This window comes from Acidovorax sp. 107 (assembly GCF_003058055.1).
GTDB lineage: Bacteria > Pseudomonadota > Gammaproteobacteria > Burkholderiales > Burkholderiaceae_C > Acidovorax.
The window spans coordinates 4085490-4141539 of the sequence record NZ_QBTZ01000001.1; the positions used below are offsets into that span (position 1 = coordinate 4085490).

Sequence of the window (56050 nt, forward strand, 5' to 3'; positions counted from 1 at the left end):
TGCTCGAACGCCTGACCGCTGCGGGCATCCCTTGCGGCCGCGTGGCCGGCCTGCATGAGGCGCTGACCAGCGAGCGCACGCGCCGCGGCGGCCTGTTGCAGGAAATGCCCCACCCCGAGGCGGGCACCACGCATGTGTTTGCGCCGCCTTATCGACTCGACGGCCAGCGCCTGCCCATCCGCAACGCACCGCCCACCCTGGGCGCGGCCACGCGCGAGGTGCTGCAGCAGCTGCTGCAACTGCCCGAGGCCGAGCTGCAGGCCCTGCGCGACAAGGGTGTGCTCACGCTGCCCGACCCACAACAACATTGACAGGAGACTCCCCCCATGCGATCCATTTCCCGCCGCGCCATCCTGACCACCGTGGCTGCCCTGGCCCCCTTGGCTGTCCCCGGCATGATGTCGGCAGCCCATGCGCAGGCCTGGCCTGCCAAGCCCATCAAGCTGATCGTGCCGTACCAGGCGGGTGGCGCCACGGACATTACCGCCCGCACGCTGGGCGAGAAGCTCTCGACCCGTCTGGGCCAGCCTGTGCTCGTGGACAACCGCGGCGGAGCCGGCGGCGTGACCGGTACCGACCAGGCGCTCAAGTCGCCAGCCGACGGCTACACCCTGCTGGTGTCCCTGGGCACCACCATGCTCATCAACCAGTTCCTGTACGACCGCCTGCCTTACCAGCCGCAAAAAGATCAGGCCCTCATCACGCAGATCGCGCTGGCGCCGGTGGTGCTGCTGGTCAACCCGCAGCTGCCGGTCAACAACGCGTCGGAGCTGATGGCCTACATCGACCGCAACAAGGGCAAGATCGCCTATGGCTCGTGGGGCATGGGTTCGTACGCCCACCTGGCGGGTGCATGGCTGTCCGACAAGCACAAGGCCGACATGAACCATGTGGCCTACAAGGGCGAGGCCCCCATGCTGCAGGACCTCGTGGGTGGGCAGTTCCAGATGGCGTTTGCCAGCCTGCAGTCGGCCCGGCCGTACATCGAATCGGGCCGCCTCAAGCCACTGGCCGTGACCGGCGCGCAGCGCATGGACGCACTGCCCAAGGTGGCCACTATGGCCGAGCAGGGTATCAAGGACGAGGTCTTCCAGGTGACGGGCTGGGTGGGCATGAGCGCACCTGCCAAGACGCCGCCTGAAGTGGTCGCCCGGCTCGGCGCCGAGCTGCAGGCCGTGATCGCGATGCCCGAAGTGCGCGAGCGCATCCAGCAGATGGGCTTCATCCCTGTGGGCAGCAGCCCCGAGCAGTTCAACGCGCAGTTCAAGAAGGACGCACCGGTGTGGGAGCGCGTGGTGAAGGTCTCTGGCGCGAAACTAGATTGACACCCCCCTGAGTCGCTTCGCGCCTTCCCCCCGCTCTCGCAACGCTGCGCGTTGCGGGCAGGGGGACGCAGCCAGCGCGGCGGGGCGGCCCTTGCGCGGCTGCCCACGCCTGGGCAGCGCCGGTTACGTCGGGTGTGGGCCAGCACAAAAGCTGAAAGTAAAAACGGATCTCTGATGACGAAACAATGTCTTTTTCCCGCCGCCTTTTCGCGTCGCGCAGTGCTTGCAACGGCTGCGGCTGTGTCGGTGCTTGGCCTGTTGGGCACGGCCCCGGCACACGCCCAGGCCTGGCCCAACAAGATGATCAAGCTCGTGGTGCCCTTCCCGGCGGGCGGCCCCACCGACACGGCCTCGCGCATCGTCGGCCAGAAGCTGGCCGAGCGGCTGAAGCAGCCCGTGGTGGTGGAGAACCGAGCGGGTGCGTCGGGCTCGATTGCCGCGCAACAGATCGCCAAGACCCCTGGCGACGGCTACACGCTGATGATGCTGGCCACGCCGACGCTGCTGGCGCCGCACTTGTATAAAAAGGCGGGCTACGACACCACCAAGGATTTCGTGTCCGTGGCCACGGTGTACGACCTGCCCATCGTGGTGGTGGTCAACCCGGCGCAGATGCCCACCGTGACCGATCTACAAAAGCTCATCACCCATGCCAAGGCGCGGCCGGGGCAGCTCAACTACACCTCCTCGGGCGTGGGCAGCTTTGGCCACCTGAGCATGGAGCTGCTCAAGCAGCTGGGCCAATTTGAGATGGAGCATGTGCCTTACAAAGGCGGTGTACCCGCCATCACCGACACGCTGGGCGGCCAGGTGCCCATGATGTATGCCGACCTCGTGGCGGCGCTGCCCCATATCCAGACGGGCAAGCTGCGTGCGATTGCCGTGGGCTCGCCGCAGCGCGTGGGCGTGATCCCCAATGTGCCCACCATCGCCGAGCAGGGCTTCAAGGGCTTTGATGCCGTGTCGTGGGGCGGCCTGATGGCCCCGCCCGGTACGCCCAAGGACGTGGTCGACCGCATCAGCACCGAAGTCAAGGCCATCCTGGCCGACAAGGAAGTGCAGGACAAGCTGCTCAACGCCGGTGCCATCGCCAACTACCAAGGCCCGGACCAGATGGCCAAGCGCGTGCGTGGCGATTACGCCAAGTGGGGCCAGGTGATCCGCGACAAGGGCATCACGTTCGAGTAAGTTGGGCCATGACCAACACCACTGCCTCTGCCCCTTTTCCCCCGTTCCGCCGGGTCTCCGATCTGCTGCGTGACAACGCGCAGCAGCGCCCGCAGGCCAATGCCTTGGCCGATGACGACTCCGCGCTGGACTGGGCCGCGCTCGATGCCCTGGTGGACCGCGTGGCCGCATCGTTGCAGCAGACGGGCCTGCAGTCGGGCGATGTGGTGGCCGTGTGCGCTGCGTCGTCGGTGCGCTATGCCGCCGTGTACCTGGGCGCCCTGCGTGCGGGGGTGGTGGTGGCACCGCTGGCGCCGTCCGTCACGCCCGAGGCCATGGCGTCCATGCTGGGCGATGCCCAGGCGCGCCTGCTGTTTGCCGATGCGCAGGGCAGGGCGGCGGTGCCGCCTGCGGTGATGGAAGGCGCCGGTGCGCTGCCGCTTGTGGCGCTGGACGACGCGGGTGCGGGCACGCCGTGGAGCGAATGGCTTGCCCCTGAAGGCGCGGCGCCGCAGCCGGTGGACGTGGGGCCCGAGCACCCGTTCAACATCATTTATTCCTCCGGCACCACCGGCAACCCCAAGGGCATCGTGCAGTCGCACGGCATGCGCTGGGCACATCTGGTGCGTGGCCTGGCGCAGGGCTACGGTCCGGACAGCGTCACGCTGCTGGCCACGCCGCTGTATTCCAACACCACGCTGGTGTCGTTCTTCCCCGGCCTGTGCTGGGGCGGCAGCGTGCTGCTGATGCCAAAGTTCGATGCACTGTGCTACCTGCAGACCGCGCAGCAGATCCGCGCCACGCATTCCATGCTGGTGCCGGTGCAATACCAGCGCATCATGGCGCTGCCGCAGTTTGGTGAATTCGACCTGTCGTCCTTTCGCGCCAAGTTCTGCACCAGCGCGCCGTTCCGCGCCGAGCTGAAAGCCGACATCCTGGCGCGCTGGCCGGGCGCGCTGTACGAGTTCTATGGCATGACCGAAGGCGGCGGCACCTGCATCCTGGCGGCGCACGAGCACCCGGACAAGCTGCACACCGTGGGCCAGCCGGCCTCCACCAGTGACATCCGCCTGATCGATGAAGAAGGAAACGAGTTGCCGCCTGGTGCCACCGGCGAGGTGGTGGGCCACTCGCCCGGCATGATGACCGGCTACCACCGGCAGCCCGACAAGACGCGCGAGGCCGAGTGGTTTGACGCCACCGGCAAGCGCTTCATCCGCACGGGCGACGTGGGCCGGTTTGACGCGCAGGGCTTTCTGACCCTGCTGGACCGCCGCAAGGACATGGTCATCAGTGGCGGCTTCAATATCTACCCCAGCGACCTCGAAGCCGAGCTGCGCAAGCACCCCGCTGTGGAGGACGTGGCCGTGACCGGCGTGCCCTCCGAACAGTGGGGCGAGACGCCGGTAGCCTTTGTGTGCCGCCGACCGGGCGCTACCGAAGACGCCGCCCAGATCATGGGGTGGTACAACGCCCGGGCGGGCAAGACACAGCGGCTGGCCGCACTGCATTTCATCGACGAGCTGCCGCGCAGCGCCATCGGCAAGGTGCTCAAGCGCGAGCTGCGCGACCTGCACCGCACGCTGTCGCACTGATCGATTTCCTGTTTTTTCAGAAAGACCCAACCATGAAGATCCTCGTTCCCGTGAAACGCGTGGTGGACTACAACGTGAAGGTCCGCGTGAAGTCGGACAACACGGGTGTGGACATCGCCAACGTGAAGATGAGCATGAACCCCTTTGACGAAATCGCCGTTGAAGAGGCCGTGCGCCTGAAAGAAAAAGGCCTGGTGACCGAAGTCATCGCTGTTTCCTGCGGCGTGGCCCAATGCCAGGAAACCCTGCGCACTGCCATGGCCATTGGCGCCGACCGCGCCATCCTGGTGGAGACCGATGCCGAACTGCAGCCCCTGGCTGTGGCCAAGCTCTTGAAGGCCCTGGTGGACAAAGAACAACCTGGCCTTGTGATCCTGGGCAAGCAAGCCATCGACGACGACGCCAACCAGACCGGCCAGATGCTGGCGGCCCTGGCCGACCTGCCCCAGGCCACGTTCGCCAACAAGGTTGAACTGGCTGCCGACAAGGTCAGCGTGACCCGCGAAGTGGACGGCGGCCTGGAAACCCTGGCCCTGACACTGCCCGCCGTCATCACCACCGACCTGCGCCTGAACGAACCCCGCTACGTCACCTTGCCCAACATCATGAAGGCCAAGAAGAAGCAGCTGGACACCGTCAAGCCAGAAGACCTGGGTGTGGACGTAACCCCGCGCCTGAAGACCCTGAAGGTGACCGAACCCGCCAAGCGCGGCGCAGGCATCAAGGTGGCCGACGTGGCCGCCTTGGTCGATAAGCTCAAGAACGAAGCAAAAGTCATCTAAGGAGAACAAGAAATGACAACACTCGTTATTGCTGAACACAACAACGCGTCCATCAAGGGCGCCACGCTGAACACCGTCACGGCCGCAGTGGCCTGCGGCGGCGAAGTGCACGTACTGGTGGCCGGCCACAACGCCGGTGCAGCCGCACAAGCGGCCGCCCAGATCGCCGGAGTTGCCAAGGTCATCCACGCCGACGCAGCAGGCCTGGAGCACGGCCTGGCAGAAAACGTGGCCGCCCAGGTCCTGGCCATTGCCTCCAACTACAGCCACATCCTCTTCCCCGCCACTGCCAGCGGCAAGAACATCGCCCCCCGCGTGGCCGCCAAGCTCGATGTCGCCCAGATCAGCGACATCACCAAGGTCGTCTCTCCCGACACCTTCGAGCGCCCCATCTACGCCGGCAACGCCATCGCCACCGTGCAAAGCCAAGATGCCGTCAAGGTCATCACCGTGCGCACCACCGGCTTTGACGCCGCAGCCGCCACCGGTGGCAGCGCCGCTGTTGAAACCGCTGCTGCCGCAGCAGACGCCGGCAAGAGCAGCTTTGTGGGCAGCGAAATCGCCAAGAGCGACCGCCCTGAGCTGACAGCTGCCAAGATCATCGTCTCCGGTGGCCGGGCGCTGGGCAGCAAAGAAAAGTTCGACGAAGTCATGACCCCGCTGGCCGACAAGCTGGGCGCGGCTCTCGGTGCCAGCCGTGCGGCGGTGGACGCAGGCTACGCCCCCAACGACTGGCAAGTGGGCCAGACGGGCAAGATCGTGGCACCGCAGCTGTACATCGCGGCCGGTATCTCGGGTGCCATCCAGCACTTGGCGGGTATGAAGGATTCGAAGGTGATCGTGGCGATCAACAAGGACCCTGAGGCACCGATCTTCAGCGTGGCTGACTATGGGCTGGAAGCGGATCTGTTCGCGGCTGTGCCGGAATTGGTCAAGGCGCTCTGAGCCCCCGCAGATCACAGGCACAGCCCACTCGATGAGATCTGGTTGCTACTAAAAATAGAGCTATCAGCGCTTAATGCATAAGCGCTGAGGCTGTTTTATGCCTAAAAATTAGCAGGAGACAAAACCATGAGCACATTCCTTTCCCGTCGCAGGCTGGTCCAGGCCACCGGCGCAGCGCTGGCCGGTGCGGCATTGCCAGCACTGGCCCAAACCAGTTGGCCCAGCCGCCCGATTCGCATCATCGTGCCTTACACGGCGGGTGGGTTCACCGACCAGATGGCGCGTCTGCTGACGGTGGGCCTGCAAAAGCAATTCGGTCAGCCGGTTGTCATCGACAACAAACCCGGTGCGAACAGCATCATCGGCGTGGATGCCGTCGCCAAGTCCGCCCCGGACGGTCACACCTTTGGCGTGGTCATTCCGGCCTTTACCGCCAACACCACGCTCTACCCCAAGCTGCCCTACAACCCGCGCAAGGACCTGATGGGGGTATCGCTGCTGGGGGTTTCTCCGTTGGTGGCCGCAGTGGCGCCCAATGCCCCGTTCAAGACGGTGAAGGAACTCGTGGCCTATGCCAAGGCCAACCCGGGCAAGGTGAGCTTTGCTTCTTCAGGCACAGGCTCGGCTGCGCACCTGACCAGCGAGTTGCTCAAGTCACTGACCAAGACCTTCATGGTTCACATTCCTTACCGTGGCGCAGCCCCGGCGCTGACGGACTTGCTCGGCGGCCAGGTGCCCTTGTTCCTCGACCCTCCGCCCAACCTGATCCAGCCCGCCAAGGCAGGCCGCATCACCCTTATCGGCGTGGCCAGCGAAAAGCGCTTGCCCATGTTGCCTGACGTGCCGACCTTCATCGAGCAAGGCGTGCCCGGCATGCTGGGCAGTACCTGGGCCAGCATGATTGCACCCGCGGGGACGCCGCGCGACATCGTCAAGCGCATGTCGGACGCGGTGAACGCCATCATCCAGAGTGATGAAACCAAGGCCAAACTCGACACCATGGGCACCTTTGGTGAAGGCACCACGCCCGAGGCGTGCGACGCCTTTTTGGCAGCCGAAACGACCAAGTGGGGCAAGGTGATCCGCGACGCGGGTGTCACGCTGGACTGAGAAGGCGTGCACCGGCCTGGCCTGATGGCCGGGATTTACGCGTAGCGCTTGGCCCGCAGGTTTTCCTTCATCTGCTGCAGGATGGGCTGCAGCGAGCTGCCAATGCGCAGTGCTACGCAGGTGGCCAGCACGTCGATGATGAGCAGGTGCATGAGGCGGGACACCATGGGGCTGTAGCGGTCGTAGCCCTCGGGGTGGTCGGCCGCCAGGTGGATCTGGCAGGTGCTGGCCAGGGGCGAGCCGCTGGCGGTGATGACGATGGTGGTGGCACCGTTGCGGCGGGCGATGTCTGCCGCGTCCATCAGGTCGCGGGTGCGGCCCGAGTTGGAGATGATCACCGCGCAGTCGCCCGGGCCCAGCAGGGTGGCGCTCATCACCTGCATGTGGCCGTCGCTGCTGGAGATGGAGGTTACGCCCAGGCGAAAGAACTTGTGCTGCGCGTCCTGCGCCACGATGCCCGAGTTGCCCACGCCGTAGAACTCGATGCGCTTGCCCTTCTTCCAGGTGTCTGCAATCGCGTCGGCCGCGCGCTCGATGGCCACGGTGCTGGCCGCGTTGCGGTATTGCAGGAAGGCCGCCACGGCGTTGTCCACCACCTTCACCAGCACGTCGCCTGTCTTGTCGTCGGCATCCACACTGCGGTGGATGAAGGGCACGCCCTCGCTCACGCTGCCAGCCAGCTTCAGCTTGAAGTCCGCCAGCCCGTCGTAGCCCATGCTGCGGCAAAAGCGCACCACGGTGGGCTTGCTCACATGCGCGCGCTCGGCCAGCTCACGCACGGGCAGACGGGCAAAGGTGCGCGGGTCGGTCAGCACCAGCTTGGCCACGCGCTGTTCGGCGGGGGCCAGCGAGGGCAGGGAGGCGGTGATGCGGTCGAGCATGTCAGTCTGTGAAGGCGGGGCAGGCTGCGCAGGGGCCTTTGAAAAAGGGGCTTGGACGGGACGCTCCATCTGGCTGCGGTCAGCGCGGTGGCGGGGCCATCTGCATTTAATGTAACTCGGTTCCCAAACCTGCGGGGCCCGCGCAATCCCTGCCTTTCAACCTGCTTGCACCGACCCTGGGCGTTTCCCCCCTGGCCCGGGCGGGCCCTGCACGCATAGCATCCTCCATCACGTTATCCAGATACTGAGGAGCCTTCCATGCGCAAACCCTTGCTGACAAAACTTCTGGCCGGTGCGGCCCTGGTGGCCGCTGCGTCGGGCAGCTGGGCCCAGGGCCAGGTCAACATCATCTGCTCGGTGCAGGCCGAGTGGTGCAACCTGATGTCCACGGTGTACGCCAAGACCACCGGCACCAAGGTGAACATGACGGCCAAGGGGTCGGGCGAGGCGCTGGCGCAGCTCAATGCCGAGCGTGCCAACCCCAAGACCGATATCTGGTTTGGTGGCACGGGCGACCCGCACCTGCAGGCGGCTGAACAGGGCCTGACGCTCGAATACAAGTCACCCCAGCTGGCGCAGCTCTATCCCTGGGCGCAAAAGCAGGCGGCGGATTCCAAGTACCGCACCGTGGGCGTGTACCTGGGCCCGCTGGGCTTTGGCTACAACAAGGAACTGCTGGCCAAGCGCAAGCTCAACCCGCCGCAGTCGTGGGCTGACCTGCTCAAGCCCGAGTTCAAGGGCGAGGTGCAGATGGCCAACCCCGCATCGAGCGGCACGGCCTACACCATGATCGCCACGCTGGTGCAGATCATGGGCGAGGAAAAGGCGTTCGAGTACCTCAAGGCCTTGCACCCCAACATCAGCGCGTACACCCGTTCGGGCACAGCCCCGGTGAAGGCGGTCGCACGCGGCGAGACCACGGTGTCGGTGAGCTTCGTGCACGACGTGACCACCGAGGCGGTCAATGGCTTCCCTGTGGGATCGGCCACGCCGTCCGAAGGCACGGGCGCCGAGGTGGGCTCCATGAGCATCGTCAAGAACGGCCCCAACACCGAGGCGGCCAAGAAGTTCTACGAATGGGCACTCACGCCCGGCGGCCAGCAGTTTGGCCTCGCAGCCAAGCAGTTCCAGCTGCCCAGCAATACGCAGGTGCCCAAAGACCCGCGCATGACCGATCCGGCCAAGATGAAGCTCATCAACTACGACTACGCCAAGTACGGCGCCAGCGCCGAACGCCGCCGCCTGATTGCGCGCTGGGAAAAAGACGTGCAGAACGCAACGCGCTAAGGGGTGGTGGTGTCGGCAGCAGCGGCGGCAGCGCACGCAACCCTCCGGGCCAGGCCACAAGGTGCCTCGGTCAACCGGCCCCTGTGGGTCTGGCTGGCCATAGGCGTGCTGGGGTACCTGGTGTTCCCTTGGTATGCACAGCAGGACGCCAATGGCCTGCTGGCGGTGGGCCAGGTCTTCAGCAGCGAGCAGGCCGCCAACGGACTGATGCAGGCGGCCCTGTTCGGGCGCCCCTGGCTGTGGCTGGGCCTGGCCGGGCTGGTGGTGGCAGGCCTGGGGGCCTGCCTGCCAGCAGGGCGCAAGCAAGGCGCCCTGCTGGTGGCAGGAGGTGCACTGGGGCTGGCGGCCCTGCTGCTCAGCGGCTTTGCGATTGGTGCGCGCGGTTGGGCGTTTGAATGGATGAACACCAGTCTGGGCGAACTGGGCGCGCGTCAGCCCGGCATGGGCTGGGGCGGGTTTGTGGTGCTGTCGGCACTGCTGGTGCTGATGTCGTTCGGCGTGGCGCGGCGCGGCTTCTTCAAGGGTGACCTGTTTGTAGCGGCTGCGGTGGTGGGCTGCGGCAGCCTGCTGGCGCTGTTCATCGTGTTTCCGGTGCTCAAGGCGCTGTCGGCGGCGTTTTTTCTGGAAGACGGCCCGTTCTCGCTGGCCGTGGTGTGGGAGCGCATCGCGCACGAGCGCAACTTCAGCCTGTCGTGCCTCGCGGGTGGCCAGCGCTGTGGCGTGGCGTGGAACACGCTGTTCCTGGGCTTGATGACGGCCACCAGCACCACGCTGCTGGGCACCTTCATGGCGCTGATGGCAGAGCGCGCCTCGCGCCGCTATGCGCGGCCGCTGAACATCGTGGCGCTGCTGCCCATCATCACGCCGCCGTTTGTGGTGGGCCTGGGGCTCATCCTGCTGTTTGGCCGCGCGGGCGTGTTCAACCAGTTTCTGGAATACGCGTTTGGCATCACGCCATCGCGCTGGTTCTACGGGTGGCTGGGTGTGTGGGTGGCGCAGACCTTTGCGTTCACGCCCATTGCTTTCATGATCATGCGCGGCGTGGTGCAGGGCGTGGCCCCCAGCCTGGAAGAGGCCGCGCAAACCCTGCGCGCCAGCCCGCACCGCACCTTCATGACCGTGACCCTGCCGCTGCTCAAGCCCGGCCTGGCCAATGCGTTCCTGGTGGGCTTCATCGAAAGCATGGCTGACTTCGGCAACCCCATCGTGGTGGGCGGGCAGTTCTCGGTGCTGTCCACCGAAATTTTCTTTGCCATCGTGGGCGCGCAGTACGACCAGGGCCGTGCCGCATCGCTGGCATGGATCCTCACGTTCTTTGCGCTCACGGTGTTTGCCATCCAGCGCGGGCTGCTGGGCAAGCAGAACTTCACCACCGTCTCGGGCAAGGGCGACGCGGGCATTGCCATGCCGCTGCCCACCGGCGTGCGCCGCGTGGTGCATTCCGTCGCGCTGCCGTGGATGGCGTTCACGCTCATCGTGTACCTGTTTGCGCTGGCCGGGGGCTTTGTGCAGACCTGGGGGCGCGACTACACCATCACCCTCGCGCATTTCCGCACCGCGTTCAGCGTGGAGTGGGGCGAGTTTGGTGTGGTGTGGGCGGGCACGGCGTGGAACTCGTTCTTCACCACCCTCAAGCTCGCGGCCATCTCGGCGCCGCTCACGGCCACGCTCGGCATCGGCATTGCATGGCTGCTGGCACGCACCGATTTCCGGGGGCAGGGCGCGTTCGAGTTTGCGGCGCTGCTGGCCTTTGCCATCCCCGGCACGGTGCTGGGTGTGAGCTACATCCTGGCGTTCAACGTGCCGCCGTTCGAGCTGACGGGCACCGCCCTCATCATCGTGTTGTGCTTTATGTTCCGCAATCTGCCCGTGGGCGTGCGGGCGGGCACGGCGGCGTTCAAGCAGCTGGACCGTTCGCTGGACGAAGCCTCCGTCATGCTGCGTGCGGGCAGCGTGCAGACGCTGCGCCACGTGGTGCTGCCGCTGCTCAAGCCCGCTCTGGTGGCCGCACTGGTCTACAGCTTTGTGCGCGCCATCACCACGGTGAGCGCGGTGATCTTCCTGGTCACGGCCGAGAACGAGCTGGCCACCACCTACATCATCGGCCGCGTGGGCAATGGCGACTATGGCGTGGCGCTGGCGTACTGCACGGTGCTCATCATCCTGATGTCGGCCTCCATCGGCCTGATCCAGCTGCTTGTCGGCGACCGCAAGCTGGGCCGCCGTGGGGCTGCCCCCGCCGCGCACTGAACACCCTTGCAGAAAAAGAAGAAACGCCATGAACCATAACGACGCGGGCATCGTGTTCCGCAACATCACCAAGCGCTACGGCAGCGACAGCAGCGCGGCCCTGGCCGTCAAGGGCATCAGCTTTGAGGTGCCGCGCGGCACGCTGACCACCATCCTCGGCCCCTCGGGCTGCGGCAAGACCACCACCTTGCGCATGATCGCGGGGCTGGAGTCGCCCACGTCCGGCGAGATCTTCATCGGCGGCAAGGATGTGACCACGCTGGGCCCCGCGCAGCGCAACGTGAGCATGATGTTCCAGAGCTACGCGCTGTTCCCGCACATGAACGTGGTCGAGAACGTGATGTACGGCCTGCGCATGTCGGGCCAGCCCAAGGAGCAGGCGCGCGCCAAGGCCGTGGACGCGCTGCGCGGCGTGGGCCTGGTGGGCTATGACGACCGCCTGCCCAGCGAACTCTCCGGCGGTCAGCAGCAGCGTGTGGCCCTGGCCCGCGCGCTGGTGCTGGAGCCTGAGGTGCTGCTGTTCGACGAGCCTTTGTCCAACCTCGACGCCCGCCTGCGCCGCGAGATGCGCGAAGAAATCCGCGCGCTGCAGCAGCGCCTGTCGCTCACGGTGGCCTATGTCACGCACGACCAGGCCGAAGCCATGGCGGTGAGCGACCAGATCATCGTGATGAACCAGGGCCTGATTGCGCAGAAGGGCTCGCCGCGCGCGCTGTACGAAACCCCGCACAGCGAGTTTGTTGCGGGCTTCATGGGCGAGGCCATGCTGTTCCCGGCCGTGGCCGACCCTGATGGCACGGTGGCACTCGGCCCGCTGCTGCTACGCCCGCGCATGGCGGTGCAGAGCGGCCCGGTGAAGGTGGCGGTGCGGCCCGAGGCCTGGCGCATTCACCGCCAGGGCGAGGGCCTGTTGCCCGCGCGGCTGGACAAACGGGCCTACCTGGGCGCCGTGTACGAATACACCTTCGAGACCGCGCTCGGCCACATCTTTGTGGTGTCGTCCGACCTGGACGATGTGCTGGCCGTGGGGGACGCGGTGCAATTGAGCCTGGGTGCCCATGGCGTATCGGTGGTTGGTAGTACCGAAGCTGCCCGGACCAATGCGGAATAATGGCGCCATGACGAACCAACTCGACGCCCTCAAACAGTTCACCACCGTGGTTGCCGACACCGGCGACTTTCTGCAACTGGCCCAGTTCCGTCCGCAGGACGCGACGACCAACCCTTCGCTGATCCTCAAGGCGGTGCAGAAGCCCGAATATGCGCCCCTGCTGCAAGACACGGTGGCGAAGTTCAAGGGCCGTGCGATGGATGAAATCATCGACCGCCTGCTGGTGCGTTTTGGCTGCGAAATCCTGACCCACGTGCCCGGCCGCGTCTCCACCGAAGTGGACGCCCGCCTGAGCTTTGACACCAGCGCCACCGTCACACGCGCCGAGCGCATCATCGAGCTGTACCAGGCCGAAGGCATCCACATCGACCGCGTGCTCATCAAGATTGCGGCCACGTGGGAGGGCATCCAGGCCGCCGAAAAGCTGGAGCGCAAGGGCATTCACACCAACCTCACGCTGCTGTTCTCGTTCGCCCAGGCCGTGGCCTGCGGCCAGGCCAAGGTGCAGCTGATCTCGCCTTTTGTGGGCCGCATTTACGATTGGTACAAGAAGCAGGCGGGTGCGAGCTGGGACGAGGCCGCGCGCGCTGGCGCCAACGACCCCGGTGTGCAGTCTGTCACGCAGATCTACAACCACTACAAGCGTTTCGGCATTGCCACCGAGGTGATGGGCGCGAGCTTTCGCAATGTGGGGCAGATCACGGCGCTGGCCGGGTGTGATCTGTTGACCATTGCGCCCGAGCTGTTGGCGCAGCTGGCTGCGAGTGATGCGCCGTTGCAGCGGGCGTTGGATGCGGAGGCTGCCAAGGGCATGGACCTGCCTGCTGTTAATTACGACGAGGCGGGGTTCCGGTTTGCGTTGAATGAGGATGCGATGGCGACCGAGAAGCTGGCTGAGGGGATTCGGGCGTTTGCGGTGGATGCGGTGAAGCTGGAGAAGCTGATCCTCGCTGCTTGAGGTCGGGTTTCTTTTTTGAGCGGCTGGTGCCTGGGTTGCGGGTGCTGGCCGTTTTTGTTTTTTGGGGGCTCTTGGGAGCATATTGGGCCGCATGCCTCGGTTGAGGGCGGAGGCCGGGAGTCGCCCGGCGAGCGAGTAACTTTCTTTTGCTTCGCCAAAAGAAAGTCACCAAAGAAAAGGCGACCCCCAGTCTGCGACCCCTTCGCTGTGCGAAGGGGCACACCTGCGGCGTGTCGGTTGCGGGGTGCGCCGCAGAACTCACTGCGCGCCTGCGGCGCTCCGTTCAAACAACTGCGGCGAGTCAGTTTACGAAGCATGGGCGCTCCGACGCCCATGCCACCCCGCAACCGACACGCCGCAGGCGCAGCCAGCAGGGGGGTGGGCAGCCGAACATCCAAACAGCCGGACATCCATTCGGGCCATCGCTTTGCTCGGCCCAGCTTGCGCAGCGCGTGGCGCTTGCGCCCGCGAGACGGGGCCGAGCGAAGCAAAGGCCCGTGTGGATGTTCTGCCCCCTTTGCCCCTCTGGATGCGCCGAGGAGCGCAGGGTTTGGCGGATCAGGGATCGCGATTGTCTGAGCGAAGCGAGTTCGAGCGAGACCCCGCCAAACCCGAGCACCGCAGGTTGCCCCGGAGCGAAGCGCAGGGGACGCAGACAGTGGGGTCGCCCTTTCTTTGGTTCCTTTCTTTCGGCGACGCGAAAGAAAGGGACTCGCATGCCGGGCGACTCCCGGCCTCCGTCCTTAACGAAGGCACGCCATTCGATGCGCATTAGCCCCCAGACTCAGCGCGCAAAACAGACGCATGAAGCTGTCAACTTCCGCCTGCCATCTCCAGTCCCGTAGCTAGAGTGATCACTATAAAAATCATAGCTACCAAGGTATGAAGCACTGGCGCACCCAGCCAAAAACTCACCCCGCAGGCAGCCACATCCCCACCCGCAACCCCTTCGGCACCACCCCCTCCGCCACGGTCCGCCCTCCGTGCCGCAGCGCGATCTCTTCCACGATCGACAGCCCCAGCCCACAGCCGCCCGCCTTGTCCGACCCGCGCCAGAACCGCGCAAACAAATCGCCCAGGTGCTCGGCCGGCACGCCCGGTCCGTCGTCCTCCACCACCAGCAGCGCCCAGTGCCCGGGCTCCTCATGGCCCACGCGCACCGTCACCGTGGCGCCGGGGCCGGCGTAGTGCAGGGCGTTGTCGATGAGGTTGTTCAACGCCTCGCGTAGCAGCAGCGGGTGGCCTTGCGCTGACAGGTGGTCCACACCCTCGTAGCCCAAGTCCATGCCTTGGGCCAGGGCGCGGGCGGCCCATTCGCGGGCCACTTCGCGGGCCAGGGCGGCGAGGTCGATGGACTGCATCTCCACGTTCGACTCCGAGCGCGCCAGCTGCAGCAGCTGGTGCACCAGGTGGGCGCTGCGTTGCGCGGCTGACAGCACCTTTTGCAGGCGGGCCTGCACCGCTGGTTCGTGGCTTTCGTGCAGGGCCAGCTCGGTCTGGCCGATCAGGCCGGCGAGCGGCGTGCGCAGCTGGTGGGCGGCGTCGTTCAGAAAACGCTTTTCCTTTTGCTGGCCGCGCGCTACGGTCTCCAGCAGCCGGTTGATGGTGCTGGCCAGCGAATGCACTTCTTGCGGGGCAGAGGTCAGCTCGATGGGCGGCAGGGGCGTGGTGCCGGTGTGGGGCTGTGCGCCGGCGCGTTCAATTTGCGCCTCCAGGCGCTTGAGGGGCTGCAGGCCGCGCAGCACGCCCGCATACACCACGGCGCTCAGGGCCAGGCCCATCAGGCCCATGGGGAACACCATGCGCTCCAGCAGCTCCTGCGCAATGCGCTCGCGCACCGTGAGGCTCTGGGCCACCTGCACGCGCAGGCGCTGGCGGGTGGAGGCGGTGCCGTAGTCCACGTCCAGCAAGGCCACGCGCACCGGCTTGTCGTCCACCCGCGCCTGGTACAAAAACGCCTCGCCCACCGCCACATCGACCTGGGCGGGCGGTGCTGGCAGCTGCGCGTTGCCCAGCAAAAAGCGGCCCGGCGGGGACGACACCATGTAAGTGATGCGGTCGGCCGGGTCCTGCTCCAGGATGTCCTGCGCAGCCTTCGGAAAGTCCACCAGCAGCCCATCGCCAATCGGCTTGATCTGCCGCGCCAGCGCCCGCACCGACTGGGTCAGCGTCTGGTCAATGCCCTTCTCGCCGTTCTGCAGCGCGATGCGCCAGGCTAGGAACCCGCCCGACAGCCACAGCACCAGCTGCGGAAGCAGCAGCCACAGCAGCAGCTTGCGTTGAAGAGAAACACCCGGGACGTGACGCATGAATGGCCGTAAAAATTAAACGGCGCGCGTCTTGCAACTGGCGCGACCAAGGCCAGTGCCGCCGCGCAAGGGCCGCCCCGCCGCGCTGGCGGCGTCCCCCCCGCGGGGGGAAGATGCGCAGCATCTCAGGGGGGGCTTCATGGCTTATTCAGCATGTACCCCAGCCCCCGGATATTGCGGATCACCAGGTTGGACTGGTCGAGCTTCTTGCGCAGGCGGTGCACGTACACCTCCAGTGCATTGGAGTTCAGCGGGGCGGCGGTCTGGCCGGGCTCGGGCGGGCTGGCGCGCCAGGCGGCCAGCACATCGTCGCGGGTGACGACTTCGCCGCAGCGGTGGGCCAGCAGCTCCAGCAGCTCCCACTCGCGCTGGGTCAGCTCCAGCAGGTCGCCGTTCAGCGCGGCGGCATGGCTGGCGTGGTCCAGCACCAGCGGACCTATGGTGGTGCTGGCAACGCCGGCCGCGCTGCTGGCCTGGGTGAAGGCGGGCTGGCGCGCGCGGCGCAGCATGGCCTGCAGGCGGGCCTGCAGCTCCTGCATGTTGAAGGGCTTGGTGATGTAGTCGTCGGCCCCAGCGTTCAGGCCCAGCACACGGTCATCGACGCCGTCGCGGGCGGTGAGGATCAGCACGGGCAGGCCGGCAATGTGCGCGCGGGCCCAGGTCAACAGTTCCATGCCATCGGCGCCGGGCAGGCCCAGGTCCAGGATGATGCCGTCCACTGCCTGCGTCTGCAAAAGCGCCATGGCCTGCGCCACGCTACTGGCGGTGCAGACGCTGTAATCGAGTTGCTTGAGCTGGCCGGTGAGAGCGTCGAGCAGGAGGGCGTCGTCTTCGACAATCAGTATCGTGGCCATGGATTGAGCATAACAAAGGCCCCCGCAACGGGCCCGCTGTGGGGCCGCTGCGACTCTCAGGGAAAGCCCTGAGAATTAAATTAATTATTGTAATTAAAGTACCGACTGCGCTGAACGGCACCGGTATCACGGCGCAGCAACGGGTTCTGAAAACAACGTCGAGGAGACAAGGGTATGTGGAAGATGACAAAGATCGCCGCACTGGCGGTGGGCCTGGCGGCCGCGATGTCTGCCAGCGCGGGGGAGGTCGAGGTCCTGCACTACTGGACATCGGGCGGCGAGGCCAAGTCGGCTGCCGAGCTCAAGAAGATCATGCAGTCCAAGGGCCACACTTGGCGCGACTTTGCCGTGGCCGGCGGCGGTGGCGACAGCGCCATGACGGTGCTCAAGAGCCGCGTGATCTCGGGCAACCCGCCCTCGGCCGCCCAGGTCAAGGGCCCGGCCATCCAGGAATGGGCGTCGGAAGGCGTGCTGGCCAATGTCGATGCACTGGCCAAGACCGAGAAGTGGGACGACGTGCTGCCCAAGGTGGTCGCCGATGTGATGAAGTACAAGGGCAGCTACGTGGCCGCCCCCGTCAACGTGCACCGCGTGAACTGGCTGTGGGCCAGCTCCGATGCGCTGAAGAAGGCGGGCGTGGCCAGCATGCCCAAGACCTGGGACGAATTTTTTGCCGCTGCCGACAAGCTCAAGGCCGCAGGCCTGATCCCCGTGGCGCATGGCGGCCAGAACTGGCAGGACTTCACGACCTTTGAATCCGTGGTGCTGGGCGTGGGCGGTGCCAAGTTCTATCAGGACGCGCTGGTCAAGCTCGACGACAAGGCCATCAACAGCGACACCATGAAGAAGTCGCTGGAGACCTTCCGCCGCATCAAGACCTACACCGACCCGGGCGCTCCCGGCCGCGACTGGAACCTGGCCACGGCCATGCTCATCCAGGGCAAGGCGGGCTTCCAGCTGATGGGCGACTGGGCCAAAGGCGAATTCATTGCCGCCAACAAGGCGCCGGGCAAGGACTTCCAGTGCGCAGCGGCACCAGGCACGGCCAACGCGTTCACGTTCAACGTGGACTCGTTCATCCTGTTCAAGCTCAAGGACGCAGCAGCACAAAAGGCGCAGAGCGACCTGGCCAGCTCCATCATGAGCCCCGAGTTCCAGGAGGTGTTCAACCTCAACAAGGGCTCGATCCCTGTGCGCGCCGGACAGAAGATGGACAAGTTTGACGACTGCGCCAAGCTGTCCAGCAAAGACTTTGCCGACACTGCCAAGAGCGGTGGCCTGGTGCCCAGCGTGGCCCATGGCATGGCGATTGCGCCTGCCACCGAAGGGGCGATCAAGGATGTCGTCAGCCAGTTCTGGAACGACGACAAGGTGAGCGTCGCCGACGCCATGAAGAAGATCGCGGCCGCCGCGAAGACCAAGTAAGCCGTGTACGACACACGTACCTACACGCACTAAAACCAACCCCAGAGGGATCCCATCATGAAGACAAGAAACCGCCTCACGGCGGTGGCTTTGGCCGCCGCATGCGCGAATGGCGCCTTTGCTATGGACGTAGCAGGCTTTGAGTTCAACGGCTACTCCCGCGGTGGCCCGGTGTTCAACCACTCCGACGGCGTCAAGGGCAACCTGACGCTGGGTGGCGAACTCCAGAAATACCGCCTGGGCAACGAGGGCGACAACGGCATCGAAGTCAACTTCGCCAAGGGCTTCGAGGCCGGTGGTATCAACTGGAAGGTGAACTACATGCCCGCCAAGTGGGGCAGTGGCGACATCAGCACCGAACAGGCGTTTGTGGAAATGAGCGGCTTCTCGTTCTCGCCCGAAGCCAAGTTCTGGGTCGGCCAGCGCCGCCTGCGGATCCAGGACGTGCACATCGTCGACTACTTCCTGCTGAACTACGGCGACAACGTCGGCGCCGGTGTGACCGACGTGCCTGTGGGCGGCATGAAGCTGGGCGTGGGCGTGTTCTCCGGCGACAAGTTTGACGGCGGTCTGCCCAACAACGTGAAGGCACACCGCATCAACGCCGACCTGTCTGACATCAACACTAACCCCGGCGGCAAGCTGCGGGTGCTGCTGACGGCTGTGGGGGGCAAGAACCAGGTGGGCGGCGGCTCGGGCTCTGGCATCTCGCTGATGCACACGCAAAAGGAGTTCCTGCTGCCCAGCATCACCAACACGCTGTACCTGCAGACATCGCGTGGCCATGCCCGCATCGACGGGGAGTTTGAAGCCATTGAGGGCACCAGCGCGGGCAAGCGCGCCACCCGCATCGCCGACTCTATCAACTGGCAAAGCGGCCCGTTTGGCGGCCAGGCCCTCATTGGTTACCAGACCAACAAGGCTGACCTGACCGGCGTGGAGACCAAGGACTTCTCGCTGGGCGGCCGTGGCTCGTACGCGTTCACCAAGAACTTCAAGGGCCTGGTGGAATTGTCCACCACCACCCGCAAGGGCAGCGGTCCGGACCAGCGCCTGTCCAAGGTCACGCTGGCGGGTGCCCTGGCACTGAATGAAGACTTCTGGTCGCGCCCCGAGCTGCGTCTGTATGTGACCAAGGCCAACTGGAACCAGGCGGCGGCCGTGGCCAACGCAGGCACCTTTGGCGCCAATGGCAAGACCTCGCGCACGCTGGTGGGCGTGCAGTACGAGGTGTGGTGGTAAGAGGGAGAGTGTGAGTAGCGAGTGAGTTTGAGGTAAACACTTTGTTCATTGGGGGGTGCTCTGTGCGCACCCCCCTTTTTTCATGTGACACAAAGTGGATGTGTGAATGAGTGAAACGGTGATTGATCGAGATACCGCGTACCGCGCGCGCAGCGTGTGCAGTGCGTACGCAAGAGAGATTCGTAAGCAATGAAGAATTCCTTTGAAACCTGGCTGCCCCGGCTGGTGGTGACCCCGGCGTTTGTGCTGGGTTTTGCCTTCATCTATGGCCTCATGGTGTGGAACGGCGTGCTCAGCCTCACCGCATCGCGCATGCTGCCCAACTACGAATGGGCGGGCCTGGCGCAGTACGAGCGCCTGTGGGAGATGGACCGCTGGTGGGTGGCCCTGAAGAACCTGGGCATTTTTGGCGTGGGCTACGTGGGCGGCTCGCTGGTGATTGGCGTGGTGCTGGCCGTGCTGCTGGACCAGAAGATCCGCGCCGAGGGCGCGCTGCGCACCATCTACCTCTACCCCATGGCGCTGTCGTTCGTGGTGACCGGTACGGCCTGGAAGTGGCTGCTCAACCCCGGCCTGGGCATCGAGAAAATGGTGCGCGACTGGGGCTTCACGAACTTTGAATTTGGCTGGCTGGTGGATACCGAGATGGCCATCTACTGCGTGGTCATCGCTGGCATCTGGCAGAGCGCCGGTTTTGCCATGGCGCTGTTCCTCGCCGGGCTGCGTGGCATCGACGACAGCATCATCAAGGCCGCACAGGTCGATGGTGCCTCGCTGCCGCGCATCTACTGGCGCATCGTGCTGCCTGCGCTGCGGCCGGTGTTTTTCTCCACGCTCATGGTGCTTTCGCACCTGGCCATCAAGAGCTTTGACCTGGTGATGGCGCTGACGGCCGGCGGCCCCGGCTTTGCCACTGATGTGCCGGCCACCTTTATGTACACCATGTCGTTCTCGCGCGGCCAGATCGGCCTGGGCGCGGCCAGCGCCACCATGATGCTGGCCACCGTGGCGGCCCTGGTGATTCCTTATCTTTACAGCGAACTGCGGAGCAAACCCCATGACCGCTAAGCCCTCTGTGTTTCCGTCCGTGGGCCGCCTGCTGGTCTATGGCGTGCTGGCCCTGGCCACCGCGTTCTTTCTGCTGCCGCTGTACGCCATGCTGGTCACCTCGTTCAAGGACGCCGAGGAGATCCGCAGCACCTCGCTGCTGGCGCTGCCAGGCGGGTTGAACTGGTCGGCTTGGTCCACCGCATGGTCCAGCGCCTGCACGGGGGTGGATTGCAATGGCCTGCGCCCCTTCTTCTGGAACTCGGTGGCCATGGCCGTGCCGGCCGTGCTGATCTCCACCGTGTGGGGCGCGCTCAACGGTTATGTGCTGAGCCTGTGGAAGTTTCGCGGCAGCGACACGTTGTTTGGCCTGCTGCTGTTCGGCGTGTTCATGCCGTTCCAGGTCGTGCTGCTGCCCATGAGCCAGGTGCTGGGCTGGCTGGGGCTGTCCAGCTCCATCACCGGGCTGGTGCTGGTGCACTGCCTGGCCGGGCTGGCGGGCACCACGCTGTTCTTTCGCAACTACTACGCGGCCATCCCCAAGGAGCTGGTGAACGCAGCCCGCATGGACGGCGCGAGCTTCTGGCAGATCTTCTGGCGCATCGTGCTGCCGCTGTCCACGCCCATCGTGATGGTCACGCTGATCTGGCAGTTCACCAACATCTGGAACGATTTTCTGTTCGGTGTGGTGTTCTCGGGCACCGAGTCCAAGCCCATCACCGTGGGGCTGAACAACCTGGCCAACACCAGCAGCAGCGTGAAGGCCTACAACGTGGACATGGCGGCCGCCATCATCGCCGGCTTGCCCACGATGGTGATCTATGTGCTGGCAGGTAAATTTTTTGTGCGCGGGCTGACGGCTGGCGCAGTGAAGGGATAAATCATGGCTTCTTCGTTGGATATCGCAGGCATCAACAAGCGCTTTGGCAAGGGCGACAAAAGCGTGGAAGTGCTGCGCAAGGTGGACATCCACGTCGCGCCCGGCGAGTTCCTCATCCTGGTCGGCCCATCGGGCTGCGGCAAGTCCACGCTGCTCAACATCATTGCGGGGCTCGACGAGCCCACCGAGGGCGAGATCCGCATCGGTGGCAAGAACGTCGTGGGCATGCCCCCGCGCGACCGCGACATCGCCATGGTGTTCCAGAGCTACGCGCTGTACCCCACCTTGAGCGTGGCCGACAACATCGGCTTTGCGCTAGAGATGCGCAAGATGCCCAAGGCCGAGCGCCAAAAGCGCATCGACGAAGTGGCCACCATGCTGCAGATCAGCCACCTGTTGGACCGCCGACCCAGCCAGCTCTCGGGCGGCCAGCGCCAGCGTGTGGCCATGGGCCGGGCGCTCGCACGCCAGCCGCAGCTGTTCCTGTTTGACGAGCCGCTGTCCAACCTGGACGCCAAACTGCGCGTGGAGATGCGCGCCGAAATCAAGCGCCTGCACCAGGCCAGCGGCATCACCAGCGTGTACGTCACGCACGACCAGGTCGAGGCCATGACGCTGGGCTCGCGCATCGCGGTGATGAAGGGCGGCGTGGTGCAGCAGCTGGGCACGCCGGACGACATCTACAACCGCCCGGCCAACACCTACGTGGCCACCTTCATCGGCTCGCCCACCATGAACCTGCTGCGCGGCGCGGCCACGGGCGGGCAGTTTGGCATCCAGGGTGCAGCGCTGAACCTGGCCGCTCCCGCCAGCGCCAACGAGGTGCTGCTGGGTGTGCGTCCCGAGCACCTGGTGATTCAGGAGACCGCCCCCTGGCGCGGCCGCGTCAGTGTGGTGGAGCCCACCGGCCCAGACACCTATGTGATGGTGGACACGGCCGCAGGCAGCGTCACGCTGCGCACCGACGCCCAGACCCGCGTGCAACCCGGCGACGCCGTGGGACTGGCGGTAGAGCCCGCCAACGCCCACTGGTTTGACGCCAGCAGCGAGAATCGGCTGGCCTGAGTTGCGCGGCGCAAGCGCCGCCAGGTCGTTGCATCTGATTGCTATTGAAACAATAGCTGTTAGCGCATGTCCTACTAGCGCTAGCAGCTGTTTTTGCTTAAAAACACCGCATGACACCCCTGCGCCTGCTGGCCGACATCGGCGGCACCAACATTCGCCTGGCCTGGCAAGACCAGCCCGATGGCCCCCTGCACGACACCCGTGTGTTGCCCTGTGCTCAGTTCCCCACGGTGGATGCTGCCCTGTCGGCCTACTTGGCCGAGGTGAACATCGCCACGCCCCGCGAGGCTGCGTTTGGCATCGCCAACCCGGTCACGGGCGACGCGATCCGCATGACCAACCACAGCTGGAGCTTTTCGCAGCGGGCCGTGCGCGAGGCGTTTGGGTTTGAGCGGCTGGTGGTCATCAACGACTTCACTGCACTCGCGCTGGCGCTGCCCCTGCTCACGCCCGAGCAGCTGCGCCCCGTGGGCGGCGGCGGGGCTGTGCCGGGCGCTGCGATTGCGCTGCTGGGCCCGGGCACGGGCCTGGGCGTGTCGGGCCTGGTGTTTCCGCCCGGCTCCAGCCTGGGGGTGCCGCTGTCGGGCGAAGGCGGCCATGTCACGCTGGCCGCGCAGACCCAGCGCGAATTCGATGTGCTGGCCATCCTGCAAGAGCGCTATGGCCACGTGTCGGCCGAACGCGCCGTGTGTGGCGCCGGGCTGGTGGACCTGTACCACGCGCTGCGCCGGCTGGCCCAGCGCGGCGGCAAGGAGGTCAGCTCGGCCGCGCAGGTGACCGAGCTGGCATTGCAAGCCAACGACCCGCTGGCGCTGGAGGCGCTGGAGCTGTTCTGCGGCTTCTTGGGCAGCGTGGCGGGCAACCTCGCGCTCACGCTGGGAGCGCGCGGTGGCGTGTTCATCGGCGGCGGCATGGTGCCGCGCCTGGGCACGTGGTTTGACCAGTCGCCGTTCCGCGCACGGTTTGAATCTAAAGGGCGGTTCCAGTCTTACCTGGCGACGATTCCCTGCTGGGTCATCGATCCGAGCGCCACACCCGCGCTGTTTGGCGCATCGCGCGCGCTGGACATTGCGGGCTCGGATGCATGAGCAGCGACAGCGCACCACCGCCCATGCTCCGGCCCAGCGGCGTACACCATGTGGCCATCATCGCCAGCGACTACGCCCGCTCCCGCCGCTTCTACACCGAGGTGCTGGGCCTGCAGGTGGTGCACGAGCACTACCGCGCCGAGCGGCAGTCGTACAAGCTGGACCTGCAGCTGCCCGACGGTACGCAGGTGGAGCTGTTTTCCTTCCCGCACCCACCCGCACGCCCGTCCTACCCCGAGGCCTGCGGCTTGCGCCACCTGGCCCTGCGCGTGGCCGACATGGAGGCCAGCGTGGCTGCCTTGGCCGCCCATGGCGTGGCTGTGGAGCCGGTGCGGGTGGACCCGTTCACCGGTGCGCTGTTCACGTTCTTTGCCGATCCGGATGGGCTGCCCATCGAGCTGGTGGGGCCTGTGCCCGACCCCCGCTGATCTGTCTGCGCTCATAAAAAAAGGCCCTGGTGGGCCTTTTCTGTGTCACATCTCTTCACTCCAGCAATACCCGTCACGCGCAATCATCGCGCTGGCCGCACGCGGGCCCCAGCTGCCTGCAGGGTAGGGGCGGGGGCCTGCAGGGTCGTTCTTCCAGGACTGCAAGATGGGTTCTACCCAGCGCCAGGCTTCTTCCTGCTCGTCGCTGCGCACGAACAGGTTCAGGCGGCCTGCGATCACATCGAGCAGCAGGCGTTCGTAGGCGCCCACGCGCTCGGTGCCAAAGCGCTGGTCAAAGTCCAGGTTCAGGTGCACCTGCGACAGCGCGGGCTCGGTCTGGTGCTGGGCCGCGCCCTGCGCCATCAGGTGCAGCTCCAGCCCGTCCTTGGGCTGCAGGTTGATCACCAGCCGGTTGGCGGCACCCGCAGGCGTCTTGAAGATGGGGTGGGGCACGGGCCGGAAGTTGATGACGATGTGCGCGTCACGCCCCGCCAGCCGCTTGCCGGTGCGGATATAAAACGGCACACCCGCCCAGCGCCAGTTGCTGATCTCGGTGCGCAGCGCCACAAAGGTCTCGGTGGTGCTGTTGGGGGCCACGCCTTTCTCTTGCGCATAGCCGGGCACGGGCTGGCCCTGGTGGTTGCCTGCGGCGTACTGCCCACGGATCACGTGCTGGCCGATGGTTTCCGGGGTCCAGGGCTTGAGGGATTGCAGCACCTTGAGCTTTTCGTCGCGGATCGCGTTGGCGCTGGAGTTGATGGGCGGCTCCATGCCAATCGCGCACAGGAGCTGCAACGCGTGGTTCTGCACCATGTCGCGCATCGCGCCGGTCTGGTCATAGAACGCGCCGCGCGACTCCACGCCCAGCTCCTCGGCAATCGTGATCTGGATGTTGGCAATGGTCTCGCGGCGCCACAGGGGCTCGAACAGCGCGTTGCCAAAGCGCAGCGCAAACAGGTTCTGCACCGAGGGCTTGCCCAGGTAGTGGTCGATGCGGAAGACTTGTTCTTCCTTAAGCACGCGGCGCAGCGTGTCGTTGATGGCCTGGTTGGACTGCAGGTCGTGGCCCAAGGGCTTTTCCAGCACCACGCGGGTGGTGGGACCGTTCAGGCCCACGGCGGCGATCTGCTCGCACACGTTGGTGAACAGGCTGGGCGCGGTGGCCACGTACATCACCACCGAGTCGGCGCCGCGCGCCTTCAGCGTCTCGGCCAAGCGCTCGTAGTCCTGGGTTTTGGACAGGTCCATGCGCAGGTAGTGCAGCAGTGCCGCAAAGCGTGCAAACTCGTCCGGGCTGGGGCGCTTGGCCAGTTCCACGCTGTCGAACCGCGACTGGATCAGGCTGCGGTATTGTTCGTCGCTCAGGTCGTCGCGTGCGACCGCGATGATGCGCCCCCCCTCAGGCAGCGTGCCATGCCGAAAGGCCTGAAACAATGCGGGCATGAGCTTGCGCCAGGCAAGGTCGCCGGTGCCGCCGAACAGGACGAGGTCAAAACTCATGGTGTCTCCGTGATGGGGTGGTTCGTTTTGTTGCGTGGGATTGTAATCACGTTACATGATTTTCCAAAGAATAGTGCCTTGTTACTGCTGCATGTAACCCAAAAGAACCTGTCAATAGGCCACTTTGTTGTGTAATCAAGTTACTATCTCGGCGCTTTTTACCTTACCTGTTTGATGACCATGCCTCTCCGTTGCGACCAGTCTGCGCTGTGGCCCCAGTTGGCAGCCCACTACGCCTCCCATGGCCAGTACCTGGACATGCGCCAGGCGTTTGCGCAGGACGCCCAGCGGTTTGCCGCCTTCAGCCAGCCGGCTCCGCATGTGTTTGCCGACCTGTCCAAGAACCTGTGGGACCAGGGCACCGAAGCGCTGCTGCTGGACCTGGCCCGCGACTGCGGCCTGGTGCAACACCGCGATGCGATGTTTGCCGGCGAGGCCATCAACACCACCGAAAACCGCGCGGTACTGCACACGCTGCTGCGCCGCCCTGCGGGCATGGCCCTGCCCGGTGATGTGCCCGGAACCGCGCAGCGCCTGGCCGACGTGCACCGCACGCTCGATGCGATGCTGCAGTACGCCGAGCAGGTGCGCAGCGACGCCGCCATCACCGACGTGGTGAACATCGGCATCGGCGGGTCGGACCTGGGCCCGCACATGGCTGTGCGTGCGCTCGAAGAGTTCCGCATCCCCGGCAAGCGCTTTCACTTTGTGTCGAACGTAGACGGGCACGAGCTGCACCATGTGCTCAAGGGCCTGCGGCCCGAGAGCACGCTGTTCCTGGTCGCGTCCAAAACCTTCACCACGGCCGAGACCATGACCAACGCGCGCTCGGCGCTCGCGTGGTTTGCTGCCCAGGGCGGTCGCGATGTGGCCCGCCACTTTGCGGCGCTCACCACCAACATCGAAGCCGCTGGCGCCTTGGGCATCACCACCACCTTCGGTTTCTGGGACTGGGTGGGCGGCCGCTACTCGCTGTGGTCGGCCATTGGCCTGCCGATTGCCATCTCGATTGGTGCGCAGGGCTTCCGTGAATTCCTCGCGGGCGCGCATGCGATGGACGAGCATTTCCGCACCGCGCCGCTGGCGCAGAACCTGCCCGTGCGCCTGGGCCTGCTCGATGTCTGGTACCGCAACTTCCATGGCTTTACCAGCCGCTGCATCGCGCCGTACCACGCGGCGCTGGGTCGCTACTCGGCCTACCTGCAGCAGCTGGAGATGGAGAGCAACGGCAAGCGCGTGGCGCAAGACGGCAGCACGCTGGCCTGCGTGACGTCGCCCGTGCTGTGGGGTGAGCCCGGCACCAACGGCCAGCACGCGTTCTTCCAGATGCTGCACCAGGGCGCCGACGTGCTGCCGCTGGAGATCGTGGCCGTGCGCAAGGCATCGCACCCGCTACCCGGCCACCAGCAAAAGCTGCTGGCCAACGCGCTGGCGCAGACGCAGGCGCTGATGGTGGGCAAGGCCAGCGACGACGGCCACCGGCACTTTCCCGGCAACCGTCCCAGCACGCTGATGCTGCTCGAATCCCTCACCCCCACCTCGTTGGGTGCGCTGATTGCGCTGCAGGAGCACCGCGTGTTTGTGAGCGGCAGCCTGTGGGGCATCAACAGCTTTGACCAGTGGGGCGTGGAGCTGGGCAAGGTGCTTGCCAAGGACCTGGAAGCGCGGCTGGAGAGTGGCGATGTGTCGGGGCTCGATGGCTCCACGGCAGGCCTGCTGGGCCTGCTGCGCAACGCGGCCTGACCCTCACGGCACAGCTCAATCCTCGGGGTAGCGCTGGCGTGAGACCAGGCGCCCTACCGGCAGAAACCGGCGCGGTTTCTCGCCAGCAGTCCAAAGAACAGGAGACACACACCATGGCGATCCCGCCCCTGCCAGACTTCCGTTCCGGTGCCTTTTTGCGCCAGCATCTGCGGGCCACCATGGCGTTCTACGACCCCGTGGCCACGGACCCGAGCGGCGGGCAGTTCCACTTCTTTCTGGACGATGGCACGGTCTACAACCCGCGCACCCGCCACCTCGTCAGCGCTACGCGTTTTGTAATCACGCATGCCATGCTCTATCGCACCACGGGCGAGGAGCGCTACCAAGTGGGCATGCGGCACGCGCTCACGTTCCTGAGCACCGCGTTTCTCGATCCTGCCACGGGCGGCTACGCCTGGCAGATCGACTGGCAGGAGGGCCGCGCCACCATACAGGACGCCACACGGCACTGCTACGGCATGGCCTTTGTGATGCTGGCCTATGCCCGTGCTTACGAGGCCGGAGTGCCCGAGGCCCGCGATTGGCTGGCTGAGGCTTTTCAAACGGCTGAGAAGCACTTCTGGCAACCCGCCGCTGGCCTGTATGCCGACGAGGCCAGCCCCGATTGGCAGCTGACCAGCTACCGGGGCCAGAACGCCAACATGCACGCTTGCGAGGCCATGATCTCGGCCTTCCGCGCCACGGGAGAGCGTCGCTACATCGAGCGTGCGGAGCAACTCGCGCAAGGTATCTGTCAGCGGCAGGCGGTGTTGTCCACCGCTGCCGTCGCCCCCGCTGCCGGAGGCTGGGTGTGGGAACATTTCCACGCCGACTGGTCCGTGGACTGGGACTACAACCGCCACGACCGCAGCAACATCTTCCGCCCCTGGGGCTACCAGATCGGTCACCAGACCGAATGGGCCAAGCTGCTGCTGCAGCTGGATGCCCTGCACCCCGCTGATTGGCATCTGCCCTGTGCACAGCGCCTGTTCGATGCCGCCGTAGAGCACGGCTGGGATGCCGAACACGGCGGCCTGTACTACGGCATGGCGCCCGACGGCAGCATCTGCGACGACGGCAAATACCACTGGGTGCAAGCCGAAAGCATGGCGGCTGCGGCGGTGCTGGCGGTGCGCACGGGCGACGAGCGCTACTGGCAGTGGTACGACCGCATCTGGGCCTACTGCTGGGCCCACTTTGTGGACCACCAACACGGCGCGTGGTTTCGCATCCTGCACCGCGACAACCGCAACACCACCCGCGAAAAGAGCAATGCGGGGAAGGTGGACTATCACGACATGGGGGCGTGTTATGACGTGTTGGGGGTGGTGGCAGCGGGGACTTGAGCGCGGAGAATGGCGGCTACTGCCATTTCCAAGGACGAGGTTTGTGTATGAGCGAGATCGCCACTGAGAGTCGGCCCATGTACCAAGCGGCCTGTCATTGCGGTGCAGTTCGGTTTGAGGTACAGCTCACAGACGGCTTGCGCAGTGCCCGTAGATGCAACTGCTCCTACTGCCGCATGCGTGGCGCGGTGGCTGTTTCTGCCAACTTGAGCGATATGAAGGTATTGCAAGGCGCGAATGTATTGACCCTGTACCAGTTCAACACGCGTGAGGCCAAACACTACTTTTGCTCCCGCTGCGGCATCTACACGTTTCATCAACGCCGGTCCTCTCCTGATCAATACGGGATCAATGTCGCGTGTATCGAAGGGATGAGCCCTTTCGACTTCGAAGAGGTGCCCGTCAGCGAAGGGCGGATGCACCCTAAGGATGTTGGTGGACGCAGCGGAATGATTGCTGGCTGGCTGCGATACACGGCCAATCGGTAAGCTGGGAAAACGGGCCTGCAAGCATTGCCGCTGGGCACTCTGGATCGCTCATTTTCATGCACATTGAAATGCGTTGACTGGCAGACCGGCAACTTGCACCCGCACACTGAACAATGACCCTGCCGGAATCGGTGCCTCCTGCTCCCGGGCAGGCCTCCCCGCCCGCGCCGACGTAATGAACAACGTGCGCAAATCCACCCCCCCAAAACACACCATGGTCGGACACTGCACCGGCACCGCAATGCGCTGCAGAACCTCACCCGCTGGCGAAAGCTGCAACACGCAAGCCCCTTCGTACATCGCCACCCAGTAGTTCCCCTCCACATCCACCGCTGCGCCATCGGGCCTGCCGCCATAGGGTTGGCCTTCTACCTTGCGGTCGAACTGCACCCAGGGGCGGCGGTTGGTGATCTCGCCGGTAGACACATCAAAGTCGAATTGGTCGATGCGGTGTTCGGGTGTGTTGGACCAGTACATCGTGCGGTCGTCGGGGCTGAAAGCCAGGCCGTTGGCGGTGAAGTTGTTGCCCGCCATGTGGCGCACGCGGTAGCCGGTGGCGCTGCTGGCATCGGCCTGCAGGCACCACAGCGCGGCATTCGGCGCCGTGCGGGGCGTGATGACCGAGCCCGCCCAGAAACGGCCTGCGGTGTCGCAGCGGCCGTCGTTCAGGCGCAGGACCGTGGTGTCATGCTGCTCGGGCGGCAGCAGGGCCAGGCAGGTGAGGGCGGTAGGGTCTGCGCTGTCCTTGGCCGCATCCAGAAGATAGAAACCGTTTCGTAACCCGATTACCAATCGACCATCAGCCGCAGGCGCGCAGCAGCCGGGCTCGCTGGGCATGCGCCACTGCCGGTGGTGGCCGCTGTCAGGATGCCATGCGTGCACCGCTTGTCCCTGAATGTCACACCAGTAAAAGGATTTTTCCGTGGGGTGCCAGAAGGGCGATTCGCCCAGTTCGGACGGAGGCAAGGGCAAGGTTTGCAGGGACATGGGTTGAAGCGGGGTGGTTATCGAGTTACATTCTAGGGCCTCAGATAACAGGCGCCGGGCACATCGCCCCGGGGCCTTGCCACCCACCGATGGAGACTTCCATGCACCCAGTTGTAGCGCGCGTGACCGAGCGCATTGTCCAGCGCAGCGCAGACACCCGCGGCGCCTACCTTGCCGGCGTTGACGCCATGATCGCCCGCAAGCCCGCCCAAGACCGCATGGGCTGCGCCAACCTGGCCCATGCCTATGCGGCATTGCCTGGCTCTGACAAGTTCAAGGTCACCGTCGAGAAGGCGCCCAACATCGGCATCGTCACGGCCTACAACGACATGCTCTCGGCCCATCAGCCGTACCAGAGCTATCCCGCCGTGCTGCGTGATGAAGCAGCCCAGCAAGGAGCCACAGTGCAAGTGGCAGGTGGCGTGCCCGCGATGTGCGATGGGGTAACACAGGGTACGCCCGGCATGGAGCTGTCGCTGTTCTCCCGCGATGCCATTGCCATGGCCACTGCGGTAGCGCTGTCCCACGATGTGTTCGATGGTGCGCTGCTGCTGGGCGTGTGCGACAAGATCGTGCCGGGTCTGCTGATCGGTGCGCTGCACTACGGCCACTTGCCCTGCGTGTTTGTGCCTGCAGGCCCCATGGGCACGGGCCTGTCGAACAAAGACAAATCCAAGGTGCGCGAGCAGTACGCACAAGGCCTGGTGGGCCGCGACGAGCTGCTCAAGGCCGAGTCGGCCGCGTACCACAGCCCCGGCACCTGCACCTTTTACGGCACGGCCAACAGCAACCAGATGCTGCTCGAAGCCATGGGCCTGCACGTGCCCGGTGCGGCGTTCGAGTCGCCCGGCACCGAGGCGCGCGAGGCCTTCACCCGCCAGGCGCTGCGCACCGTGCTCGACATCGGCAAGCGCGGATCGCGTTTCACCCCCATCGGCAAACTGGTGGACGAGCGCTGCATTGTCAACGCCATGGTGGCCCTGCTGGCCACGGGCGGCTCCACCAACCACCTGATCCATTGGGTGGCTATTGCACGCAGCGCGGGCATCCTGATCGACTGGACGGACTTTGACGAACTCTCGTCCGTGGTGCCCTTGCTGGCCCGCGTGTACCCCAACGGCGATGCGGATGTGAACCAGTTCCAGGCCGCAGGCGGCCCGCCCTGGATTTTGCGCGAACTGCTGGCCGGCGGCTTCATGCATCCTGATGTGATGAGCGTGAACGCCGGTGGCATTGCCGATGGCGGCAAGAGTGCGCCCCCCGTGTCGGGCGACACCTCGGTGCTGCGGCCTGTGAGCGAACCCTTCTCACCCACGGGCGGGCTGCGCCTGCTGCAAGGCCGCCTGGGCCGTGCGGTGATCAAGGTCTCGGCCGTGCCCGAAGACCGCCACATCGTCCAAGCACCAGCGCGTGTTTTTGATTCGCAGGAGGCCTTGCTCGCCGCCTTCAGCGCGGGCGAGGTCAACCAGGACATGGTGGCCGTGGTGCGTTTTCAGGGCCCGCAGGCCAACGGCATGCCCGAGCTGCACAAGCTCACGCCCCCGCTGGCGGTGCTGCAGAACCAGGGCTTCCAGGTGGCGCTGGTCACCGACGGCCGCATGAGCGGCGCATCGGGCCGTGTGCCTGCCGCCATCCACGTCACGCCCGAGGCACTGGCCGGTGGCCCGCTGGCCAAGGTGCGCGATGGCGACATCGTTCGGGTGGATGCGGTTGCGGGCACGCTCGATGTGTTGGTGGACGATGCCGAATGGGCCGCTCGCGCCCCGGCACCCTTCAACGCCCCATCACCCGTCGGCTTTGGCCGTGAACTCTTCACCAACTTTCGCCGCCACGCAGGCGGTGCCGAACAAGGAGCCTGCACATGGCTGTAACCCCTGCTTCCACCCCCATGAATCCCCTCGACATCGCCAGCCACGGCCCGGTCATCCCCGTCATCGTGATCGACCGCGTGGAAGACGCGCTGCCCCTGGCCGAGGCCCTGCTGGCCGGTGGCGTGAAGGTGCTGGAGGTGACGCTGCGCACCGCGGCCGGTCTGCCCGCCATCGAGACCATCGCCCGCCATCTGCCCGAGGCCGTGGTGGGTGTGGGCACGGTGCTCAACGCCGATGACGCCCGCCGTGCGAGCGAAGCCGGTGCGCGGTTTGCCGTAAGCCCCGGTTACACGTCGGCCGTGGGCAGCGCCTGCAAGGGCCTGAACCTGCCGCTGCTGCCCGGCGTGGCCACGTCGAGCGAGATCATGGCGGCGCTGGCCGATGGGTTCTCGTTCCTCAAGCTGTTCCCGGCCGAGGCCGTGGGCGGCATCCCGCTGCTCAAGTCCTGGGCCAGCCCGTTTGGCCAGGTGAGCTTTTGCCCCACCGGCGGCATCACCAACGCCACTGCCTCCAACTACCTGGCGCTGCCCAATGTGCGCTGCGTGGGCGGCTCGTGGCTCACGCCCACCGACGCGGTGCGTGCGGGCGACTGGGCGCGCATCACGCAACTGGCGCGCGACACCCAGGCGTTGCGCAAGGCGGCCTAGGGATCGCTGGCGCTGGGTTTGCAGCAAAAAGCGCCCCATGCGCTAGTGCAATATGCGCTGACAGCTATCAAAATAAGAGCATTTGATGGCGCAGGCCCGTGGCGCAGGCGGCACAGCGTGACCGCTGCGTGTACTAGTCCGCTGGACTTGTCGTGGCGCCCCTCTATCATGGCCGCGCGGGGATACCCCGTGACCGAGCAACGATTGTTCAAGAGAGGGAGTTCGCTATGGATTTTGTTTCGGCTGTCAAAAGCTGCTTCGCGCAGTACGCAGGGTTTTCGGGCCGTGCGCCACGCTCCGAGTTCTGGTGGTTCGCGCTGTTCCAGCTCGGCGTGCTGGTGATTGCCACCATGATCAGCCAGGTGCTCTACGGCATTGCCGCCCTGGCCCTGCTGCTGCCCGCGCTGGCCGTGGGCGCGCGCCGCTTGCATGACATTGGGCGCTCCGGCTGGTGGCAGCTGCTGTCGCTCACCGGGATCGGCACCCTGGTGCTGATCTACTGGTGGGTGCAACCCAGCGGGGAATAAAGCCACGGCGGGCCAGCGCCGCGAGCTGGCTCCATAAAAAAGCCCGCAGACCGTAAGGCCTGCGGGCTTTTTTTCATGGGCTGCGCAGTCAGCACCAGGCCGCTGCGCAGGGGCCGGGCAATTACATGCCCATGCCGCCCATACCACCCATGCCGCCCATGTCAGGCATGCCGCCGCCAGCTGGGGCGTCATCCTTAGGAGCCTCAGCCACCATGGCTTCGGTCGTCAGCAGCAGCGATGCCACGGAGGCAGCGTTCTGCAGAGCCGTGCGGGTGACCTTCGTGGGGTCCAGAATGCCCAGTTCGAGCATGTCGCCGTACGTGTCGTTGGAAGCATTGAAGCCGTAGTTGCCCTTGCCAGCCAGCACAGCGTTCACCACGACGGAGGCTTCGCCACCGGCGTTGTTCACGATTTCGCGCAGAGGCGCTTCGATGGCCTTCAGCACCAGCTTGATACCGGCTTCTTGGTCGGCGTTGTCGCCCTTGACCGAGTCACCCACGGCTTGCTTGGCACGCAGCAGAGCCACGCCGCCACCGGCCACAACGCCTTCTTCCACAGCAGCGCGGGTCGCGTGCAGTGCGTCTTCCACGCGGGCCTTCTTTTCCTTCATTTCGACTTCGGTGGCAGCGCCGACCTTGATCACGGCCACGCCGCCAGCCAGCTTGGCCACGCGCTCTTGCAGCTTTTCGCGGTCGTAGTCGGACGTGGCTTCTTCGATCTGCACGCGCACTTGCTTGACGCGGGCTTCGATGTCAGCGGCAGCGCCAGCGCCGTCGATGATGATGGTGTTTTCCTTGCCCACTTCGATGCGCTTGGCTTGGCCCAGATCGGCCAGCGTGACCTTTTCCAGGGTCAGGCCCACTTCTTCAGCGATGACCTTGCCGCCCGTCAGGATGGCGATGTCTTCCAGCATGGCCTTGCGGCGATCGCCGAAGCCAGGAGCCTTGACAGCCACAACCTTCAGGATGCCGCGGATCGTGTTGACCACCAGCGTAGCCAGGGCTTCGCCGTCGACTTCTTCGGCAATGATCAGCAGGGGACGGCCGGCCTTGGCGACTTGTTCCAGCGTAGGCAGCAGGTCGCGGATGTTGCTGATCTTCTTGTCGAACAGCAGCACGAAGGGGTTGTCCAGAATGGCGGATTGCTTTTCTGGGTTGTTGATGAAGTAGGGCGACAGGTAGCCGCGGTCGAACTGCATGCCTTCCACGACGTCCAGTTCGCTTTCCAGCGACTTGCCGTCTTCCACGGTGATCACGCCTTCCTTGCCAACCTTGTCCATGGCGTCAGCGATCAGCTTGCCGATGGTTTCGTCGGAATTGGCGGAGATCGAACCCACTTGGGCGATTTCCTTGGAGGTGGTGGTGGGCTTGGAAGCCTTCTTCAGTTCGGCGACCAGGGCCGTCACAGCCTTGTCGATACCGCGCTTCAGGTCCATGGGGTTGATGCCAGCGGCCACGTACTTGAAGCCTTCGCGCACGATGGCTTGTGCCAGCACGGTGGCGGTGGTGGTGCCGTCACCAGCGTTGTCGCTGGTCTTGGACGCCACTTCCTTCACAAGCTGGGCGCCCATGTTCTGCAGCTTGTCCTTGAGTTCGATTTCCTTGGCCACGGACACACCGTCCTTGGTCACGGTGGGGGCGCCGAACGAGCGCTCCAGCACCACATTGCGGCCCTTGGGGCCCAGCGTGACCTTGACCGCGTTGGCCAGGATGTTCACGCCTTCAACCATGCGAGCGCGGGCTTCGCCGCCGAAAACTACGTCTTTTGCTGCCATGTTTGGCTCCTAAAATTTGATTCAAATTGCCTGATAGCGCTTATTTGATAAGCGCTATTAGCTATGAAAAGATGAGTGATTCAGAGGGGCGAGAAATTATTTCTCGACCACTGCAAACAGGTCGTCTTCCTTCATCACCAGCAGCTCGTCGCCCTTGACCTTGACGGTCTGGCCCGAGTACTTGCCGAACAGAACGCGGTCACCGACCTTCACGTTCAGGGCAATCAGCTCGCCCTTGTCGTTCTTCTTGCCGGGGCCGACGGCCAGCACTTCACCTTGATCGGGCTTTTCAGCGGCGTTGTCGGGGATCACGATGCCGGAGGCGGTCATGGTTTCGCTTTCGATACGCTTGACGATCACGCGATCGTGCAGGGGGCGAAGGTTCATTGCATTGCTCCTGTTTTCAGTAAAAAAAGCTGAGGGACTCACACAGCCCCGGCCATCCGAGGCTGCCAAACTGCCAGCAGGGAGTGCAGTGTTAGCACTCGTCTGCGGTGAGTGCTAATGATACGGGCATTTGTGGCCATTTCAAGACACCCCGCCAATCAGGTGGGGCTTCTGAGCCAGTTGTTTGGAAAACGCCCGCCTGGGTGCAGTTTCCATGGGGCGCTGAGCGTTGCGCGGTGGATTGGGGGCAGGCTTTTGCTGCTTGGGGGGAACAAGTGCCGCGGCAAGGGTGAGAAAACGCCCTCGCAACCATCTCCGACTCGTATCGGTCTGCGCTTTTGATTGTTATCCATAATGCATGACAGCTGACTTTCCTTCAGGAGCCGCAATGTTCCAGTTCACAGCCTCGGCGCGAACATCCCCCGCGGGCGCCCCTCTGGCTCCCCTTCATGCGGGACCTATGGCTCATCCCCTTGTTGCTTTGTCGATAACGAGTGGGCGCCCCGCAGTGCGGGCTTTGCCATGAGCGAAGCGCCTTTCCCGTACGATGGTCCCGAGGAGTTGCGCCAACCCATAGTGGCGGCGCTGAGCCGGGTGGTCGATCCCGAGGTAGCCTTGAATGTGGTGGATGTGGGGTTGGTATACGGAGTCACCGTGGCGCAAGGAAAGCTGCATGCCCGGGTCACCATGACCTCTGCAGCGTGCCCCGTGACTGAGGTGATCCTTGAAGAAATCGAAGCTGAGCTGGATCGTGACATGCCACCGGAGTTGCTGATCCAGGTCGAGCTGGTCTGGGAGCCACCATGGTCCACAGACCGCTTGAGCGAGAGCGCCAAGCGCTTCATGGGGTGGTGACCACTCCGGCGGGTTCATCTCCCGCCAGGCCGCGAGCGGCGTCCACGCACGCCAGTCGCTTCGTCCCCATCCTTTTGATACTGGTTGCCATCTCGCTGCTGGGCGGCATCGCAGGGGGCCTGCTGCGAGCCGGTTGGGTGCTGTCCTTGCCCTTTTTGGGTGGCCATTGGTTAGGGAATGGAGCGGTGAGCCACGGGGCGCTGATGATTTGCGGGTTCATGGGCACCGTCATCGGTATCGAGCGAGCCGTTGCGGTCAAGCGGCACGCGGCCTGGCTGGCGCCGGTGGCCTCCGGGTGGGGTGGGCTGTGCCTGCTGGCGGGTCTGACGACAGCGGGTGCATGGCTGCTTACGGTGGCCGCTGTGGTGTTCGTGGGGGTCAACGTGGTGGTGGTTCATCGCCAGCGTGCCGCCCATACCGTCTTGCTGCTCGCCAGCGCGCTCGCATGGCTGACGGGTAGCTTGTTGTTCCTGTTACGGCCTGAGGACATGTCCAGCGTGCCTTGGTGGTTTGCCTTTCTGGTGATGACGATTGCCGCTGAGCGCTTGGAAATGACGCGGTTGATGCGCAGACGTCCAGGGGCACAGGTGTCGCTTTGGCTGCTCCTGGGTGCGCTGGCCGCAGGCGCCGCGCTGTCAGCGTTCTCTGCGCGGGCCGGTGGCGTGCTCTACGGCCTTTCGCTGTTTTGCCTGGCCCTGTGGCTTGGCGTTTTTGACATCGCGCGTCGCACCGTGCTGGCCCAAGGCCTGGCGCGTTTCATGGCAGTGTGTTTGCTGGGGGGCTATGCGTGGCTGGCGGTTGCCGGGTTGGCTTGGACTGGCGCCGCGCTGGGTCTTCCGCTGCGCGATGCCGCGCTGCATGCTCTGGGGCTGGGGTTTATCGTAAGCATGATGATGGGACATGCTCCGGTAATTCTTCCTGCCATCGCTCGCATCAAGCTTCAATTCGGCTCACTGTTCTATGTGCCGCTGGCGGTACTGCATTTGTCGCTGATCGTGCGGTTGGGCATCGGGCTGAACGACTTTGCGTGGCGGGGCACCGGAGCCCTGCTCAACGCGGTAGCCATTGCCTTGTTTGCGGCCGTGATGGTCGGGGCCGCGGTGCTCTGGCAGGCGCGCCACCGCTCCGGTGCGCCAAAACAAGATAGGTCGTGAAGCTCTCGGCCATCCTTCTCTGGCCGTGATGAATGGCGCGGCAATTTCCAGTGCCGTGTCGCACCGACTCCCCATGTCTTTCATAGACGGTGGCCGGCGATCTGGAGCGTCATGCCGCACCCGCTTGTTCAATGGACCGCCCCATCATCAAGTCCAGGTTCTGCACCGCCGCCCCCGAGGCGCCCTTGCCCAGGTTGTCAAACACGGCGGTCAGCAGCACCTGGCCGTGGCGGGCGTTGCTGAACACCCCCAGCCGCAGCTGGTTGGTGCCGTTCAGGGCCTGTGGGTCCAGGTGTTCGGCTGCTTCAGTGGCGGCGGGGGGCATCACCTTGACAAAGGGGGCGCCTGCATAGTGCTGCTGGAGGCAGGCGTGCAGGTGTTCGCCTTGCGTGCCCGGCGCGAGCTGCCGCAGATGCAACCCGACGGTCAGCACAATGCCCTGGCGGAAGGCGCCGTACGAGGGCAAGAAAAACGGCCGCTGCGATAGCCCGGCGTGTTGCGCGATTTCGGGCGTGTGTTTGTGCTCCAGCTGCAGCCCGTAGACCTGGAAGGCGGGCGCATGGGCTGCCTCGGGGCCTTCGTGCGCTTGCACGCGGGCACGACCACCGCCGGAATAGCCTGACACCGCATGGATGTTGAGTGCATGGTCGGCGGGCAGCAAACCGGCCTGCACGAGGGGCCGCAGCAGGGCGACGGCGCCTGTGGGGTAACAGCCAGGGTTGCTGACGCGTTGCGCGCTGGCGATGCGCGCGGCCTGCGCCGCATCCATCTCCGGAAAGCCATAGACCCATTGCGCGTCCGTGCGGTGGGCCGAACTGGCGTCGATCACGCGCACGGCGGGGTTGTGGATGGCGGCCACGGATTCGCGGGCGGCGTCGTCGGGCAGGCACAGGATGGCGATGTCGCAGCTGTTGATGGCTTCGGCGCGGCGCGTGGGGTTCTTGCGGTCGGATTCGGGCAGTGTCAGCAGCTGCAGGTCGGTGCGGCCGTGCAGGCGCTGGTGGATTTGCAGGCCGGTGGTGCCTTGGTCGCCGTCAATAAAAACAAGGGGCTGGGTGGTCATGGTGTGGATTCCTAGCATGGGGGGATGTGGAATCTTCGGCGTCGGTCTAAACTTTGAAAAGTTGAATTTCACAAACATCAAGATCAGTTCAGCTGAACGTCATGCGCGAACTCAATCTCGACCGGCTGCGCACCCTGGTCACCATCGCTGACCTCGGGTCTTTTGCCGAAGCGGCCCGCACGCTGCATCTGGCGCCGCCCACGGTCAGCCTGCACATTGCGGACATGGAGGCGTTGATTGGTGCGCCGTTGCTGGTGCGCAAGCGGGGCGAGGTGCGGCCGTCCGGCGCGGGCGAGGTGCTGGTGGAGCGGGCCCGGCGCCTGCTGGCCGATGCCGACGAGGCCATGGACCTGGTGCAGCGCCAGGTGCAGGGGCTGGAGGGGCGGGTGCGGCTGGGCGCGTCCACCGGCGCCATCGCGCACCTGCTGCCCCAGGCGCTGGAGGTGCTCGGCCAGCACCACCCCGGCATCGACGTGCAGGTGGCGGTGCTCACGTCGCAGGAGACTGTGTCGCGGCTGGCGCTGGGCACGCTGGACGTGGGCCTGGTGGCCTTGCCCATGGTCTCGGTGCGCGGGGTGACGGTGATGCCGTGGCGGCGCGACCCGGTGATGGCGTTTGTCCCCTCGGCCTGGGCGGCACCCCGCAGGGTCACGCCCCAGTGGCTGGCTGGGCAGCCGTTGATCCTGAATGACGACGGCACCAGCCTGTCGCGTCTGACGAGCGAATGGCTGGCCCTGGCGGGCGAGCAACCCAAGGCGCGCATCCAGCTCAACTACAACGATGCCATCAAGAGTCTGGTGGCTGCGGGCTACGGAGCCACACTGCTGCCGCATGAGGCCTCCACCGCCACGCCGCTGGACCCGCGCATCTGCATGCTGCCGGTGCAGCCCCGGCTGTGGCGCCCCCTGGGCATTGCCCACCGCGCGGGCCCGGTGGAGCGCGCCACCCAGCATGTGCTGGATGTGCTGTGGCAGCAAAAGCAGGTGTGACGCGAAGCTCAACCGGGATTTTGCTGCCCCAGGCCGCAGCCTGTCGCTCAGGCTGCGTCGTCCCCGATGAGCAGCCGGGTGTCGGACACGTAGCGGTGCGGCGGCACCTCCAGGTTGGTGGGTGCGGGCTTGTTCTTGAAGACGCGGCCCGCCAGGTCGAAGGTGGAGCCGTGGCAGGGACAAAAGAAACCACCCTGCCATTGGTCGCCCACGCTGGGGTTGCTGGTGCCTGCGGGCACGGCAGTGGGGGAGCAGCCGAGGTGCGTGCAGATACCCACCGTGACAAACACCTCCGGGCGGATGGAGCGTTGCGGGTTGCGGGCGTACTCGGGTTGCTGGTCCTTGCGCGAGGCGGGGTCGGCCAGCGCGGCGTCTTGCTGGGGCAGGGCGGCCAGCATTTCGGGCGTGCGCCGCATGATCCACACGGGCTTGCCGCGCCATTCCACCGTCTTCACGCCGCCGGGCGGCAGGTCGCTGATGTCTACCTCCACACCGGCGCCCATGGCCCGGGCGCGTTCGCTGGGGGCGAGGCTGGACACCAGGGGCACGGCAACCCCTGCCGCCGCCACGCAGCCCGTGGCCGCTGTCAGCAGCACCAGCTGCCGACGCTCTGCGGAGGGGTTGCCCTGGGTGCCTGGAAGGGATCCATTCGGTGTCGCGGGGTGGAGGGCCATGGGGTGCTTTCTGAGAGAGAGGGGGCTCGACGGGGTGACGCCCACCGCCCACAACGCTGCGGGTGGCCATGCCTTACCGCAAACGACGTGCCATCACCCGCAAGACCGGCCTGCCATGGCACGCACTGCATGAAAAGCCCGTGAATTCAATGGGTTGCGCGCGCGATGTCGGGTTGGCAGGTGCGCCGCAGGCCCGGCAGCGGCCGGATTCACTGCCACCCGGTCTGCCAAACCGGCTGCCAACTGCCATCCGTTGAAGTCCGCATGGCATAGATCAAAGGCCTGCCGGCGAAACCGGTGCACCGTCAGGGCCTTTGCCTGTACCGAGGTGTTGCCATGCCCCGTCTCTCCGCGCCGCCCACCGAACTGGTGTCCTTTCTGGAAGGGCTGCCCGATCCGCACATCCTGCTGGACGACCGCTATCGCATCCTGGCGGCCAATGGGGCCTATCGCCGCCAGTTCGGTGCAGCGGGCGGAGTGGAGGGACGCGTTGTGGGGCGCCCCTGTCACGCCGTGTCTCACCATGCCAGCGTGCCCTGTGACCAGGCGGGCGAGTCCTGCCCACTCGCGCAGGCGCGCGCCTCGGGGCAGCGCGAACGGGTGCTGCATGTGCACCACACGGACCAGGGCGAGGAATATGTACAGATCGAGCTGGCGCCGGTGGCGGGTGCGGACGGCACCACAGGGTTCTTTGTCGAAAAGATGGTGCCTTTGCCGGTGGCGGCGCAGCCGGTGCCGTCGGCGCAGGGGCTCATCGGGCGTTCGCCCGCGTTCCAGAGGATGCTGGGCCTGGTGGCGCGGGTGGCACCCTCGCGGGCTGCGGTATTGTTGCTGGGCGAGTCGGGCACGGGCAAGGAGCTGGTGGCCCATGCCGTGCACCAGAGCAGCCTGCGCGCGCGGCGCGCACTGGTGCCCGTGGACTGCTCCAGCCTGCCCGAGGCGCTGTTCGAGTCCGAGCTGTTCGGGCATGAGAAAGGGGCGTTCACCGGCGCGGCCCAAGCCCGGCCGGGGCTGGTGGAGGCGGCAGACGGCGGCACGCTGTTTCTGGACGAGGTGGGCGACATCCCCCTGCCGCTGCAGGTCAAGCTGCTGCGCCTGCTGGAGACTGGTACCTACCGCCGCGTGGGCAGCACCGAGCTGCGGCATGCCGACCTGCGCGTGGTATCGGCCACGCACCGCAATCTGCCGCACATGGTGGCTGCAGGGCGTTTTCGTGAAGACTTGTACTACCGCCTGAGCACCTTCCCCATCCACCTGCCACCGCTGCGCGAACGCCAGGGCGATACCGCCCTGCTGGCACGCGCGCTGCTGGAGCGTGTGGCACCCCCGCCCCGGGCGCTGCAGCTGTCTGGCGCTGCGCTGGCCTTGCTGGAGGTGCAGCCCTACCCCGGTAATGTGCGGGAGCTGCGCAACCTGCTGGAGCGCACCGCCTTGCTGTGCGATGGCGACACCATCGGCGCTGAGCATGTGCAGCAAGCGCTTGCCTGCGGCCTGCCGCCGCTCGTGAGTGGGGTGGAGAAGGGCGTAGTGGAGCCGCGTGCATTGGCGGCGTTGGCCGGGTCGTCACGTCAACGACGCTTGCTGGACGACGAGGCCCTGCAACAGGCTCTGGCAGCCCACCAAGGCAGCCGTGCCGCGCTGGCGCGGCAGCTGGGCATCAGCGAGCGGTCGCTGTACCGGCGGCTGAAAACCTTGGGCGCATGGCACCCATAGATGAAGAAATCGGCCCCAGGCGCATAGGTTGATTGCGTTAGCAGCTATTGTTTATATAGCGTCTGGTGTGTCGTGCCTGCTTACACCACCGCATCGGGCGCCAGCGCGCTCAGCACCATGCGCACGATCAGCTCTTCGGCCTTTTCGTAGTCGCGCTCGGTCAGAGCGGGCTTGCCCAGCAGCAGGGCGAACTGGGCCTCCTGCTCCGCGTACGCCTGGGTGACCGACCAGATGATGAACATGAGGTGCGTGAAGTTGACCTTGGCAATGCGTCCCTCGCGCGCCCAGCGCTCGAAGGTGCGCACCTCGGTCTTGAGCAGCGGCGCCACACGTTCGGTGATGGCTGTGCCATACCGTGGTGCACCCGCAATCACCTCTTTGGTGAACACCTTGGCGCCCTGCGGGCGCGTGCGCGAGTAGTGCAGCTTGGCGCGGATGTAACGCCGCAGCGCCTGCTGCGGGTCGTCGCTGTGTGACAGGTCTTCCATGCCCGCCAGCCACTGGGTGAGCACATCGTCCAGCACCCGCTGGTACAGCGCCTCCTTGCTCGGGAAGTAATACAGCAGGTTGTGGCGGCTGATGCCGATGGCGGCGGCAATGCTCTCCAGCGAGGCGCCTTCAAAGCCGAATTGCGCAAACTGGTTCTCCGCCTCGGTGAGGATGCCTTGCTCCTTGAGCAAGCGCGACGCCGTGGGGGCGCGGGGCGCGGACTCGTCAAGTGCGGGCGGGCGGGCCACCTTGCGGGGGCGGGGGGCGGGATTGGCAGGGGACGGGCGGGCTGCAGTCATTGCACCATTGTGGAACAAGCCGGGGCCTGAAAACTGGCAATTGGCTGGCTGGAGGCTGGCACGCGGTTTGCTGTAGGGATTTTACCAATTGGTAAATTTTTACGGGTTGGTAAATTGACCCACAACGCAGGGCACCGCCGCCCCAAAGCAGCGTGCACCTGCACCCCACAGCGAGGACCACGATGAAACCTCCGAAGTTTGCGGATACCAGCCTTCACGCTGGTGCCGCATTGGTTGGCGCCACTGGCTGGCGCTCCAACGCTGCGCGGCGTGCGCTTGCACGCCCCCTGGGCGCCCAGACCCCCACCCTCACCCTCTCGGAGGAAACCTGATGGACACACCCGCAAGCCGTGCCTGCGGCATTCACGCCGCACGCCTGAACCTGGCCGACTACGCCGTCAACTTTGGCGACGCACACCCGCCGCTCACTCGGGCGCAAGCGCTGATCGAGGCTGAGCGCTGCTACTACTGCCACGACGCCCCCTGCGCCACGGCCTGCCCCACGGGCATCGACATCCCCTCGTTCATCCACCGCATTGCGCAGGACAACAACCGCGGCGCAGCGCGGGCGATTCTGGAGGCCAACCCGCTGGGCGGCATGTGCGCGCGGGTGTGCCCCACCGAGGTGCTGTGCGAGCAGGCCTGCGTGCGCAACACCAACGAAGACAAGCCGGTGGAGATCGGCTCGCTGCAGCGCTACGCCACCGACGCCTTCTTTGCCCAGCCCGGGGCTCCGCTGTTCCAGCGCGCAGCCGCCACCGGCAAGTGCGTGGCCGTGGTGGGCGCCGGGCCTGCGGGCCTGGCCTGTGCGCATGGCCTGGCCGTGCGCGGGCATGACGTGGTGCTGTTCGAGGCGCGACCCAAGCTCGGCGGCCTCAATGAATATGGCCTGGCCAGCTACAAGACCACCAACAACTTTGCGCAGAAGGAAGTGGAGTGGCTGCTGTCCATCGGTGGTATCGAGGTGCGCACCGGCCAGCAACTGGGCCGTGACATCACGCTCGATAGCCTGCTGGGCGCTTACGACGCCGTGTTCCTGGGGCTGGGCCTGCAGGGCGTGAACGCGCTGGGCGTGGCCGAGCCCACGGCCACCGGTTTGCGCAATGCGGTGGACTTCATCGCCGAGTTGCGCCAGAGCTCCGACCTCTCCACCCTGCCCGTGGGCCGCCGCGTGGTGGTGATTGGCGGCGGCATGACGGCGGTGGACGCCGCCGTGCAGTCGCGCAAGCTGGGGGCGGAAGAAGTGACCATCGTCTACCGCCGGGGCGCCGAGGCCATGTCGGCATCGGCCGTGGAGCAGCAATGGGCGCAGACGAACGGCGTGACCATTCGCCACTGGGCCGCACCGAAAGAGGTGCTGAGCGAAAACGGCGCGGTGAAGGGCGTGCGCTTCGCCGCCACGGCGTTGGGCGACGGCAAGCTGGTGGAAACCGGCGAGATCTTCACGCTCGAGGCCGACATGGTGCTCAAGGCCATCGGCCAGACCTTTGTGGCCGAGCCTGTGGGCAACCGCATCGCGCTGGAGGGCGGGCGCATTACCACCGATGCCGAAGGCCAGACCAGCCTGCCGCGTGTGTGGGCCGGTGGCGATTGCCGCGTGGGCGGCCGCGACCTCACGGTGGAGGCGGTGGAGCACGGCAAGGTCGCCGCTGTTTCCATCCACGCCGCACTGATGGCTTGAGATGGCCTGAAGCGGCCTGAACTCCTTCACCCCAGTTTTCACGGGAGCACCCCATGGCAGACATTCGCAGCAATTTTCTGGGCATCCAAAGTCCCAACCCCTTCTGGCTGGCCTCCGCACCACCCACTGACAAAGAGATCAACGTCACCCGCGCCTTCGAGGCGGGCTGGGGCGGTGTGGTGTGGAAGACGCTGGGCGAAGACCCGGCGGTCGTCAACGTGAACGGCCCGCGCTACTCCACGCTCATGTCGCAAGACCGCCGCGTGATCGGCCTGAACAACATCGAGCTGATCACCGACCGGCCGCTGCACACCAACCTGGAAGAAATCAAGCGCGTCAAACGCAACTGGCCGGACCGGGCCATGATCGTCTCGCTCATGGTGCCCTGCGAGGAGCAGAGCTGGAAGAACATCTTGCCGCTGGTGGAAGACACCGGCGCTGATGGCATTGAACTCAACTTCGGCTGCCCGCACGGCATGAGCGAGCGCGGCATGGGTGCGGCCGTGGGCCAGGTGCCCGAGTACATCCAGATGGTCACTGCCTGGTGCAAGCACTACAGCAAGCTGCCGGTGATCGTGAAGCTCACGCCCAACATCACCGACGTGCGCCAGCCCGCACGCGCCGCCAAGGCGGGCGGGGCCGATGCCGTGTCACTCATCAACACCATCAACTCCATCATGGGTGTGGACCTGGACCGCATGGTCATGAGCCCGAGCACGGACGGCTGGGGCTCGCACGGCGGCTACTGCGGTCCGGCCGTCAAGCCCATCGCACTCAACATGGTGGCCGAGATTGCACGCGATGCACAAACGGCCGGCCTGCCCATCAGCGGCATTGGCGGCATCACCACGTGGCGCGACGCGGCCGAGTACATCGCACTGGGCTGTGGCACGGTGCAGGTGTGCACGGCGGCCATGGTGTATGGCTTCAAGATCGTGCAGGACATGTGCGATGGCCTGTCCAACTTCATGGACGACCACGGCTACGCCACGCTCGACGACTTCAAGGGCCAGGCCGTGCCCACAGTCAAAGATTGGAAGAACCTCAACCTCAACCACATCGAAAAAGCCGTCATCAACCAGGACGCCTGCATCCAGTGCGGCCGTTGCCATGTGGTGTGCGAAGACACCTCGCACCAGGCCATCACCTTCACCAAGGACGGCGGCGTGCGCAAGTTCGAGATCAACGAGGCCGAGTGCGTGGGCTGCAACCTGTGCGTGTCAATCTGCCCCGTGCCCGAGTGCATCACTATGCGCGCGTTGGAACCCGGCGAGGTGGATGTGCGCACGGGCAAGACGGTGACGGGCGAATACGCCAACTGGACCACGCACCCCAACAACCCGCAGCGTGTGTCTGCAGCCGCTTGATATGTGCCCCTGCGTGCGTTTGCCACAGGCCCCGCAAGGCGTTGTGACGGCACCCGTGGTGGTGCCGATTTGCAACGCATGCTGCACTGCATCTGGTGCAGTTCTTGCGTGATCTCTAGCATCGCTCGCTTCCCTTTGCCCGCCATCTGCCAGCGTGAGGGCGCTGGAACAGACAGCGGGTTGTGTGCAACCCCAACGACGTCTTTGACAGGAGTACAGGCATGACCAACAGTACCGGCAGCGCGGCCCATGTGGCGGGGCTGATGCCCGGCGATGCATCCAACACGCTCGCCAATGAAGATCTGCTCCCCACCACCGCCGCGCAGCGACACTGGACGTGGAAGGACTTTGCCGCACTCTGGGTGGGCATGGTCGTGTGTGTGCCCACCTACACCATGGCCAGCTCCATGCTGGACCAGGGCTTTACCTGGCAGATGGCGGTGTGGCTGGTGTTCCTGGCCAACTGCATCGTGCTGGTGCCCATGGTGCTCATCGGGCGCGTAGGGCCCCGGTACGGCGTGCCGTTCCCGGTGTTGGCGCGTGCATCGTTTGGCGTAAAAGGCGCCAACCTGCCCGCCGTGCTGCGCGGCCTGGTGGCGTGCGGCTGGTTCTCCATCAACTGCTACTTTGGCGCGCTGGCGCTGCACGGGTTCCTCAACATCCTGGGCATGGGGCTCGCAGGCCCCGCCGATGGGCAGACCATCAGCACCTCGCAGTTCATGTGCTTCCTGGCGTTTTGGGCGGTGCACATCTGGTTCATCTGGAAGGGCCCGGAGTCCATCCGCAAGCTCGAAGTGATTGCCGCGCCGCTGATGATCATTGCGTCCATTGCGCTGGTCGTCGTGCTGATGATGAAGGTGCCCTCGGGCCAGCTTTTCAACCTGCCCGCCAAGGTGGTCGAGGGCGGCCCCAAGACCTGGGCGGCGCTGACCGGCCTGGTCGGCTTCTGGGCCACGCTGGCGCTCAACATTCCGGACTTCACCCGCTTTGCCAAGTCGCAGAAGGACCAAGTGTTGGGCCAGGCGATTGGCCTGCCGATTCCCATGGCGCTGTTTTCCATGGTGGGCGTGATCGGCTTCTCTGCCTCGGCCATCCTGTACGGCAAGGCCCAGCTGTTCCCCGATGGTCTGCTCACGCAAATGGGCAGCGTGGCCGCAGGCCTGGGCCTGCTGGTGATCTTGCTGGCCAACCTCACGACCAACGTGGCCGCCAACCTGGTGTCGCCGTCGTATGACTTCAGCCAGTGCGCGCCGTCCAAGATCAGCTTCCGCATGGGCGGTCTGATCGCTGCGGGCATCGGCCTGCTGTTCATGCCCTGGAAGCTGCTGGCCACCTCGGGCGGCTATCTGTTCACCTGGCTGGGCGGCTATGGCACGCTGCTGGGCGCCATTGCGGGCATCCTGCTGGTGGACTACTACCTGGTGCGCAAGAGCGAGCTGAAGGTGGACGACCTGTACCGCCGTGGCGGTGAATACGAGTACAGCAACGGCTGGAACCTGCAGGCCCTGATTGCCTTTGCACTGGGTGTGCTGCCCTGCCTGCCGGGCTACCTGGCGGTGTCGGGTGTGGTGGACAAGGCGGGCATGCCTGCCATCTGGCTGTCGCTGTTCGACTCGGGCTGGTTCTTCAGCCTGGCGGTGGCCGGCACCTACTACTACCTGACGGCCAAGAAGAAGTGATCCCCCGGACCCTGCCTGGGCCTGGTGCCAGTGCAGGGTCCCTTTTTTTGAATTGATCTGTATCCCTGAAGGAGATCCCCATGAGCCAAGCCCTTGTGATCCGCGGTGGCACCGTGGTCAACGCCGACCGTGAACAGCGCGCCGATGTGTTGTGCGTCGATGGCCGCATCGTGGCCGTGGGGGAGGATGCTGCTACTCAGGCCCCCGCGGGTGCAGAGACGCTGGACGCCAGCGGCCAGTACGTGCTGCCCGGCGGTATCGACCCGCATACGCACATGCAACTGCCTTTCATGGGCACCGTCACCATGGACGACTTCTTCACCGGCACGGCCGCCGCGCTGGCGGGTGGCACCACGAGCATCATCGACTTTGTGATCCCCGATCCGCAAGAACCCATCCTGGATGCTTATCGCAAGTGGCGCGGTTGGGCGGAAAAGTCGGCTGCCGACTATTCCTTCCACGTCGCCATCACCTGGTGGAGCGAGCAGGTGCGCGCCGACATGGGCACGCTGGTGCAGGAGGAGGGCGTGAACAGCTTCAAGCACTTCATGGCCTACAAGAACGCCATCATGTGCGACGACGAAACCCTGGTGAACAGCTTCAAGCGCGCGCTTGAACTGGGCGCCATGCCCACGGTGCATGCCGAAAATGGTGAACTGGTCTACCTGCTGCAGCAGGAAGTCGCCAAGATGGGCATCACCGGCCCCGAGGGCCACCCGCTCTCGCGCCCGCCCATGGTCGAGGCCGAGGCCGCCAACCGTGCCATCGCCATTGCCGACGTGCTGGGCGTGCCGATTTACGTGGTGCACGTGAGCTGCATGGAGTCTGCCGACGCCATCGCCCGCGCCCGCGCACGCGGCCAGCGCGTGTACGGCGAGGTGCTGGCCGGCCACCTGCTGGTGGACGACAGCGTGTACCGCGACCCCGACTTTGCCAAGGCCGCCGCCTATGTGATGAGCCCACCCTTCCGCCCCAAGGGCCATCAAGAGGCGCTGTGGCGCGGCCTGCAGTCGGGCCAGCTGCACACCACGGCGACGGACCACTGCACCTTCTGCGCCGCGCAAAAGGCCATGGGCAAGGAGAACTTTGCCAAGATCCCCAACGGCACCGGCGGCGTGGAAGAGCGCATGGCCGCGCTGTGGGACGGCGGTGTGAACACCGGGCGCCTCACGCCCAGCGAGTTCGTGGCCATCACCTCGGCCAACGCAGCCAAGCTGTTCAACATCTACCCCCGCAAGGGTTTCATCGGCGAAGGCGCCGACGCCGACCTGGTGCTGTGGGACCCGCAAGGCACCAAGACCGTCTCGGCCAAGACCCAGTTCAGCAAGGGTGACTTCAACATCTTTGAGGGCCGCACTGTGCGCGGCATCCCCAGCCACACCGTGAGCCAGGGCCGCGTGGTGTTTGCCAACGGCGACCTGCGCGCCGAGCAAGGCAGGGGCCGCTACATCAAGCGCCCGGCGTTTGGCGCGAACTTCAACGCTGTGCAAAAGCGTGCGCAGGACCTGGCCCCTACGGCCGTTGCGCGCTAACCGTTGCAATGCATCCGGAGAACACCATGGACACCAAAGTCAAACCCAACATCGAAAACCTGCGCATCAACGGCCAGCGCCTGTGGGATTCGCTCATGGAGCTGGCGCAGATCGGCGCCACACCGAAAGGCGGCGTGTGCCGCCTGACCCTCACCGACCTGGACAAGCAGGGCCGTGACTTGGTGACCCGCTGGGCGCGCGAAGCCGGCATGACGGTCACCATCGACAAGATCGGCAACGGCTTCATGCGCCGCCTCGGCCGCAACAACAGCCTGCCACCCATCATGACCGGCAGCCATATCGACACCCAGCCCACGGGCGGCAAGTTCGACGGCAACTACGGCGTGCTGGCGGGCATCGAGGTGGTGCGCACGCTCAATGACCATGGCATCGAAACCGAAGCCCCCATCGAAGTCGCGTTCTGGACCAATGAAGAAGGCAGCCGCTTTGTGCCCGTGATGATGGGCTCGGGCGTGTTCGCCAAGGCCTTCACGCTGGAGCACGCCTACGCCGCCACCGACACCGAAGGCAAGACGGTGAAGGGCGAGCTGGAGCGCATCGGCTACATCGGCGACCAGGAACCGGGCGACCACCCCATCGGCGCGTACTTCGAGACCCACATCGAACAAGGCCCGGTGCTGGAGGACAACGACAAGACCATCGGCGTGGTCAGTGGCGTGCTGGGCATCCGCTGGTTCGACTGCACCGTGACCGGCATGGAAGCCCACGCAGGCCCCACGCCCATGGCCCTGCGCAAAGACGCGATGCTGGCCGCCACGCGCATCATGCAAGACGTGGTGGCCGCAGCCCATCGCCACCCGCCCCACGGGCGCGGCACGGTGGGCATGGTGCAGGTGTTCCCCAACAGCCGCAACGTCATCCCCGGCCGGGTCAAGTTCAGCATCGACCTGCGCAACAGCACCGACGCGCTGGTCGATGCCATGGCGGCCGAGGTCAAGGCCTTTGCCGACCAGGTGGCCCAAGAGCACGGTGTGCAGGTGCACATCGAGATGGTGTCCAGCTACCCCGCGCAGCTCTTCCAGCCCGAGTGCGTGGAGGCCGTGGGCCGCGCCGCTGCCAAGCTGGGCTACAGCCACATGCCCGCCGTTTCGGGTGCCGGGCACGACGCCGTGTACATGGCCAAGCTCGCGCCCAGCGGCATGATCTTCATCCCCTGCAAGGACGGCATCAGCCACAACGAGATCGAGGATGCGAAACCTGAGCACATCGAGGCGGGGTGCAACGTGCTGCTGCATGCCATGCTGGAGCGGGCAGGCACCTAGTGCTATATAAAATATAGCTTCTGACGCATGTTACATAGGCACTTGCACCCGTTTTGATGCAAAACCGGGTGGGTAGGGTCAGTCCAGCTCCGTCAGCCCCAGAAAGTGGTCCAGCATGTGGAAGTGGTCTTCAAAGAATTCCTCTTCCATGCCTGCCAGCTGGTCGATGCGTGTCCACTGCACCAGCGCCGCATCGTCGTCGGCCTGCACCACCGGGAAGGGCGCATCGCCCAGGTCGAAGTAATGCGCATGCGTGATGGTGCGGCCGCGCTGGCTGCGGTCGGGGTGGTCGAACACGGCCACTGACTGGAGCGCGGCGCGCATGGTGGCCTCGGGCAGGTGGCAGTGGGTTTCTTCCACCAGCTCGCGCAGACAGGACTGCCACACCGTCTCCCGTTGCTCGATGAAGCCGCCGGGCACGGCCAGCTGGCCTTTGCCGGGCGCGTGGGCGCGGCGGATCAGCAGCACATGGTCCTGGCAGCGCAGCACGGCGTCCACCGTCACGAACACGGGCGGGTAGGGCGCGGCGGACCAGGCTTCGCGGTAGCTGCGCAGCATGCGCCACTCCTCCTGCAGTGCAGGGTAGTGCGGGGTCTGTGCAAAGTCTTCCAATCTGGCAATGGTGCTCTCGGGGATCTCGTTGGCCAGCGGCGCCACCGCAGCGCGTGCGGTGGCGGGTGTGGCGCCAAAGTACGCATCGCGGATGGCGGTGGCATCGATGCGGCCCTGGCGCTCCACATGGATCAGCTGCCAGCCCGGAAAGGCGCCGAGGTAGCCGCTGGTCGCATCCTTGAAGTGGCCCACCAGGCCGATGCTCGCGCCCGGTGCGGTCAGGCGGGCCACGCCCCGCCGCACCGCCTGCACCCACACGGTTTCGTTGTAGTAGTCGCGCATGGGCAGCACCTGCACCCGGGCGCTGTCGGCGGCGGGCAGGGCTGCGCGCAGCATGGCTTCGCGCTCCTGCCAGGTGAAGGGGTTCTTGGGCGAGCGCGCCTGCCAGGCTGAGCCGACCACCACGATGACCTGTGGTGCGCTGTCCAGCGCACGTTGCAGCAGGGCCATGTGGCCGCTGTGGACGGGCTCAAAGCGTCCGATGTAGAGGGCGGTATCGACCATGTGTCTCCGGCAGGTGGTGCGCATTGGGCCTTTTGTCTCCCTGGCCCGGGGGGGGCGCCTTGGTGCTTGCGGCGGCTGCGGCCGGCCCTGGCCTGGAAGGGCATGCGAGGGGCGTTGAAGCGGCCTTGGGGCAGGTTTTACAGGCTTTTTGGCTGGATGTGCAGAAATGATATGCGCTGGTAGCTATCTTTTTTGTAGTAATTTTATCGCCCATCTAGGCGTGAAGGGGTGGGGAGCCGGGCTGTGTCGTTGTCGCCCAGGTCGTTGTGTCGCCCGAGCCCATGGTGCTGCCCAGCCTGTCATGCGACGGGCTGGGCGGCGGTGTGCACCACGCGCTGGCAAAAAAGGGGTGGACCTGGTCCCGCAAACGTGGCGACAATGCGCCGCTTGCATGCGGGGCACAGTGGTTTCCCACCGCGGTTCCCGTCCTTTTCGCGCTTTGGTCCGGCGAGGCGGTGTGCAAGCCCACCTGTGTGAACCTGGGGGACGGCGCCCGCTGTGGCCTGTCCGCACCTCCAATAACAGGCCTGCAGCATGCGGGCCCTTCGAGGGAGATCCATGTCGTTGCGGCTCAAATTCAACCTGGTGCTGGCGGGCGTGCTGCTGCTGGCGGTGCTGGGCGCGGGCGCCTATGTGCACCGCTTCCTGCAGCAATCCGCCATCGAGGAGGTGCAGCACAACTCGCAGATCATGATGCACGCCGCCATGGCCATCCGCGACTACACGACCGAGCTGGTCAAACCTCACCTGGATGTGACGCTGGCAGAAAAATTCCTGCCGCAGACCGTGCCCGCGTACGCTGCCACCGAGACGCTGCGCCGCCTGCAAAACCGCTTTCCGGGCTATGAGTACAAGGAAGCGGTGCTCAACCCCACCAACCTGCGCGACCGGGCCAACGAGTGGGAGGAGCGCATCATCAGCGACTTCCGCGAAGGCCGGGCCGACCTCAAGAAGGAGGTGACCGGCGAGGTGGGTGAAGGCATGCACCGCGCCCTGTACGTGGCCCGGCCCATCACCATCAAGCAGCCGCAGTGCATGGCCTGCCACAGCACGCCGGCCGTGGCGCCGCCCACCATGCTCAAGGTCTACGGCGACAAGAACGGCTTTGGCTGGGGCATGAACGAGACGGTGGGCATCCAGGTGGTGAAGGTGCCCATGTACTTCCCGCTGGAGAAGGCACGTCAGACCTTCAACACCGTGATGGCGGCGCTGGTGGGCAGCTTTGTGCTGCTGTTTGTGGGCCTGAACCTGTCGCTGTCGTCGCTGGTGATCGAGCCCATGGCGCGGCTCAACCGCAAGCTGGAAGACCTGGCCACCAAGGATTTCCTGACGGACCTGGTGAACCGCCGCCGCTTCTTTGAAAGGCTGGAGACCGAGATGGCCGACACCCGCATCAAGAAGGGTAGTTTGTCGGTGGTGATGTTCGACATCGATTTTTTCAAACGCATCAACGATACCTTCGGGCATGACTCGGGCGATGTGGTGCTCAAGAGCACGGCGCTGCGTGTGCGCGAGCTGCTGCGCTCGTCCGACTGCGCTGCGCGTTTTGGGGGCGAGGAGTTCATCATCCTGCTCAAGGAAACTCCGGTGGACGCCGCCATGGCCATGGCAGAGGCCGTGCGTGCGCGCATTGCGGGGACGCCGTTTGACGCGGTGGGCCATGTCAGTGCCAGTTTTGGCGTGGCCACCTGGGACCACAAGGAAGACAGCCATGCATTGATCAAGCGCGCAGACACGGCGCTGTACAAGGCCAAGTCCAGCGGTCGCAACTGTGTGGTGCGGGCCGAAGAGGCGGCGTGATCCGGTGCGTGCATCGAGGCCGCCCGCTCAGGCCGTGACGGCCTTGGCTTCTTCGTAGTCCGCCCGGTAGCTTGCAGCCAGCGCCGTTTTCTGCCTTTCCGTCAATAACTTGCCGGCCATCTGGAAGAAGCGGTGTTCCTCTTCCTTCAGGTGGTGCTCCACCTTTTCGGCCAGCTTTTTTGCCAGCGGCAGCCAGGCGGGGCTCGAAGGCTCGGTCTCTTCCAGTGACTCCACCAGTTCGTCGATCTGGTGGTGCTCTGAAATGGCGTGGCGCGACAGGTCGATGCCCGCATCGTGGGCCATCAGCGGCACATAGAGGTGCCGGTCCTCGGCCTGGGCGTGCGCGGCAAGCTCTTTCTTGAGTTGGTCGAACAGCTCACGCCGCTCTGGCGTGTCGCCGCTGGTGTCGATGAGTGTGCCGTATAGCGCGCGCTGGCGCTCATGGCTCTCGCGCAAGGCTTCAAAGATGTTGGTGGTGTCGGTCATGGGGCTGTTTTTTTGCGTGGATGAAGGTGCTCAGGACTACTTGAGCACTTTGCGGGCAGCGCCCACCCCAATGACCGCCAGCACCACAAACACCACGGCAATCACCAGAAACAGCACGAACAGCACCTTGGCAATGCCCGCCGCACCTGCGGCGACACCGCTGAAACCCAGGGCCCCAGCCACGAGGGAAATCAGGGCAAAAATGATGGCGTACTTCAGCATGGTGGTCGCTCCTTGCAGTGAACAGTGGGGCAGCGCGGCGCTGCGGAAGGTGTGCAGGAACGATACCGACGGACTGTGGAGCGCGCCGTCAGTGCAGGCGGGCGGTGGGTGTAGGAGAGCACCGCTGAGGAGCCCGCGGGGCCAAAAGAAAAGCCGCAACGCGGGGCGTTGCAGCTTGGGAGGTGGGTGCGGCTCTGACGGCCTTTTGGCCTTTGCTCACATTGCTGCTCAATATGAGCTTCGTCCACGGACGGAGAGCCGCGACATGCGCGGGGGGCTTACAGCCCGGTTGCTGCGCGAAGCGCAGCGGCTTTGTCCGTACCTTGGTCTGCGTTCACATCGCTTGCGCGATATGAACTTCGCCCGAAGGCCGATACCGCCCTATTCGCGCGGCGGGCTTTACAGCCCGGCTGCAGCGCGAAGCGCAGCAGCTTTATCGGTCTTCTCCCAGCTGAACTCGGGTTCTTCGCGGCCGAAGTGGCCGTACGCTGCGGTCTTTTCATAGATCGGGCGCAGCAGGTCCAGCATCTGGATGATGCCCTTGGGGCGCAGGTCGAAATGCTCGCGCACCAGAGCGGCCAGGCGCTCGTCCGACACCACGCCCGTGCCCTCGGTGTACACGGTGATGTTCATCGGCTCGGCCACGCCGATGGCGTAGGCCACCTGGATCTGGCACTGGCGGGCCAGGCCGGCGGCCACGATGTTCTTGGCCACGTAGCGCGCGGCATAGGCGGCCGAGCGGTCCACCTTCGTTGGGTCCTTGCCGCTGAACGCACCGCCGCCGTGGGGGCAGGCACCGCCGTAGGTGTCCACGATGATCTTGCGGCCGGTCAGACCGCAGTCGCCTTGCGGGCCGCCGATGACGAAGCGGCCGGTGGGGTTGATCAGGTAGCGCGTGTCTTTGAGCCATTCCTTGGGCAGCACGGGCTTGATGATCTCTTCGATGATGGCTTCGGTGAACGAGGCCTTCATCTTGGTTTGCGTTTCGCTCTGGTCGGGGTGGTGCTGGGTGGAGAGCACCACGGTGTCGATGCTGTGGGGCTTGCCGTCCACGTAGCGCATCGTCACTTGCGACTTGGCGTCGGGGCGCAGGAACGGCAGGCGGCCGTCCTTGCGCAGCTGGGCCTGGCGCTCGACGAGGCGGTGTGCGTAGTAGATCGGCGCGGGCATCAGCTCGGGCGTCTCGTCGCAGGCGTAGCCGAACATCAGGCCCTGGTCACCGGCGCCGGTGTTCAAGTGGTCGTCGCTCGCGTGGTCCACGCCCTGGGCGATGTCGTTGGACTGCTTGTCGTAGGCCACCAGCACGGCGCAGCCCTTGTAGTCAATGCCGTAGTCGGTGTTGTCGTAGCCGATGCGCTTGATGGTGTCGCGTGCCACCTGGATGTAGTCCACGTGGGCGTTGGTGGTGATTTCGCCCGCCAGCACCACGAGGCCGGTGTTGGTCAGCGTTTCAGCGGCGACGCGGCTGCGGGGGTCTTGCTTGAAGATCGCATCGAGAATCGCGTCCGAGATCTGATCGGCCACCTTGTCGGGGTGGCCTTCGGAGACGGATTCCGAGGTAAAGAGAAAGTCGTTCGCCATTTGAATAAACTCCTGTGTTCCGGCATTTGGGGCGTTGCCCTCACCCCGAAGGAGCTTTGGCGAACGCTTTAGCAGTTTTTTTTAACGTCGCCCTGCAAGTTGCTCATTTAACTCAGCGACCCCTCTATTTTAATGCCAGTCGTCTTTCGATTCTTTTCCGTATTTCCACTGTGGTTGCTCCACGTCATGGGCGCGGCCATGGGCTGGGTGGCGTTTGTGGCATCGCCCACGTACCGGCGCCGGTTCCTCGCCAACTCGGCACTGGCGGGGTATGCGTTTGGCGATGTGCGTGCTGCCGTGGCCCACGCGGGGCGCATGGTGGCCGAGCTGCCGCGCCTGTGGCTGGGCGCCACCATGCCCTGCACCCTTGCGGGCGAAGCCTGCGTGGAGCGGGCCTATGCCGCGGGCCGCGGCATCGTGTTTCTCACCCCGCACCAGGGGTGCTTTGAGCTGTCGGCCCAGGCCGCTGCGCGGCGCTGGAGTGCGGAGCGTGGCCCCATCACGGTGCTGTACCGCCCCGCGCGCCAGGCCTGGCTGGCCAAGGTGATGGAAACCGCCCGCAACCGCCCCGGCATGCTGGCCGTGCCCACCACGCTGGCGGGGGTGCGCCAGATGATCAAGGCCTTGCGCCGGGGCGAGGCCGTGGGCCTGCTGCCCGACCAGGTGCCGCCCGAAGGCCAGGGCCAGTGGTCGCCCTTTTTTGGACGGGACGCCTACACCATGACCCTGGCCGTGCGCCTGGCGCAGCAGACCGGTGCGGCCGTGGTGCTGGCGCGTTGCGAGCGGCTGCCCTGGGGGCGTGGCTACGTCACGCATTTCGAGCCCTTGGCCCGGCCGCTGTCCGACCAGATGGACCAGGCTGTGCTGCAGATCAACCAGGCCATGGAACACCTCATTCGCCAATGCCCCGAGCAATACTTGTGGGGCTATGGCCGCTACAAGCAGCCGCGCGGCGAGGCTTCTCCTGCCGAACCTGCAGCAGGGGGCGCGGCATGAAGGGCCTGACAGGGCGTCTGGGCGTGGGGTTCATGCGGGTGCTGGCGCTGCT

51 protein-coding genes (2 of these 51 only partly in view) are annotated in these 56050 nt (G+C 65.4%); 37 read left to right on the forward strand and 14 right to left on the reverse strand.

Going from position 1 to position 56050, the window contains the following annotated elements; genetic code table 11:
- The 7 genes from C8C99_RS19020 to C8C99_RS19050 all read left to right on the forward strand — a co-directional run.
- Positions 1-311: the final stretch of a CaiB/BaiF CoA-transferase family protein gene (locus C8C99_RS19020; protein WP_108626580.1), read on the forward strand. The gene continues 946 nt to the left of window position 1, outside the view; only the last 311 of its 1257 coding nucleotides appear in the window; its start codon lies beyond the left edge, outside the window; it ends in the stop codon at positions 309-311.
- Positions 312-326: 15 nt separating this feature from the next.
- Positions 327-1325 carry a tripartite tricarboxylate transporter substrate binding protein gene (locus C8C99_RS19025; protein WP_108626581.1) on the forward strand — a complete coding sequence of 333 codons (999 nt, stop codon included), beginning with the start codon at positions 327-329 and terminating at the stop codon, positions 1323-1325.
- A 174-nt stretch (positions 1326-1499) separates the two neighbouring features.
- Complete coding sequence (locus C8C99_RS19030) at positions 1500-2513, forward strand: tripartite tricarboxylate transporter substrate binding protein (protein ID WP_108626582.1); 1014 nt, start codon at positions 1500-1502, stop codon at positions 2511-2513.
- 8 nt (positions 2514-2521) lie between these two features.
- Positions 2522-4087 (forward strand): class I adenylate-forming enzyme family protein, encoded by a 1566-nt coding sequence (locus C8C99_RS19035; RefSeq protein WP_108626583.1) that lies wholly within the window; start codon positions 2522-2524, stop codon positions 4085-4087.
- Positions 4088-4119: 32 nt separating this feature from the next.
- Positions 4120-4869, forward strand: coding sequence for an electron transfer flavoprotein subunit beta/FixA family protein (locus C8C99_RS19040; RefSeq protein WP_108626584.1), 750 nt, complete (start codon positions 4120-4122; stop codon positions 4867-4869).
- Positions 4870-4881: 12 nt separating this feature from the next.
- Positions 4882-5814 (forward strand): electron transfer flavoprotein subunit alpha/FixB family protein, encoded by a 933-nt coding sequence (locus C8C99_RS19045; protein ID WP_108626585.1) that lies wholly within the window; start codon positions 4882-4884, stop codon positions 5812-5814.
- A gap of 126 nt (positions 5815-5940) precedes the next feature.
- Positions 5941-6924, forward strand: coding sequence for a tripartite tricarboxylate transporter substrate binding protein (locus C8C99_RS19050; protein ID WP_108626586.1), 984 nt, complete (start codon positions 5941-5943; stop codon positions 6922-6924).
- 35 nt (positions 6925-6959) lie between these two features.
- On the opposite strand, the gene C8C99_RS19055 is transcribed toward C8C99_RS19050, so the two are convergent.
- Positions 6960-7805, reverse strand: a complete 846-nt coding sequence (locus tag C8C99_RS19055; protein ID WP_015012602.1) for a MurR/RpiR family transcriptional regulator — start codon at positions 7803-7805, stop codon at positions 6960-6962.
- 258 nt (positions 7806-8063) lie between these two features.
- Here C8C99_RS19055 and C8C99_RS19060 point away from each other — a divergent pair, with 258 nt between their 5' ends.
- Genes C8C99_RS19060 through tal form a run of 4 tightly spaced genes read left to right on the forward strand, consistent with a single transcriptional unit; the run spans position 8064 to position 13411 of the window.
- Entirely contained in the window at positions 8064-9092 is a 1029-nt protein-coding gene (locus tag C8C99_RS19060; protein ID WP_108626587.1) for an ABC transporter substrate-binding protein, read from the forward strand.
- 3 nt (positions 9093-9095) lie between these two features.
- Positions 9096-11342, forward strand: a complete 2247-nt coding sequence (locus C8C99_RS19065; protein WP_369867595.1) for an ABC transporter permease — start codon at positions 9096-9098, stop codon at positions 11340-11342.
- A 28-nt stretch (positions 11343-11370) separates the two neighbouring features.
- A complete protein-coding gene (locus C8C99_RS19070) occupies positions 11371-12453 on the forward strand; it encodes an ABC transporter ATP-binding protein (RefSeq protein ID WP_108626588.1) in 1083 nt (360 codons plus the stop codon).
- Positions 12454-12460: 7 nt separating this feature from the next.
- Complete coding sequence (gene tal, locus C8C99_RS19075) at positions 12461-13411, forward strand: transaldolase (protein WP_108626589.1); 951 nt, start codon at positions 12461-12463, stop codon at positions 13409-13411.
- Positions 13412-14322: 911 nt separating this feature from the next.
- Here tal and C8C99_RS19085 read toward each other — a convergent pair.
- Positions 14323-15720 (reverse strand): sensor histidine kinase, encoded by a 1398-nt coding sequence (locus C8C99_RS19085; RefSeq protein ID WP_108626591.1) that lies wholly within the window; start codon positions 15718-15720, stop codon positions 14323-14325.
- Between the two features lie 137 nt (positions 15721-15857).
- Positions 15858-16574 (reverse strand): response regulator transcription factor, encoded by a 717-nt coding sequence (locus C8C99_RS19090; RefSeq protein WP_056058426.1) that lies wholly within the window; start codon positions 16572-16574, stop codon positions 15858-15860.
- Positions 16575-16748: 174 nt separating this feature from the next.
- Here C8C99_RS19090 and C8C99_RS19095 point away from each other — a divergent pair, with 174 nt between their 5' ends.
- From C8C99_RS19095 to C8C99_RS19125, 7 genes are all read left to right on the forward strand, one after another.
- Complete coding sequence (locus tag C8C99_RS19095) at positions 16749-17999, forward strand: ABC transporter substrate-binding protein (RefSeq protein WP_056640875.1); 1251 nt, start codon at positions 16749-16751, stop codon at positions 17997-17999.
- 123 nt (positions 18000-18122) lie between these two features.
- Complete coding sequence (locus tag C8C99_RS19100; protein ID WP_108626592.1) at positions 18123-19241, forward strand: carbohydrate porin; 1119 nt, start codon at positions 18123-18125, stop codon at positions 19239-19241.
- Between the two features lie 189 nt (positions 19242-19430).
- Positions 19431-20309, forward strand: coding sequence for a carbohydrate ABC transporter permease (locus C8C99_RS19105; RefSeq protein ID WP_015012611.1), 879 nt, complete (start codon positions 19431-19433; stop codon positions 20307-20309).
- Positions 20299-21168 (forward strand): carbohydrate ABC transporter permease, encoded by an 870-nt coding sequence (locus tag C8C99_RS19110; RefSeq protein ID WP_056058434.1) that lies wholly within the window; start codon positions 20299-20301, stop codon positions 21166-21168. The genes C8C99_RS19105 and C8C99_RS19110 overlap by 11 nt, the downstream gene beginning before the upstream one ends.
- Before the next feature lie 3 nt (positions 21169-21171).
- Positions 21172-22233: an ABC transporter ATP-binding protein gene (locus tag C8C99_RS19115; RefSeq protein ID WP_015012613.1), complete on the forward strand. Its 1062-nt coding sequence runs from the start codon at positions 21172-21174 to the stop codon at positions 22231-22233.
- A gap of 110 nt (positions 22234-22343) precedes the next feature.
- Complete coding sequence (glk, locus tag C8C99_RS19120) at positions 22344-23321, forward strand: glucokinase (protein ID WP_056640880.1); 978 nt, start codon at positions 22344-22346, stop codon at positions 23319-23321.
- Complete coding sequence (locus C8C99_RS19125) at positions 23318-23749, forward strand: VOC family protein (protein WP_056640883.1); 432 nt, start codon at positions 23318-23320, stop codon at positions 23747-23749. The genes glk and C8C99_RS19125 overlap by 4 nt, the downstream gene beginning before the upstream one ends.
- A gap of 45 nt (positions 23750-23794) precedes the next feature.
- On the opposite strand, the gene zwf is transcribed toward C8C99_RS19125, so the two are convergent.
- A complete protein-coding gene (gene zwf, locus C8C99_RS19130) occupies positions 23795-25249 on the reverse strand; it encodes a glucose-6-phosphate dehydrogenase (protein ID WP_108626593.1) in 1455 nt (484 codons plus the stop codon).
- Between the two features lie 174 nt (positions 25250-25423).
- Here zwf and pgi point away from each other — a divergent pair, with 174 nt between their 5' ends.
- From pgi to C8C99_RS19145, 3 genes are all read left to right on the forward strand, one after another.
- Positions 25424-26992, forward strand: coding sequence for a glucose-6-phosphate isomerase (gene pgi / locus C8C99_RS19135; RefSeq protein ID WP_056640889.1), 1569 nt, complete (start codon positions 25424-25426; stop codon positions 26990-26992).
- Between the two features lie 113 nt (positions 26993-27105).
- The gene (locus C8C99_RS19140) at positions 27106-28338 is read left to right on the forward strand and encodes an AGE family epimerase/isomerase (RefSeq protein ID WP_056640893.1); all 1233 of its coding nucleotides are present in this window, start codon (positions 27106-27108) and stop codon (positions 28336-28338) included.
- A gap of 47 nt (positions 28339-28385) precedes the next feature.
- Positions 28386-28826, forward strand: a complete 441-nt coding sequence (locus C8C99_RS19145; protein ID WP_056640895.1) for a GFA family protein — start codon at positions 28386-28388, stop codon at positions 28824-28826.
- Between the two features lie 54 nt (positions 28827-28880).
- On the opposite strand, the gene C8C99_RS19150 is transcribed toward C8C99_RS19145, so the two are convergent.
- A complete protein-coding gene (locus tag C8C99_RS19150; protein ID WP_056640898.1) occupies positions 28881-29813 on the reverse strand; it encodes an SMP-30/gluconolactonase/LRE family protein in 933 nt (310 codons plus the stop codon).
- A 101-nt stretch (positions 29814-29914) separates the two neighbouring features.
- Between C8C99_RS19150 and edd the strand changes: the two genes are divergently transcribed.
- The 3 genes from edd to C8C99_RS19165 all read left to right on the forward strand — a co-directional run bounded on the left by edd (position 29915) and on the right by C8C99_RS19165 (position 32858).
- A complete protein-coding gene (gene edd / locus C8C99_RS19155) occupies positions 29915-31684 on the forward strand; it encodes a phosphogluconate dehydratase (protein ID WP_108626594.1) in 1770 nt (589 codons plus the stop codon).
- The gene (eda, locus tag C8C99_RS19160) at positions 31675-32331 is read left to right on the forward strand and encodes a bifunctional 4-hydroxy-2-oxoglutarate aldolase/2-dehydro-3-deoxy-phosphogluconate aldolase (RefSeq protein ID WP_108498885.1); all 657 of its coding nucleotides are present in this window, start codon (positions 31675-31677) and stop codon (positions 32329-32331) included. The genes edd and eda overlap by 10 nt, the downstream gene beginning before the upstream one ends.
- A 227-nt stretch (positions 32332-32558) precedes the next feature.
- Positions 32559-32858 (forward strand): DUF805 domain-containing protein, encoded by a 300-nt coding sequence (locus C8C99_RS19165; protein WP_015012623.1) that lies wholly within the window; start codon positions 32559-32561, stop codon positions 32856-32858.
- Positions 32859-32979: 121 nt separating this feature from the next.
- Here C8C99_RS19165 and groL read toward each other — a convergent pair whose 3' ends face one another.
- Positions 32980-34632 carry a chaperonin GroEL gene (groL, locus tag C8C99_RS19170; protein ID WP_056640909.1) on the reverse strand — a complete coding sequence of 551 codons (1653 nt, stop codon included), beginning with the start codon at positions 34630-34632 and terminating at the stop codon, positions 32980-32982.
- 96 nt (positions 34633-34728) lie between these two features.
- Entirely contained in the window at positions 34729-35019 is a 291-nt protein-coding gene (locus C8C99_RS19175; RefSeq protein WP_108626595.1) for a co-chaperone GroES, read from the reverse strand.
- A 522-nt stretch (positions 35020-35541) separates the two neighbouring features.
- On the opposite strand from C8C99_RS19175, the gene C8C99_RS19180 reads away from it, so the two are divergent.
- Both C8C99_RS19180 and C8C99_RS19185 read left to right on the forward strand, forming a co-directional pair.
- A complete protein-coding gene (locus C8C99_RS19180; RefSeq protein ID WP_108626596.1) occupies positions 35542-35874 on the forward strand; it encodes a metal-sulfur cluster assembly factor in 333 nt (110 codons plus the stop codon).
- 137 nt (positions 35875-36011) lie between these two features.
- Positions 36012-37028: a hypothetical protein gene (locus tag C8C99_RS19185; RefSeq protein ID WP_233247268.1), complete on the forward strand. Its 1017-nt coding sequence runs from the start codon at positions 36012-36014 to the stop codon at positions 37026-37028.
- Between the two features lie 109 nt (positions 37029-37137).
- Here C8C99_RS19185 and argC read toward each other — a convergent pair whose 3' ends face one another.
- Positions 37138-38091: an N-acetyl-gamma-glutamyl-phosphate reductase gene (argC, locus tag C8C99_RS19190; protein WP_108626597.1), complete on the reverse strand. Its 954-nt coding sequence runs from the start codon at positions 38089-38091 to the stop codon at positions 37138-37140.
- Between the two features lie 101 nt (positions 38092-38192).
- On the opposite strand from argC, the gene C8C99_RS19195 reads away from it, so the two are divergent.
- Positions 38193-39080 (forward strand): LysR family transcriptional regulator, encoded by an 888-nt coding sequence (locus C8C99_RS19195; RefSeq protein WP_108626598.1) that lies wholly within the window; start codon positions 38193-38195, stop codon positions 39078-39080.
- Positions 39081-39127: 47 nt separating this feature from the next.
- Here C8C99_RS19195 and petA read toward each other — a convergent pair whose 3' ends face one another.
- Complete coding sequence (gene petA, locus C8C99_RS19200) at positions 39128-39754, reverse strand: ubiquinol-cytochrome c reductase iron-sulfur subunit (RefSeq protein WP_056640918.1); 627 nt, start codon at positions 39752-39754, stop codon at positions 39128-39130.
- Between the two features lie 336 nt (positions 39755-40090).
- Between petA and C8C99_RS19205 the strand changes: the two genes are divergently transcribed.
- Positions 40091-41467 carry a sigma-54-dependent Fis family transcriptional regulator gene (locus C8C99_RS19205; RefSeq protein ID WP_056640920.1) on the forward strand — a complete coding sequence of 459 codons (1377 nt, stop codon included), beginning with the start codon at positions 40091-40093 and terminating at the stop codon, positions 41465-41467.
- Between the two features lie 80 nt (positions 41468-41547).
- Here C8C99_RS19205 and C8C99_RS19210 read toward each other — a convergent pair whose 3' ends face one another.
- Positions 41548-42255, reverse strand: a complete 708-nt coding sequence (locus C8C99_RS19210) for a TetR/AcrR family transcriptional regulator (RefSeq protein WP_199226456.1) — start codon at positions 42253-42255, stop codon at positions 41548-41550.
- Positions 42256-42437: 182 nt separating this feature from the next.
- Here C8C99_RS19210 and C8C99_RS23960 point away from each other — a divergent pair, with 182 nt between their 5' ends.
- The 6 genes from C8C99_RS23960 to C8C99_RS19235 all read left to right on the forward strand — a co-directional run bounded on the left by C8C99_RS23960 (position 42438) and on the right by C8C99_RS19235 (position 49797).
- Complete coding sequence (locus C8C99_RS23960; protein ID WP_156391371.1) at positions 42438-42587, forward strand: hypothetical protein; 150 nt, start codon at positions 42438-42440, stop codon at positions 42585-42587.
- On the forward strand, positions 42587-43936 hold the full coding sequence (locus C8C99_RS19215; protein ID WP_056640923.1) for an NAD(P)-dependent oxidoreductase: 1350 nt from the start codon (positions 42587-42589) through the stop codon (positions 43934-43936). The genes C8C99_RS23960 and C8C99_RS19215 overlap by 1 nt, the downstream gene beginning before the upstream one ends.
- A gap of 53 nt (positions 43937-43989) precedes the next feature.
- A complete protein-coding gene (preA, locus tag C8C99_RS19220; RefSeq protein WP_056640925.1) occupies positions 43990-45303 on the forward strand; it encodes an NAD-dependent dihydropyrimidine dehydrogenase subunit PreA in 1314 nt (437 codons plus the stop codon).
- A gap of 221 nt (positions 45304-45524) precedes the next feature.
- Positions 45525-46982: an NCS1 family nucleobase:cation symporter-1 gene (locus C8C99_RS19225; protein WP_056640928.1), complete on the forward strand. Its 1458-nt coding sequence runs from the start codon at positions 45525-45527 to the stop codon at positions 46980-46982.
- An 80-nt stretch (positions 46983-47062) separates the two neighbouring features.
- The gene (gene hydA / locus C8C99_RS19230; protein ID WP_108626599.1) at positions 47063-48514 is read left to right on the forward strand and encodes a dihydropyrimidinase; all 1452 of its coding nucleotides are present in this window, start codon (positions 47063-47065) and stop codon (positions 48512-48514) included.
- 26 nt (positions 48515-48540) lie between these two features.
- On the forward strand, positions 48541-49797 hold the full coding sequence (locus tag C8C99_RS19235) for a Zn-dependent hydrolase (RefSeq protein ID WP_108627239.1): 1257 nt from the start codon (positions 48541-48543) through the stop codon (positions 49795-49797).
- A 78-nt stretch (positions 49798-49875) separates the two neighbouring features.
- Here C8C99_RS19235 and C8C99_RS19240 read toward each other — a convergent pair whose 3' ends face one another.
- On the reverse strand, positions 49876-50913 hold the full coding sequence (locus C8C99_RS19240) for a bifunctional nicotinamide-nucleotide adenylyltransferase/Nudix hydroxylase (RefSeq protein WP_056640933.1): 1038 nt from the start codon (positions 50911-50913) through the stop codon (positions 49876-49878).
- Positions 50914-51471: 558 nt separating this feature from the next.
- Here C8C99_RS19240 and C8C99_RS19245 point away from each other — a divergent pair.
- Positions 51472-52713, forward strand: coding sequence for a diguanylate cyclase (locus C8C99_RS19245; protein WP_056640936.1), 1242 nt, complete (start codon positions 51472-51474; stop codon positions 52711-52713).
- 27 nt (positions 52714-52740) lie between these two features.
- Here C8C99_RS19245 and C8C99_RS19250 read toward each other — a convergent pair whose 3' ends face one another.
- From C8C99_RS19250 to metK, 3 genes are all read right to left on the reverse strand, one after another.
- Entirely contained in the window at positions 52741-53199 is a 459-nt protein-coding gene (locus C8C99_RS19250) for a hemerythrin domain-containing protein (protein ID WP_108626600.1), read from the reverse strand.
- A 36-nt stretch (positions 53200-53235) separates the two neighbouring features.
- Positions 53236-53421 (reverse strand): DUF1328 domain-containing protein, encoded by a 186-nt coding sequence (locus C8C99_RS19255; protein WP_055399302.1) that lies wholly within the window; start codon positions 53419-53421, stop codon positions 53236-53238.
- 399 nt (positions 53422-53820) lie between these two features.
- Positions 53821-55002 carry a methionine adenosyltransferase gene (metK, locus tag C8C99_RS19260; protein ID WP_056640943.1) on the reverse strand — a complete coding sequence of 394 codons (1182 nt, stop codon included), beginning with the start codon at positions 55000-55002 and terminating at the stop codon, positions 53821-53823.
- A gap of 132 nt (positions 55003-55134) precedes the next feature.
- Here metK and C8C99_RS19265 point away from each other — a divergent pair, with 132 nt between their 5' ends.
- Positions 55135-55998, forward strand: a complete 864-nt coding sequence (locus C8C99_RS19265; RefSeq protein ID WP_056640946.1) for a lysophospholipid acyltransferase family protein — start codon at positions 55135-55137, stop codon at positions 55996-55998.
- 5 nt (positions 55999-56003) lie between these two features.
- Positions 56004-56050: the 5' portion of a lysophospholipid acyltransferase family protein gene (locus C8C99_RS19270; protein WP_056641746.1), read on the forward strand. 826 nt of this gene lie beyond the right edge of the window; the window shows 47 of its 873 coding nt (coding positions 1-47); it begins with the start codon at positions 56004-56006; the stop codon falls past the right edge of the window.

What these genes read in the sequence shown, in the direction of transcription:
- C8C99_RS19250 (WP_108626600.1), bottom strand. Translation starts at nt 53,199, where the DNA reads ATGACCGACACCACCAACATCTTTGAAGCCTTGCGCGAGAGCCATGAG.
- C8C99_RS19225 (WP_056640928.1), top strand. Translation starts at nt 45,525, where the DNA reads ATGACCAACAGTACCGGCAGCGCGGCCCATGTGGCGGGGCTGATGCCC.
- C8C99_RS19115 (WP_015012613.1), top strand. Translation starts at nt 21,172, where the DNA reads ATGGCTTCTTCGTTGGATATCGCAGGCATCAACAAGCGCTTTGGCAAG.
- C8C99_RS23960 (WP_156391371.1), top strand. Translation starts at nt 42,438, where the DNA reads ATGAAACCTCCGAAGTTTGCGGATACCAGCCTTCACGCTGGTGCCGCA.
- C8C99_RS19245 (WP_056640936.1), top strand. Translation starts at nt 51,472, where the DNA reads ATGTCGTTGCGGCTCAAATTCAACCTGGTGCTGGCGGGCGTGCTGCTG.
- C8C99_RS19210 (WP_199226456.1), bottom strand. Translation starts at nt 42,255, where the DNA reads ATGACTGCAGCCCGCCCGTCCCCTGCCAATCCCGCCCCCCGCCCCCGC.
- edd (WP_108626594.1), top strand. Translation starts at nt 29,915, where the DNA reads ATGCACCCAGTTGTAGCGCGCGTGACCGAGCGCATTGTCCAGCGCAGC.
- pgi (WP_056640889.1), top strand. Translation starts at nt 25,424, where the DNA reads ATGACCATGCCTCTCCGTTGCGACCAGTCTGCGCTGTGGCCCCAGTTG.
- petA (WP_056640918.1), bottom strand. Translation starts at nt 39,754, where the DNA reads ATGGCCCTCCACCCCGCGACACCGAATGGATCCCTTCCAGGCACCCAG.
- C8C99_RS19085 (WP_108626591.1), bottom strand. Translation starts at nt 15,720, where the DNA reads ATGCGTCACGTCCCGGGTGTTTCTCTTCAACGCAAGCTGCTGCTGTGG.
- C8C99_RS19205 (WP_056640920.1), top strand. Translation starts at nt 40,091, where the DNA reads ATGCCCCGTCTCTCCGCGCCGCCCACCGAACTGGTGTCCTTTCTGGAA.
- glk (WP_056640880.1), top strand. Translation starts at nt 22,344, where the DNA reads ATGACACCCCTGCGCCTGCTGGCCGACATCGGCGGCACCAACATTCGC.
- tal (WP_108626589.1), top strand. Translation starts at nt 12,461, where the DNA reads ATGACGAACCAACTCGACGCCCTCAAACAGTTCACCACCGTGGTTGCC.
- C8C99_RS19215 (WP_056640923.1), top strand. Translation starts at nt 42,587, where the DNA reads ATGGACACACCCGCAAGCCGTGCCTGCGGCATTCACGCCGCACGCCTG.
- C8C99_RS19140 (WP_056640893.1), top strand. Translation starts at nt 27,106, where the DNA reads ATGGCGATCCCGCCCCTGCCAGACTTCCGTTCCGGTGCCTTTTTGCGC.
- C8C99_RS19180 (WP_108626596.1), top strand. Translation starts at nt 35,542, where the DNA reads ATGAGCGAAGCGCCTTTCCCGTACGATGGTCCCGAGGAGTTGCGCCAA.
- C8C99_RS19235 (WP_108627239.1), top strand. Translation starts at nt 48,541, where the DNA reads ATGGACACCAAAGTCAAACCCAACATCGAAAACCTGCGCATCAACGGC.
- C8C99_RS19040 (WP_108626584.1), top strand. Translation starts at nt 4,120, where the DNA reads ATGAAGATCCTCGTTCCCGTGAAACGCGTGGTGGACTACAACGTGAAG.
- C8C99_RS19150 (WP_056640898.1), bottom strand. Translation starts at nt 29,813, where the DNA reads ATGTCCCTGCAAACCTTGCCCTTGCCTCCGTCCGAACTGGGCGAATCG.
- C8C99_RS19255 (WP_055399302.1), bottom strand. Translation starts at nt 53,421, where the DNA reads ATGCTGAAGTACGCCATCATTTTTGCCCTGATTTCCCTCGTGGCTGGG.
- C8C99_RS19030 (WP_108626582.1), top strand. Translation starts at nt 1,500, where the DNA reads ATGACGAAACAATGTCTTTTTCCCGCCGCCTTTTCGCGTCGCGCAGTG.
- C8C99_RS19070 (WP_108626588.1), top strand. Translation starts at nt 11,371, where the DNA reads ATGAACCATAACGACGCGGGCATCGTGTTCCGCAACATCACCAAGCGC.
- C8C99_RS19100 (WP_108626592.1), top strand. Translation starts at nt 18,123, where the DNA reads ATGGACGTAGCAGGCTTTGAGTTCAACGGCTACTCCCGCGGTGGCCCG.
- C8C99_RS19035 (WP_108626583.1), top strand. Translation starts at nt 2,522, where the DNA reads ATGACCAACACCACTGCCTCTGCCCCTTTTCCCCCGTTCCGCCGGGTC.
- hydA (WP_108626599.1), top strand. Translation starts at nt 47,063, where the DNA reads ATGAGCCAAGCCCTTGTGATCCGCGGTGGCACCGTGGTCAACGCCGAC.
- C8C99_RS19025 (WP_108626581.1), top strand. Translation starts at nt 327, where the DNA reads ATGCGATCCATTTCCCGCCGCGCCATCCTGACCACCGTGGCTGCCCTG.
- C8C99_RS19090 (WP_056058426.1), bottom strand. Translation starts at nt 16,574, where the DNA reads ATGGCCACGATACTGATTGTCGAAGACGACGCCCTCCTGCTCGACGCT.
- C8C99_RS19125 (WP_056640883.1), top strand. Translation starts at nt 23,318, where the DNA reads ATGAGCAGCGACAGCGCACCACCGCCCATGCTCCGGCCCAGCGGCGTA.
- metK (WP_056640943.1), bottom strand. Translation starts at nt 55,002, where the DNA reads ATGGCGAACGACTTTCTCTTTACCTCGGAATCCGTCTCCGAAGGCCAC.
- argC (WP_108626597.1), bottom strand. Translation starts at nt 38,091, where the DNA reads ATGACCACCCAGCCCCTTGTTTTTATTGACGGCGACCAAGGCACCACC.
- C8C99_RS19105 (WP_015012611.1), top strand. Translation starts at nt 19,431, where the DNA reads ATGAAGAATTCCTTTGAAACCTGGCTGCCCCGGCTGGTGGTGACCCCG.
- C8C99_RS19165 (WP_015012623.1), top strand. Translation starts at nt 32,559, where the DNA reads ATGGATTTTGTTTCGGCTGTCAAAAGCTGCTTCGCGCAGTACGCAGGG.
- zwf (WP_108626593.1), bottom strand. Translation starts at nt 25,249, where the DNA reads ATGAGTTTTGACCTCGTCCTGTTCGGCGGCACCGGCGACCTTGCCTGG.
- C8C99_RS19265 (WP_056640946.1), top strand. Translation starts at nt 55,135, where the DNA reads ATGCCAGTCGTCTTTCGATTCTTTTCCGTATTTCCACTGTGGTTGCTC.
- C8C99_RS19060 (WP_108626587.1), top strand. Translation starts at nt 8,064, where the DNA reads ATGCGCAAACCCTTGCTGACAAAACTTCTGGCCGGTGCGGCCCTGGTG.
- C8C99_RS19240 (WP_056640933.1), bottom strand. Translation starts at nt 50,913, where the DNA reads ATGGTCGATACCGCCCTCTACATCGGACGCTTTGAGCCCGTCCACAGC.
- C8C99_RS19195 (WP_108626598.1), top strand. Translation starts at nt 38,193, where the DNA reads ATGCGCGAACTCAATCTCGACCGGCTGCGCACCCTGGTCACCATCGCT.
- C8C99_RS19175 (WP_108626595.1), bottom strand. Translation starts at nt 35,019, where the DNA reads ATGAACCTTCGCCCCCTGCACGATCGCGTGATCGTCAAGCGTATCGAA.
- C8C99_RS19095 (WP_056640875.1), top strand. Translation starts at nt 16,749, where the DNA reads ATGTGGAAGATGACAAAGATCGCCGCACTGGCGGTGGGCCTGGCGGCC.
- groL (WP_056640909.1), bottom strand. Translation starts at nt 34,632, where the DNA reads ATGGCAGCAAAAGACGTAGTTTTCGGCGGCGAAGCCCGCGCTCGCATG.
- C8C99_RS19055 (WP_015012602.1), bottom strand. Translation starts at nt 7,805, where the DNA reads ATGCTCGACCGCATCACCGCCTCCCTGCCCTCGCTGGCCCCCGCCGAA.
- C8C99_RS19050 (WP_108626586.1), top strand. Translation starts at nt 5,941, where the DNA reads ATGAGCACATTCCTTTCCCGTCGCAGGCTGGTCCAGGCCACCGGCGCA.
- preA (WP_056640925.1), top strand. Translation starts at nt 43,990, where the DNA reads ATGGCAGACATTCGCAGCAATTTTCTGGGCATCCAAAGTCCCAACCCC.
- C8C99_RS19110 (WP_056058434.1), top strand. Translation starts at nt 20,299, where the DNA reads ATGACCGCTAAGCCCTCTGTGTTTCCGTCCGTGGGCCGCCTGCTGGTC.
- C8C99_RS19145 (WP_056640895.1), top strand. Translation starts at nt 28,386, where the DNA reads ATGAGCGAGATCGCCACTGAGAGTCGGCCCATGTACCAAGCGGCCTGT.
- C8C99_RS19045 (WP_108626585.1), top strand. Translation starts at nt 4,882, where the DNA reads ATGACAACACTCGTTATTGCTGAACACAACAACGCGTCCATCAAGGGC.
- eda (WP_108498885.1), top strand. Translation starts at nt 31,675, where the DNA reads ATGGCTGTAACCCCTGCTTCCACCCCCATGAATCCCCTCGACATCGCC.